Consider the following 57,354-nt stretch of genomic DNA (forward strand, 5'->3'; position numbering starts at 1 on the left):
CTTTGCAGGGGCTTTACCTTTCTGGGTCTGTTTTTCTAGTGGTGTTCCACCGTAATGGGTGAATTTCTTTCCTTTTTGAATATTCTTTTTTACAAACCCTTCATGATACTGTGACGCATTCGCGAGTTTCAATTTTGTCGTTGGACCGGCAAGTCCATCCACCTTCAACCCAAACTCATACTGGAAGTTTCGAAGTGCCCAGTATGTACCCCAACCAAATACCCCATCAATTTTCCCATTATAAAACCCTAAATATTGCAATCTCGATTGGAGTTCGATTACATCTTCACCCGTTGCGCCATGCTGGATCACTTGAGCAGTGAACGCGTCTGTTTTATCAATATGCACAGCGCTCAACAACGGAATGACCAATAGTATCAATGATAAGCATACTTTTACGAACAAATTTCCACTTTTCATCATTACAGCCTCCTGTTGCATCCTGTATAACTTTTCAATGTTCGTAGTTTCTGTCATTGAAGTGATTTTATACAAAGAGAAAAATCAATAGAAAAAACCTGGTCATCAAGTGGACGACCAGGCATATACGAAAAGAGAAATCAATTTACTGCTCCATGATTTTGTTGTTCATAATTTTCCTGTGAAACACCTTGTGCATACTTGATTTTTCTCAAACCTAACCACCATAAAAAGATCATGAAAGGCAGCATGAAAACCATCCATTTTTGCATCAGTGATAAAATGATATAGTCATAAAACCCATGAAAGAATATCGGTACTAATAATGAAGATATTAAAAATAACCTTTTGGAATACACTTTTTCAGACGATTTACCCCTTGAAAGATAATATCCCATAATCACTCCGAATAATGCATGACTCGGAACGGGGAGTAACGCTCTGATCATTGCTGTTTCAATTCCATTCGCCAATAAATACAATACATTTTCAGCTGTAGCAAACCCTAAGGAAATCGAGACACCATAAATAATACCATCATAAGGATCATTGAAATCGATATGTTGATATGCTGCAAAATAAAGAAGGAACCATTTGAAAAATTCCTCTAAAAAACCCGAAACGAAGAATGCATCTATCCATCCTGTAACTTGCAACTCTTCATAAATGCCAAACTGCAATACCATCACTGGAAATACGAGAAGGACACCTATGATAAAGGTTCGTAACACCATTAAGATCGGCTCAGGCTTATATTTTTCTTTTAAATAGAAAAATGACAGCAAGGCGAGACCTGGAGCGATCCCTGCAGATATGACAGTAAACATTTACATCGTCCCGTTTCCAATCCATTTTTTTCTATGGTATCACGAACAGCCATGATTTTGTTATATTAATTAATAGCTATTGAAAGAAACAAGGTTTAGACGGATGCATTCAAACATGTTATGTTAAGTGTTTGAGAATACATTTTGGAATGAGGTTGAGATTCATGAAAGAAATTCTTGTAATTCATACGGGCGGGACAATCGCAATGAGTGAGGATAAAGAAACCGGTAAAGTCATTCCTGGAGATGTCAATCCCCTTCATGAGACCTATGCACTTCTTTCCCACATTGCGAAGGTTACGATGGATGATTTCTTAAATCTGCCATCTCCTCATATCACACCAGCGCATATGATCAAACTGTCGAACTATATACATATGAAAATCAAACAAAAAGCCTTCGACGGAATCGTGATCACACACGGAACAGATACACTTGAAGAAACAGCTTATCTCCTGGACTTGCTACATGATGACGAGATCCCAATCATAGTGACGGGTGCAATGCGTTCCAGTAATGAATTAGGTTCAGATGGACCCCATAATCTCATAACATCCGTAAGGGCAGCTGCCAGTGATGATGCGAAAGGCAAAGGAGTATTGGTTGTATTCAATGATGAGATCCATGCTGCTAAGAATGTTACTAAAACCCATACGAGCAATATTGCGACTTTCCAGAGTCCTCAATCCGGTCCTATCGGAATCATTACTAAACGGGGTGTGTTGTTCCACCATAACCTCGTCCATCGTGAGCATTATGACACGTTAAGTCTTTCGAAGAATGTCGTCTTGTTAAAAGCATATGCGGGCATGCAAAAGGAGCTGCTACAAGCTGTTCGTACTATGGAAATTGATGGGCTTGTCATCGAAGCATTGGGACAAGGTAATCTCCCTCCTGACTTGATGGAGGAGATTGGTCATTTCATTGACAATCAGATTCCAATTGTGATGGTATCCCGCTGTTTCAATGGAATCGTTCAAGACAACTATAGTTATGAAGGTGGGGGACGTAATCTGAAAGACCGCGGTGTAATATTGACTAATGGATTGAATGGCCCAAAGGCTCGCTTGAAGCTGATGGTGACATTGGAAATGAACTACAATATGGAACAATTGAGAGCGGCATTTTTATCAAATTGAATGGAAAAGCGCAAACAAACGCCCTGGTCAGACACGAAGGCCTACGCGGAGGCTGAAGTGATCCAAGTGGTTGGGCATTTGAGCTAGACATTACTTCTAAGAAAAAAGGACTGTACCAATCCAGGTCAGTCCTTTTTTTCGTTCCTATTCAATAATTCGTTTGCAATCAATCCTCCATGGAATCGACCATTTTCAATAAAAATCTCATTTGCATTATTGCCTGCCGCAATTACACCCGAAATAAAAATGCCATTTACGTTTGTTTCCATCGTTTCAGGATTGAACAACGGTCTTCCCGATTCTACCTCAATCCCTACCCCCATTTTCGTTAAAAACGTATGATCAGGATGATATCCTGTCATTGCAAAGACAAAATCATTCGGAATCTCTTTCAGTCCACCATTGATCTCATAAACCAGTGTCTTTTCTTTAATTTCGATAACCTTGGCATTGAACTCCATCTTCACCTTTTCATTTCTGACCAACGCTTCGAATTCAGGCAGGATCCACGGTTTTATACTCCCTGAATACTCAGAACCTCTATATAAGACAGTTACCCGAGCTCCGACCTTCTCCAATTCAAGGGCAGCATCAACAGCTGAATTTTTCCCTCCGATGACAGTAACATCACGATCAAAATATGGATGGGCCTCTTTAAAGTAATGGAATACTTTATCAAGGTCTTCTCCAGGCACACCCATGTAATTCGGATGATCATAATATCCCGTAGCAATGATGACATAAGGTGTTTCGTAAGTCTGTTCGTCTTCATTCTGTTTCTTAGAACGTATGATAAACAGGCCGTCTTCTCGTTTAACTACACTCATGACTTCTTCAAATGCATGGATGGTGAGCCTTTTCCTTTTTACGACTTCCCGGTAATAAGATAATGCCTGGTTCCGTTTAGGTTTCCGTTGTTCGATGACAAATGGCACGTTTCCGATTTCAAGCTTTTCACTCGTACTAAAAAACTGCTGATGGGTTGGATAATTATAAATCGAATTGACAATGTTCCCTTTTTCAATGACGATTGGTTTCAGACCGATCTCCTCTAAAGCAATCGCTGCAGAAAGGCCGCAGGGACCACCGCCGACAATGATAGCGTCAGCTTGCATGGTTTCCTTCACTCCTAATGACAACTTCACACTATATTATTCTTCTTCCTCGAGCTGTTAACCACTTTTACCTTTGGCTATGATGTAAAGCTCTAATATCCTTAATTGTTGATATCTGCGAAATTCACTCCCTTTCCGCGGTCTGAAGAAAAGCGAAAGCGACCCGCATAGTCACGTAGGTCACTGGAAAACTGACGAGGAGACTCGAACCAAACAAAGATTTGGTTCTGTGTGGGTATACGCTTCGACATAAATCAATGTGTCGGCCACCGCAGGAAGTTTGAAGTGATCCAAGTGACTGGCCGCTGAGCTGGACATCACTTCTCTGCATCCAAAATTGCGGGTCGAATTTCGCTTAAGGAATTTTCTAAAAAAATCAACATTTAGATAGGGAAAACAAAAATTCCCCTATCATACATATTGATGATAGGGGATATTAACATTCGTTTCAACTGAATTGCCTTAGATCCATCCACGGAAACGGGATGCTTCCGCCATTTTACGGACACCGATCATATAGGCCGCTAGTCTCATGTTCACTTTTCGGTTGGTTGCGGTTGTCAAAATATTATTGAAAGCTTTGACCATGACTTGCTCAAGCTTTTCTTCCACTTCTTCTTCCGTCCAATAATATCCTTGATTGTTCTGCACCCATTCAAAATAAGAAACCGTGACGCCGCCTGCACTTGCAAGTACATCCGGTACAAGAAGAATATCTCGCTCAGTAAGTATGTTTGTAGCTTCGATCGTTGTAGGACCATTCGCCGCTTCTACGACAATCGATGCTTTGATGTTATGAGCATTGTGTTTTGTTATTTGGTTTTCAATCGCTGCAGGAACGAGAATGTCACAATCCAATTCAAGGAGTTCCTGGTTTGTGATTGTTTCTTTGAACAATTTTGTCACAGTACCGAAACTGTCACGACGATCAAGCAAATAATCGATGTCTAATCCATCAGGGTCATGCAATCCGCCATAAGCATCTGAAATACCGATGACTTTTGCACCTGCATCATACATGAACTTCGCCAAGAAACTTCCCGCATTACCAAACCCTTGGATGACCACTCTAGCGCCTTCTAGGTTGATCCCCTTTTTCTTCGCTCCTTCACGGATACAGATCGTAACCCCTTTAGCTGTGGCTGATTCGCGTCCGTGTGACCCACCGAGCACCAATGGTTTCCCTGTTATGAACCCTGGAGAATCGAATTCACGGATACGGCTGTACTCATCCATCATCCATGCCATGATTTGTGAGTTCGTAAATACGTCAGGTGCTGGTATATCCTTTGTCGGTCCAACGATCTGACTGATTGCACGGACATAGCCGCGACTTAAGCGTTCCAGTTCGCGGAAAGACATATCTCTCGGATCACATATGATCCCGCCTTTCCCTCCACCATAAGGCAAGTCCACAATCCCTGCTTTCAGACTCATCCAGATGGAAAGAGCCTTTACTTCTGTTTCGGTTACATGCGGATGGAATCGAACCCCGCCCTTTGTCGGACCAACTGCATCATTGTGTTGAGCACGATAGCCAGTGAATATTTTTATAGAACCGTCATCCATCCTGACTGGGATTCGTACAGTCATCAATCGGACTGGTTCTTTAAGTAGCTCATATACCTCCTCTGGGTAACCCAGCTTATCTAATGCATCATTAATTACAGTTTGTGTAGATATCAATACGTTGTCTTGTCCATTTTTTTCTTGTTCATTATCTGAAGTATTGTTGGCAGACATGGTTTACCTCCCGTGATAATACCAATAAAAGTATGATTTCAATTTCTCAATGCATAGTATACACCCTACTAGGCGTAATGAGAAGTGATATCTGCAAGTTTTCCTGTTATATTTTGAAACCGCTTTCTCCAGTGTTTATTGCTTATTTATTAACAATACCCTGAATTTGAAAAATTAAGCCATACAACATCAATTTATTACAGTCTAACCGGATTATAGCTGTAAGTGGAACAGAAAAGGGCTGGGCACTATTCATATCTGCCAGCCCTTATGTTTCATTCACTATTTTTTAAAAAGTATCTGTTGATTTGTTCCATTGAATTCCCTTCCATGATCAACTTTCCATATTCTCTTACACGCCATTTCGTGATCGTAGAAGGACTTCCAAATTCAGATAAAAGTGCGACGAACATATCGACATCAAGGAATTCATACTCTTCTTCTTCAAACGAAATGTAATAATGTCCGTTATAATAAGTAATTTCTCCACCGGTGATCCCTAACTGGTAGACTCTTGAAGCAAGTGCAATTATATCATCGAAGCCTTTAAATTCATATATGATATCATCGCTTATATCCATTGTCACTTGTAATTCTAAGTACTCATCATCGTAATCTTCATCATCACTTGTTGCTTGCCCTTTCGTTACAATGACTACCATTCCTTGAGCAGGCAAAGAAAACACTTCAACGGCGATTGGACCATCTGCTTTGAATCCAAGTTCGTCATCTGCTTCAAGCATCATATCCCTGAATAATTCATGGACCTTAGGCAGGTCTTGCCACATTTCTTCTTTAGAGATGCCGCGCTCGTCTAAATCATCCAAAGTTAAAAACACTTTAATTTTATTATATGTTAAACGCTCCAGTCGCATATATGGTCCTCCTCAACAGCAATACTCCACCTTTCTCTACACTATATGATGGCGATTACAGAAGGTTCTTGGTGGTCATGTAGTTCTGAAAAGTTCTTGATCTGCAGTATGGAGGATTGCTTGAAATCCAGGAACAGCTATTTACTTTTTCGAAATAAAGTGAGCACATGGGTTTCAGCTGGTGCACAGAGTCTTAATGGAAGCTTTGTGTATCCGAAACCATTACTTATGAATACTTTGGTGTGCCCATGCTCTTTAAAGCCGCCTCTTTCAGCAATCCCCCATTTGAATAAACGGATCTGTCCCCCATGGGTATGGCCGCTCATTACCAATCCGATTTCATGTTTCTTCTGAATCTTTTCGACAATTGAAGGATTATGACTGGCGAGGATCTTGAAGCTTGTCTCCCTTTCATCTGCATCAGCGACAGCTAATTCCAACTGATCCCGTTCCATAGTCGGATCATCGGTACCCAAAAGTGTAAGTGTCTCTTCTCCTGCTTCAAAGCGTGTACAAGTATTATCAAGAACCATGACTCCTTTTTCTCTGAGAAGTACATCCAACTTACGAAAATCTGCTTCATAATCATTATTCCCCCATACGAAATAATTAGGTGCAATCTTTGAAAGTTGGTCTAAGTTTCTTGAAACACGCTCGAATGGAACTCCTCTTTCCATTAAATCCCCGCCAATAATGACGAGATCAATAGAATCGTCTATTTGTTCCAGTAATTTATCATCAATCTCCCGTGTATGGATATCTGAAATAAAAAAAACCTTTAAGCCATTGAAGCTTTCAGGAAAATCATCTAGGTAGAGTTTGTGGGTTTTCACCACAATCCGATGGGCTTCATGCCACATATAAGCAAGCAATATCAGTCCTAAGCCCACCAATAAAACTAAAATAATGATCATTCTGCACCTTCCTGTTCCCGTTCGATAACTTTACGTTGAGATAACGAAATAATACCATAAATAACGGAACAAGGTAAGAATATCAAAATAAGAATCTGGTTCATACGATAGAGAGAAAACATACTCACCAGGACGAGTGCACAATAAATAATACCCACCAACAAAGATTGGGTGCTCCTGTGTTTAAAATCTGCGATGACCGTTTTGATCATAATGCCATATGCTATAACACCGATGAGTGCCAAAAAGGATGAAACGACAAAATGAAAAGGGTTCAAGATCAAGCTCGAAACCCATTGCATAAATTCATCATACGACGCAGTCGGGATATCATTTACAACAGTATACAATGATAAATAACCGATCAATAATGCGATGATTCGTTTAAACACAAAAATCCCTCCCCTATACCGTATGAAAAGGGAAGGAATTTCATGTTTTCAATCTTCCTTTATATCAAGAACTCGAAAACCGGAGGCTTCAAGTTTTCTTATGAATTTATCAATGTTCTGTTGTTTTTCGACTTTCATGACGATCCTTCTGACGAACTTATCCGTTTCGTCAAAGGTTGCAAGAGATATGATATTTTCATGAAATTGCTTGGCTATCTCAGCAAGCCTGGCAATTCGGCCTTCTGCTTCTGATGAGGAGACGAAATACGGACACCCTTCCGATTCATACCGAAAGCACTTTGGAACTGTTCGAGGGTATCATATCGTGTGATGACACCTTTCAGATCACATGATTCATCAACAACCGCTACAAGTGGACGGTCCTTGACTATCAAAAGTATCTTTTCAAATATCTCTTCTTCATCGATGAAATCATCCTTATAATCAGCTATGTCGCCAGCAACAGTTGAACTGAGGAATTTCTCCCTTTCTGCGCCAGATTCGAAGAATGCCTTATAGATCCTGTTCAACGTTATGATACCTGTATATTTGTTACCATTGACGACTGGCATCCCATCGATTTGATACTGATCCAACTTATGTAATACATCTTTCAGAGTATCTGTACTTTCAACAACATATGCTTTCGCTTTTGGTATCATAATACTTTTAACAAACATCTTATCCCCCCTGATAAATTGGTACCTAACTCTTTTCGATAATACTTTAGGTAATTCCTACTAGGAGTTAAAAAATTTATTTTTTATCAGAATATTTAAACAAATGAGGTTGAAAATTATGTAAATTTCCTATAAGATTAAACTAAGAATTTGAGTATGAGAAAATTCAAAAAATTAAAGTTAGGAGAGGACACATCATGACCATATCCAAGTTTACGAATAAGTCTCTCGTTCTAGATCAGGATTTGGAATACAGCCAGAAGATCGGACTCCCAGTTGAAGTGTTTTGCATGAAAGAGTATGAAACAGTTGCATTTGGCAGAATTCAATTGATTACAAAAGATCACGTACAGATAAATGACCAGTTATTTTGCAGAAGCGAAAATGCCTTCTTCGGCTGTCCTTGTCCCATGTAGGATTATTTGTGATATAAGTTGATATCATGTTCACGTTTCAGCCAATCAAATACCTCATGTCTATGTTTCCATGGAACTGGTTTTTCCCACAGTTCTTCTCCTCGTTCTATTGTTGCTACCCTTAATTCTTCGTACTCGTTTTCAGCCTTGGTATGTTTTTTCTTGTAATGGACCATTTGAATCACACAAAAAACTCCTGCAATAAAGAGAATAAATAACAGCTTATCCTGTGTAAGACCACTCATTACATCCCGATTCGTCAAAAACATTCGTTCAAGAGCTGGAAGCTTGTAGAAGTAAGTGTATACAATACTGAAGAAAAGGACGACAAATAAAGATAAAGACCACTTCAATAAGAGTTGCTCAAATCGTTTTTCTTTTGTCCTTCGTTCAATCAAATTTTTGACCACTTCCAAAGTAACTTCTGAAACAAGATATTGTTTAAACTTCCAATACTGTAAGCCATCCATTTAGATTCCCTCCTATTCAAAACTATGCTAGGAGGGAATGCGGTATACATCAGTTCACCTGATGTTTTTTCATTTGATGATATTAATCAGTCGGACTGTATCTTTTTTCATTTCTTGATCCATGTCCATATCGGAGGATAAATAATAAACGATAAAGAAGATCATACATAGAAAAGAAATGACGATCCCCCGTGTAATCCATAAATGAAATTTACCTTGGCTAATCGTCTTTTTTTGCTGTGCTCCTGTACCTGAATGTTTTTCGCTTCTTGGAGGCAGATTCATAATATCCACTTCATTGCTATGTAAAGATGGATCAGCGATATCATTCACTTTTTCACGCAATAACGTGGCTTGATCTTGCTTCTCCAACTTGATGTCCTCCCTTTCAGAACATTTTCAACTCTTCAAACCTGCTCACTTTCCATTACCATCGTGGTTCCTTATACCCTTTGCTAAGCGGACAGAGAGAAAGTTATACCGGATGAACAATCCTAAGAGAAAATCAATTGCAATATGAATAAAGATCGGGATCAATAAATTTCCTGTGAAAATAAAGATAGCGCCTAACAAGAAACTTAACAATATGGCAAACAGTAATAAAACCGGTTTTGTAATATATCGAATATGCATGAGAGCGAATAACAAGCTTGCTGGGACATATCCTATATTCGTCTGTAACACACCTCGGAATAATAACTCTTCGCAAAGTCCGATGATAACCGTGATCAGAATCAAATGCAGCAGAGAGATGTCAGAAAAGATCCGTTCATTGATCCCGCCATCATCTATCCAACGCCTAGGAGCTTTTTTCCATAAAATCAGATCGATTAGTACAACAAGTATTATGACAGGAGTCGACCAGACGATGATCCTGATCCATTCCAGATGGAAAAGTGCGATCCAGTCTGCGAAATTTTGTTGAAAAAGAAAGGATAAAATCACCGTCAACAGGAGGAAAATCCCTTGAGTCAGGTATAAATTAAGGTAAAGATCTCGCTGTGATAATGATTTGATAAGTTCTTTCTGATTCAACCAATTAAACATTAACATTCTCCTGATGAAATATGAGAGAAAGTTCTTCTTCCCATGATTTCTTTTCTAGTCGGGACGATCTCTCTGTGGGTGTTTTGAAAGAATCAAGGGAAAAACCGCAAACATGACAACAGTTCAAAGGACGCCTGACCAGCTTTTCTGAAAAAGCACTTAATATTGATTCTCTTTTGCATTCCTTCGAGAAAATCCATTTCTTCATATATCGGATTCGTTCACGCTTTTCTTTAATCCTCATTTCTATGAATTCCACTAATTGATCTTGCCAGGTTTGGAAATCCTTCTCGTCTTCCATAAAGAACCTTTCAACGTGAAATTTCAAGAAACGTCCAGCTGTTTCGGAGAGATTCAAGCGCGTGATACCTTGTTGGAATAACGCCAAGTCAGCCTTGTCCCCGTCAACCAAATTACTGAAATTGTTTATGTCTTGTTTTGTAGGTAATTCTGAGGTGATGAGACGTTCTGGAATAAAATCATCATCCTCATGATAAAGCATCAAAGCAAGGCTTTCTTTTCCATCTCTTCCTGCCCGTCCAATTTCCTGCAAATACGATTCTATATTCGAAGGAAAATGGTAGTGAATGATGAATCGAATATCCGGTTTATTGATCCCCATCCCGAATGCATTTGTACAACAAATCACATCCAACTCATCATAAATGAATTGTTTTTGAATTAATAGACGATCGTCATTATCCATTCCGCCATGATAATATGCCGCTCTTTCCACTCCATTTCGCTTCAATGTTTCTGTTATGGTCTCAGTGGCAATACGGCTTGAAGTGTAAATGATGCCGGGACCTTTCAACGTTTGAACATAATGGATCAGGATTTTCATTTTTTCGATAGAACTATCTGCAATCTCAGTCTGGAAGGCGATGTTTGGCCGATCGACAGAATAAATGTGCATTTCCGGTTTGTCGAGATTCAAGAGCTTTATGATATCTTCCTTTACTTTTACAGTTGCCGTAGCGGTCAATGCTAAAATCGGTGGTCTGCCAATCCTTTTACAGACTTCACTGAGTTTCAGATAATCAGTTCGGAATTCATGACCCCATTGTGATATACAATGTGCTTCATCAACTACAAATAGAGCAACCTTCATTGTTGAGAGTGTATCGGACAGAATATCTGTCTGCAAGGTTTCAGGGGATACATAAAGGATTTTGTATCGTGAAAGATTCCGTAAAATATTCATTCGCAGATTATATGGCATCCCACTATGGAACGTACAAACCCTTTTTTCCCCTTGACGTCTTAACTGCTCTACTTGATCTTCCATCAAGGAAATAAGTGGAGATACGACGACCACAATACCTTCCAATAGATAAGCGGGAAGCTGGTAACAGATTGATTTCCCCGAACCTGTAGGCAGCATCGCAAACACATCGTTACCGTCCAAAACATCTTCGATTATTTCTCGTTGTCCTTGACGAAAGGTACGAAAACCGAATTTTTCGTATAAGATGTGATCAATCGACAATACCTATCCCCCCCTTATTATGCGGATGTCCGACTGCATGTTTAGCAAGTGTCAGCCGGATCTGAAAGTAATCAAAAGCCTCATCCAGTTCTTGTTTGATTTCTTTCAGTCTTTTCGTTCTTAATATTCTTGAAACCTCTAAAATACGCATCTGATCCGCTGCTGGTATGTATCTGTCAATATCCATCCCTGGAACATGGATGGCGAGTTCTACAATATGGTCTTCGATGGTACTAGGTTTCAATTTACGAATGGTAGCCACTTCTTCTAATTGAAGCCCTTTGTTGATCAATTGATACGTTTTCCTAGTAGATTCAGTAAGAGCGTGAGACTGCTTCATATCTGCCAGGAAAGCATAGAGGACCGGGTATGATTTCTGGCCTTCTAGTATCCTATCAACCATAAAATGGAGAGCTGCTTGAAAACGGACATGACATACCATTGGATCGAATTTTAATCTCTCAGCCACTTGTAAAGTGGTTTGGCCGATTCTGCCTGATCTAGTCAACCTAAGGACAACATTTTCTGCATCAGTGTCTTCCATCCTGCAAAGGAGTGTCATAAGCTCTTTGAACAGCAATGATGATGCCTTTGTACGACTCTTCTTATCTCTTGGAAAGAAGTGTTTGACCCATTGCAATGTGTCAGGATCATTTTGTATCGGATGGAATTGGTGGTCTTCATGCAGAATATGGGAGAGTGTCTGGACAAACAGTGTCAAACGCCGCCAGAATATAATACTAAGGTCTCCATAACGCCAACCATTCAAGAAAGGCGGGAGTGGTTGTCTTTCCAATTGTTCATGCAGCTTGATCCTGCCTGATTCCGACAAACGAGCATAGGTTCCATCATCTGTTTCAATCAAGCCATTATTATGTAGTTCGGTCATCTTTTCCTGGAAGTCATGGTAGCTGTATCGTTTTAATATTCCGAATAAATGTGATAGATCAAACAACCTGCCATCTTGGATAGTTTGGGATGATTTTTTACCGTTGAACAAATGATACAGACCTGAGGTAGTCCTCTCGCCGTTCAATCGATCAATACCCAATAGTAAAATGGAATCCAAATAGTTCATGCCCTTTTCACCTCCTGTCCCTTTATCCTCTATTGTATCAAAGAGAGTTTAAATTGGGACCGTTTTGGAAAAATTGGCTCATGTAGTCGTTAAACGCTTTCAAAGCCTTATTTGATAAGGATTCTCAATGAATTTAATTGTTGAAATCTCAAACTAACAGTTTTACAATAGTAACAAGGATAGAAAAATGGATTCATTTGGAGAATATGAACTGTTTTTTGAAATGATAATAAGATAGGTAATGAAAGAACAGATTCATAAATTTCTAGGAGGGTAATTTCGATATGCCAAAGTACACAATTGTTGACAAAGAAACATGTATTGCTTGCGGAGCTTGTGGGGCTGCTGCACCTGACATCTATGACTACGATGATGAAGGGATTGCATTTGTTACATTAGATGATAATCAGGGAATCGTGGAAATCCCAGATATTCTTCATGAAGATATGCAGGACGCCTTCGAAGGTTGCCCGACTGATTCAATCAAGATCGCGGATGAGCCTTTCGATGGAGATGCAACTAAATTCGAATAAAATATCACAAGTGACGTCTTCCTTTTTTCGGAAGGCGTCTTTTTAATCCTTTTACATTTTAAAATAACTGATATTCATTGTAAATTACGAAAAAACTCTTCTTGCATGAAAACAACTGTCCCCTTTTGTACGACCCTCAGTTTTCAAATGAATCTTGAATTGCTATAATAGGGTATTGTAAGTTATACATATTCTAAGGAGGTTCTATAGTATGGCAAAAATTGTCGACGCATTTATTGAAATTCCGACTGGAAGTCAGAACAAATACGAATACGATAAAGAAAAAGGTGTATTCAAGCTTGATCGTGTCCTTTTCTCCCCGATGTTCTACCCTGCTGAATACGGATATCTTGAAAATACACTTGCACTTGATGGCGATCCGTTAGATATCCTTGTCTTAGTGACAAATCCTACTTTCCCTGGCTGTGTGATCGAATCCCGCGTAATCGGATTCCTGAACATGATCGACAGCGGAGAAGAGGATGCAAAGCTTTTAGCAGTTCCAGTTGAAGACCCACGTTTTGATCATGTTCAATCGCTTGAAGACGTTTCAGAACATACACTTAAAGAAATCTCTCATTTCTTCGAACGCTATAAAGATCTACAAGGCAAGAAAACAGAAATCGGTTCTTGGGAAGGTCCCGAAAAAGCTGCTCAATTAGTTGAAGAATGCTTAAAACGCTATCAGGAACAAAAATAAATGTCTAGATTGAAAAAGACCTGCGGAATATCCGTAGGTCTTTTTTATCCAAGGCTTTGTTAAAGTCATTTGTTATATATTCAAAATTCACTTCCTTTCCGCAGGTGATCCGCAAGCCTCCTCACTTGCACAGGATGTCAACACAAAAATGAAATCATTTTCGTGTCTGCGATGAGAATTCTTAGAAGCTTTCCTTATGCTAGCTTCGACGTTCACCACAAGACCACGGACTCATATTCTATCCTTGTGGCTTTGCGCCGAGTAACCGCAGGCGCAGGACGTGGTGGTATTTAGTCGAAGTTCATTATTATACTCGAAGATCCTTAAATTGCTGCGGGATCTCGCCTGGCTCGCATTTCCCGCTGGAGTGTCGCGAATTCTGAAAAAATCAACATTACTATTTAACAAAGACTTATGTATAAAGGAGAATGACTTACAACTTAAAGAACCTATCCTACAGAATTTTATAAAACTTCATGTAAGCGCAACCAAGACTAATCCCTCGCCGATTTGTTTTTGCAAGATTTCTAAATCGTACAAATTTTCAGTTGACATACATTGTGAACAGTAGGAGAATCAGAAATTAATAATAGAAGATGAGGTGAAGAGTTTGTTTCAAATCGTGATAAGTGATCCAATAAGCAAAGCGGGATTAGAACCGCTTGTAAATACTGCAGGAATGAATCTTATTGAAAAAAATATCCATGAAGTAACCTCCAAAAAGGAAATCGACGCAATCCTTGTACGAAGTGGCACAAAAATCACTCGGGAACTCATCAACGAAATGCCAAAACTTAAAATCATCGCACGTGCCGGAGTCGGAATCGACAACATCGATTTGGATGCGGCCACCGAGCAAGGTATCGTCGTGGTAAATGCCCCAAACGGTAATACGATTTCCACTGCTGAACACACATTTGCAATGATGCTCACTTTAATGAGAAATATCCCTCAAGCGAATCGGTCTTTACGAAATTTAGAATGGAAGCGTTCGGCTTTCACGGGTCATGAAATTCATGGAAAGACCCTGGGCATCATCGGAATGGGTAAAATCGGTTCAGAACTTGCAAAGAGAGCACTATCCTTCGGGATGGATATCCATGTCTTCGATCCATTCCTTACAAAAGACCGTGCAAAAAAACTACAGGTGGAGCTTGTTTCTTTGGATCAGTTACTTCAAACTGCTGACATCGTGACGGTTCATACCCCGTTGAATGAGGATACAAAGAATCTCATCAATAAAGAGTCGATCAAAACAATGAAAAAAGGCGCTTATATACTGAATTGTGCACGCGGCGGAATTATTGATGAGAAAGCTCTCGTCGAGGCGTTGGAAGAAGGACAAATTGCTGGAGCTGCACTGGATGTCTTTTCAGAAGAGCCGTGTGCAAATGAATCTTTACTTTTACATCCTAATGTAATTGCGACTCCACATATTGCAGCGTCGACGACCGAAGCCCAGTTCAACGTCGCGAAACAAGTCAGCGAAGATGTTTGTAACGTGCTGCAAGGACAACCCGCACGTAATGCGTTGAACTATCCTGCGATTTCCCGTGACGTCCATGATTACATCTACCCGTTCATTGAATTGGCGAACCGTTTGGGAACGTTCTTATCTCATTGTATAAAGACACCGATAAAAGAAATACAGTTGACCTATTCAGGGGAACTGACCGAACATGAAACACTACCCGTTACGAGGAGTCTGTTGTCCGGCTTCCTTAATTCGCGTATCGATCAACCTGTCAATATCGTCAATGCCAACCTGATTGCCAAACAGCGTGGAATCACATATGGTGAAACAAAAGCATCTGAAACCTTCGGCTACTCTAGTCTGATTGATGTGAAAGTCATCGGGGAAAACCAAATGGTATCTATCCAGGGGACACTGCTTCCAGGACTTGGTGGAAGGGTAGTAAATCTGAATGGATTCGATATTGATTTCACCCCGAAAGGGCATCTCATCTTCATCACTCATAATGACCAGCCGGGAGTAATCGGTAAAGTCGGAGAAATACTCGGAAGACATCAGATGAATATCGCGACGATGCAGGTAGGGCGTAAAGAAGTGAGCGGAGGTGCTGCTATGGTGCTGACTTTTGACGAACCCCTCAACAGTGAGACAATCAAGGATCTACAAGAAAATACTGGCATAATAACACTTCTATCGATGTCGTTGGAATAAAATAAATGGGGTTGACTCTTGGATAAGAGCCAACCCCATTTTATATTTGTCTGTTACGGAATTTAGAGGACATATGTTCCGTTATTGTGGACAAAAATTCTTACTTCAGCAAGACTTCTTCCCGCTTTCCTTTATTAAACGTCATCAAATGGGTATATCCTGCTTCTTTTGCAAATTTGACTGCACGTTCATATGCAAACCCGACATGTTCAGGATAATGTGCATCTGAAGATAAAACAATTGGAATACCTTTTTGATGACACATTTTCAACAGATCTTCGTGAGGGTACATTTGTTTTACCGGTTTACGTAAACCAGCAGTACTGATCTCAACACAAGTTTTTGATTCTTTCAAAGCATCCGTTGCACGCTCATATTGTTCCAAGAGAAAATCATTGTCCTCAGGTACGTAGTTGAATATTTTCACAAGATCGATGTGGCCTAAAATATCGAACATATTGGATTGAGCTAATGTGACAACCTGATCGAAGTAACGACGGTATACATCAAACAGATCCCTTCGGTCCCATTCTTCTTTATATTCTGAAAGGTCAATACCAAAATCGTCGATCCAATGGATCGAACCGATAACATAATCGAAATCATATTGATCGATGAATCGCTTCATTTCTTCGTGCTTTCCGGGAGTATAATCCATTTCGATCGACATCTTCACATCTATATCCCGATCCCATGCTTGTCGGAACAAAGCCACATAGTCTTCCATATCGTAATAACGCCTAGCTTCAACCCACGGGTTAGAAAGGATGTCTGCAGTTTGATAAAAATGATAAGCATGTTCGGATATCCCGAAGTGATCGATCCCTTCTTTCACCGCTTTGTCTGTGAACTTCGTAAGATAATCCAGAGTCAGTGTCCCTTTTTCCAAATGGTTGTGATAATCTGTCCTCATGTTCTTTCGTTCCCCTCTCCCACTTTCGTTCGTTATTAGATCTTCTGTTTCAAAACATATAGAGTTTGGCCAACGATGATCAAGTTCGAATCGAGATCGTTCCATCCTATCAATTCATCTACTGAAACATCATACTTTTGCGAAATGCTCCATAAAGTATCTCCTTGAGCAATGGTAATCGCGACTTTTTCTTTGTTTTCGATATGGGGCGTATTGACATTGACTGCCTTTTGTTGATCCGTCAAATAAGCCAGAGGATCTACTGCGTTGGTTTTATTTATATTCCATTCATCCATATGGACTTCGAAATGCAAATGGTCCCCTCTGGATTTACCCGTGTTACCGATCAAGCCGATGATTGAACCTTTATCTACCTTCTCGCCTTCTTCAGCCAGTCGTTCACTCATATGGGCATACAAGGTTTCCATACCGTTCGGATGCTTAACAAATATGACATTTCCATAAGAATCGGAATAATAGGATTTGGTTATCGTTCCTTTTTCCACAACGCGTATCTCTTTCCCTTTTTCGGCAGCTATATCCACACCGAAATGAGACCCTTCTCGTGTACCGAAATGATCAGTCAACATACCTTCGACCGGCCAGTCCCATTTGATTTCCTCCTTGACCTTTGTTGAACTCTTAGCAGATACAATATCAGAATTCGCCATATAAGACAAAACAAAAAGCGTTCCCAGGAACAACATTAGTACTTTCTTCATATTAAAAAAACCTCCACAGTCTATTATCAAGTCTTGGACAGGCCAAGGGCACGATAATATCGTATGGAGGTAAACATTTTTTTATAACATAATCGATTAAAAATATTTCACGGAAGCTGCGTTCCTTGTAGTCTTCCTACCAATCTACCGTGTGGGTGTTACTCATGGAACAAGATTTATCGTCATTTTCCACTCTCATTCTTATTTTTTTGTGGAATGAAGAATGAAAATGTCGTACCTTCATCAATTTTACTATGAACAGAAATTTTCCCCCCATGAGCATCAATAATGTTTTTAACGATTGCAAGTCCCAGACCAGTACCGGAACGCCCTCTAGTCCGAGCTTTATCCGCTTTATAAAACCGTTCGAAAACGAATGGGAGATCCTCCTTAGGAATGCCTGACCCTGTGTCCATGATTTCAACGTTCAATCCGCTGGAAAGGCTTGTCACCTCCACGGTTACTTTTCCGCCTTTTCTGGTATGTCTTAATGCATTGTCTATCAGGTTCGTCATCACTTGTTCCAATCGATCTGCATCGGCCTCAACATGAGTCACTACTTCTGGTAGCTTCAATTCAATGTCGATCTCTCTTTCCCTGGCTAGTCCTTGGAATTTATGGACGACTCTAGTGAAAAATTCCCTGCCATCTATTTCAATCAACTCAAGGGATACGTGCCCTGCTTCCATCCGTGCAAGATCAAGCAGTTCATTGACCAAGCGTCCCATTCTTAGGGATTCATCATAAATGATCTGGGCTATATCCTTCTTTTCTTGTTCCGTTCCCGCAATGTCATCAATAATAGCTTCACTATATCCTTGCAGCATTGAAATTGGAGTTCTCAGTTCGTGGGAGACATTGGCTATGAAATCCTTCCGCAACTTATCGTGTTGACGCTCTTCCGTCATATCCCGGAATACAGCGACAGCTCCCCGGACATTCGATTGATTATATAGCGGCGTCATTAAGACGACCCAGCTTCTCCCTTGAAGATCGATCTCAGTCATTTGTTCACGTTCAAGATTCACAACACTTCGGAATAGGTCATTGATCTGTTCAGGGACTTCCTCTCCTTCCCGTTCTTCCATGCCCTGCTCATAATACCAAGCTTGTATGAACCGTTCCGCAGGCGGATTAGTAACGAGAATCTTCCCTTTTCGGTCAAAGGTGATGACGCCATCTGCCATACTGCTTAAAATACTAGACAACTGCTCTTTCTCTTGACTTAACGCATTGATGTTATTTTTCAAGTTGCGCCCCATTCGATTGAATGACAGGGCCAGTTCACCAATTTCATCATGAGTCAGGATCGGAACCTTTGTGTCGAACTTTCCTTGTGCAACCTCTAAGGCTGCTTCCCTCATCCTCCGGAGGGGGGAGGTGATCCGTGTTGATAAAAAGAAGGCAAAAATGGTAGTCAGGATGATTGCAATTCCTGCAGATAAGAAAATGATCTGCTTCGCTTTTTGATTTGTCTCTTCGATCAATTCTAATGATTGATAGATGAAAACCGCGCCGCGTTCATTTTCAGAAAGCTGTACAGGTTTACCCACTATCAATATCTCATTGTGTTCAGTCTGATCTCCTTTTTGTACAGGAAAATCACCTTGGACACTCACTGTCTCACCATTTTTCAACACTCTGGATAATTCCGGGTCCTCCCGGAACAGCGAATAGGGGAGTCGGGATAGATCCGTTTGCTCAGAGGAATGCGAATATTGTGTACGGTCACTGAGGATGACAATGTTGCTTGAATGCGCATCAACCAGACTGGATATAGTGTCCTTAGCCTCTTCAAATCGTTGATCACTTTGGATGATTTCCACCAGTGAATCTTCCAGCTGGGAAAGTTGCTTCTTCGCATTATCGACAATGAAATTCTCAAAGAATTGCATCAATAGTACTGTTAAAATGAAGAGGACCACGGATACAAGTAAAAGGATGGTCCCCCAGAGCTTGCCAACTACACTCCTCCAAATCATTCTTTTTCTTCTACCTCGAATTTATAACCTACACCCCAAACAGTTGAAATCATCGAGGCTGCATCAGGAGAGACCCGGTTCAATTTTTCACGAAGCCGTTTCACGTGTGTATCCACAGTTCGCAGGTCACCGAAGAACTCATAGTTCCAGACGTCCTTCAACAATTGTTCTCTCGAATACACTTTGTCCGGTGTCTTCGCTAAATATAGTAGCAGTTCATATTCTTTCGGTGTCAAACTGATCTCTTTTCCATCAGCTGTTACACGGTGAGCATCATTATCGATCGTCAAGTGAGGGAATACGATCACATCTTTGCTGACTGTGTCTGTATGTAGATATTTCGTTGCGGTAGAACGCCGTAACAGCGCTTTCACACGTAGAACGACTTCTCTCGGGCTGAATGGTTTGACCACATAATCATCTGCCCCTGCTTCAAAACCTTGTACACGATTCGATTCTTCACCTTTAGCTGTCAACATGATGATTGGAGTTGCTTTTTCTTTGCGAAGTTTTTCACAAACCTCGATTCCATCCATCTCTGGCAGCATCAAGTCAAGCAGAATGATATCAAATTCAGCTTCACTCGCTTCTTGCAAAGCTGTTTCTCCGTCTTCTGCTTCGACCACCTCGAAATTTTCACGCTCTAAATACATTCTTAGTAATTTCCGGATTCGTTCTTCATCATCGACAACTAAAACTCTTTGTTCTTTTTCCATTATTCTCATACCCTCCATCTTCTTACATACTACATATTCTTTCCAACTGTTAAGAAAACCTCCACTGAACGTGAAGGTTTTCTGTTATGCATAGGAATGCAAGCCTACAATTACTATATTGACCGCTATCAAGTTGAACATGATGATGACGAAGCCTAGCACACATAGCCATGCTGATTTTTCACCATGCCAGTCCCTAGCAAGCCTTAAGTGGAGATAAGCAGCATAAAAAAGAAATGTAATCAAAGCCCATACTTCCTTCGGATCCCATCCCCAGAATCGCGTCCAGGCTGCCTGAGCCCAGATCATAGCGAAAATCAATGCACCTAATGTAAAGACCGGAAATCCGATCGCAATAGAGCGATAACTGATTTCATCAACCAACTGCGTATTAATGTTTTTCATTAAAGGTTTTAAAGCTGCTCCTAAACGCTTTCTCAAAGAAAGCCTTAATAATAAGTAAAGAATGAGTCCGGAAAATAATGACCAGATGAACGTGTTCAGCTTCTTCGGTGCATCTACACCTTCCATCCATGCAGGTGCTTCGAACAGTGGTCCGAATGCATTTTCTGTCAGCTTCACTCCATCATGTGGACCAGCAATCGCTGGCATGTGATAGACAAGTTCTGCTTGATTTCCACTCTCGTTCACCCATTCAAAGCTCGCTTGATAATTTGTAGCTCCAAAGCCTAAGGACACGAGAATGAAGCCAAGTGTGCTGAGCAGAGTGTATAGGACAAATTCCAACCATCCTGTTTTCTTCGATCCCTTGCTCTGATCGATCGTAGCCACAAGATAAATCAACCCAGCTACAAAACTGATCGCTAAAATTCCTTCCCCTAAAGCTGCTGTCGTCACATGAATTTTCAACCAGTTGCTTTGAAGAGCGGGTATCAATGGTTCTATCTCTCTAGGGAACATACTCGCATATGCAATCACAAGAAGTGCGACGGGCATAGCGAATACACCAAGTACATTCAAACGATAAATGGCATAGATGATAATGAATCCGAATACCATCATCATACCGAAAAATGTCGTGAATTCAAAAAGGTTGCTGACAGGAGCATGACCAGCCGCAATCCACCGAGTGATGAAGTATCCCAACTGGCTTATAAATCCGATTATGGATAGGATATAGCCCCATTTCCCCCATCTATTCGATTTCGTGCCATCTTTTTCTTTAACCGTCAAGGAAACCACAAAAAGGATGGTCGCGATAAAGTAAATGAAAAATGCAATATATAATAAACTACTGCTTAACTGAGCCAAGAGTCTTCCTCCCTTCTAAGCTTTTTTCGACTCTTCCTGTTGGTCGACAAGCTGGTTCATATTGAGTTTTCCAGTTATGTCATCAAGTTCTCGTCTTATACCGTGCCAGTTTTTATTCGTGTGGACTGCCATCCAAACATCTTCTTCTTTCACTTTCACCCAAACACGGCGATGATTCCAATACAGTCCTTGAACGACTCCGAGCATAAAGATGATACCGCCGATCAAAATGATTGGCAATGTGTAATCCTTCTTCACAGTCAGTCCTGTTATGAACTCTGTTTCTACACCGTCGAAAGCGACTTTATATTGGTTATCACCTGAAGGATCGAGATTCTGACGGATTGCAATGAAAGCAACTTCTCCTTCTGGTGTTTCAGGCGTGAACATTTTGAAAATGAAAGCCGGATTGTTCGGTATATTGGTTTTCGTAGCCGGCTTTTTCGTTTCTTTATCAAAATAAAAATCAGGATAATAGCCTTGTAATTCCACACGGTTGCCATCTCCAAGATCAAATTCATCTTTCGGGTTTAATAGGTCGACCGAAAATGACCCGACCGCCTCATCTGTTTCAGAGTTTTGCAATTCGAAGTGCATGTGTCTCATTTCTTGTCGATAGTCTACTTGATAGAGGGAATAACCATCAAAATCAAGCGGTTTATTAACCTGGATCGAATAATCTTTTACTTCAGAGAGTTCGGGCTTTGCGCCAGGCAGCTTCTCATCTGCTTTATAAAGAGTGACATCACTCTGATAGTTTTTAGGCACAGGCTGCTGTACTCGGTTCAATGCATCCGAGAACCTTTCTTCCTTTTTATCGTAGACTTCAAAAGTAAATTTATCGTGTTTTAAATAATATTCTTGATCCGTACCTTTGATCGCTTTCGTTTCGCCCTCGCGGATCCACATATCTTCATCCAAATACATCCCTGGTACGATTCTAAGCATTGAACCCAGCAGGAAGATGATCAATCCGACATGGTTTACATATGGACCCCATCTAGAAAAACGCCCTTTTTCTGCTAAGATACTATTACCCTCTCTGCGTACCCGGTAGCGCTTTTCCTTCAACCTGAAAAGAATTTCTTCCATGAATTGCTCTTCATCTTCAGGTCGCTTAGTGATTGCGAACATCCGTTGTTTTTTAAGGAAGTTATCATGTTTCGCAACCCGCTGGTTCCGTAGGGAACGAAAGAGAGGAATCCCTCGGTCAATACTTGCAACCGTAATGGAGACGCCGATCAAGCCTAGCAAAAGCACAAACCACCAGGAACTATAAAGATTGTGGAAGCCTAATATATAATAGATTTCCCCAAGCATACCATACTCTTCTTCATAGTATGCTGCTGGATTGACTGTAGGCGGTATATACATCTGTTGCGGAAAGATCGTACCAATTGCAGAAGCTATCAGGGTGATGACGATGAGCCATACCCCTACTTTTACACTTGAGAAGAAATTCCATACCTTATCGACAGCATTTGTATTATAGGTTTGCGAACGTCGTGCTGTCCCTTCATACCTCATATTCAAAAGCTTATCGGGTGATTCTTCCTGTATCGGTTTACCACAAGCTTCACAAATGATCGTACCGTAGGGATTCAGATGGCCGCAATCGCATTTAATCTTATCCATTTGAACACCCCATTATGGCTTGATTTTTTCCATGTAGTTACGAACTAACGTATCATTCAGCTCTCCCGTGATTTTATCGACCACCTTGCCTTCCGGGCTGATCAAGTACGTTGCTGGCAAGTTACCAACACCGTATTCATCTACTACTTCACGTTGTTGGTCTAACAAAATAGGGAAAGTCAGATTTTTTTGTTTAGCGAATTTTTCTACCGTGAACTTCGGTTCAGCGATATCTACTGCCAGGACGACTACATCTTGGTCTTTATATTTGTCATACTGCCGTTGGATGGCAGGCATTTCTTTTTCACATGGCGGACAATATGTACCCCAGAAATTCAAGAAAACGCCCTTCCCTTTATAATCATTAAGCTCTACTTGATTACCTTCCAAATCTTCGAGGACAAAGTTCGGAGCTGTGTCTCCGGCTTTGACAGGTTCCTTTTTGTCATTGAAAACGGTGTTATAGAGTGTATATCCCAGGGCTAGGGCAATTACAACCAAAATGACAGAACGCATGATTAACCGTTGTCGTTTTTTCATAATGGCGATCGCTCCAATCTAATCTTCTACCCTTCCTACTATAACGTTTATTTGTCCAGTATTCATGGGTTTTATTTGACGTTTATGTGACAGCTAGATTCCGTAATTGCTTGACTTCATGGGGTGTCATTGTCCGGGAGTCACCTGGATTCATACCTCTGAGATCAAGATTGCCGTACCCTTCACGTTTTAGTTTTTGGACAGGATATCCAAGGGTCTCGAACATCCTTCTTACTTGTCGGTTCCTGCCTTCGTGGATCGTCAATTCAATGATTGCCGTCTGTTTCTTTTTATCTAAGCTTTTCATTTTGACTTTTGCTGGCGCAGTCTTGCCGTCGTCGAGCATAATTCCTTTCGCCAGTTGGCGTAGCTCAAGCTTTGATGGGATCCCTTTCACTTTGGCTACATATCTTTTCTCAACGTGATATTTCGGATGCATCAACGCATTTGCAAAGTCACCGTCATTCGTCAGTATAAGCAAACCAGAAGTGTCATAATCAAGCCGGCCTACAGGAAATATCCTTTGTTCGATATCAGGGAAGTAATCTGTGACGACTTTACGCCCCTTCTCATCCTTTACGCTTGAAATGACGCCGGTCGGTTTATAAAACAAAAAATAGACAGGCTCTTCTTTATCAATTGGTACCCCGTTTACTTCAATTTCATCAGATGGAGACACTTTCGTCCCCAGTTCCTTAACTATGTTACCGTTTACTTTCACTTGCCCGTCCAGGATCAACTTCTCGGCTTTGCGGCGGGAAGTGATGCCAGCTTGCGCAATGACTTTCTGTAATCGTTCCATGATTTCACCTCAACCTCAATCATACTCTTCGAAATTTGAATTCTCAAGTTCCGGAAGTGTTGTTCACTGTTTTTCCATATGCGTGAATCTTTAAAACTGAAAAATAGTAGACGGTCAAAATTTTTTGCATAAAGAAAAGGACCGGCGAAACTCAGTCCTTGTTATCTCTATTTGATAGCACTGTTGTTAGAGTCACTAGACTGAACTTCCAAAAACGATAGTGACAACGATGATCGCAACAATGATGCCGACAAGGTCAGCAAGTAAGCCGACCTTCAGCGCATCCCCCATCCTTTTGATTCCGACAGCGCCAAAGTAAACGGTGAGGATATAAAGCGTCGTATCGGTGCTGCCTTGCATCGTAGAAGCCAATCGCCCGATAAAAGAATCAGGTCCGTAAGTGGAGATCAGATCTGTGGTCATGGCAAGAGCGCCTGTCCCAGAAATGGGCCTGATCAATGCAAGCGGGACGATTTCGGATGGAACTCCGATCGCAGTCAGGAATGGCTTGATTGAGTCGATCATGAAAGCTAAAGCGCCAGATGCTCGGAAAACTGTAATCGCAACAAGCATGCCGACCAAATAAGGGATGATTGAAACTGCAATTGAAAAGCCCTCTTTACCACCTTCTACAAACTCTTCGTATGTGGAAACTCTTTTAAAGGTCGCATATAAAAGGACGAATCCGATGAGACATGGAAGGATCCATATGGATATTGTCGAGACAAGCCCCATTTCATGATCGCCTCCTTCTTTGGCGTCTATGATAAAAATAGCGGTCGATCATGATCGCTGCTAAGGTCGAACATGCTGTGGCAACAAGCGTTGTTCCGACAATATCAGTTGGAGACATGGAATCATAATTCATCCGTATGGCAATCACCGTTGTCGGGATGATGGTCAAGCTTGATGTATTTATCGCAAGGAACGTGATCATCGATCTGCTCGCGTCTTCCCGATCAGCATTCAATTTTTTCATTTGTTCCATCGCTTTTATCCCCATAGGGGTTGCAGCATTTCCGAGTCCGAACAGGTTTGCAACCATATTTGATAAAATGTATCCCATCGCAGGATGGTCAGGCGGTATTTCTGGAAAAAGACGTTTGGCAATCGGGCGGAACAAACCCGAGAGTTTTTCCAACAACCCCGCTTTTTTTGCAATGTTCATCAAGCCTAACCAGAAAACAAGTATACTGATCAAACCCAGGCTTATCGTTACAGCTTCTTGTGCACTTTTGAATAATACTTTGTTCACTTCCTCCATCGTCCCGTTGATTGCAGCATATAGGATTCCAAAGACGAACATGAACACCCAGATCAGGTTAACCATGTGGCACCGTTATAAGGAAAAACTTTGTAACGACGTTCTTAATCGTTCCCCAAAATGTTTCCTCTTCCAATTCCCTGTATGTTCCTTTTATAAATAGCGGGATTTGGCCAATGTCTTTACCATCTAAAAAGATCGTCAGCTGTCCAACAGGACTAGGTGGATTTTTCCATTTGCCATTTTTAGGCGGTTTCATCAATGTTATCTCATTATTGACAAGTTCACGTTCTTCTTCATTCAACGGATAATAAAACGTTCTAGCAGCCTCTACTTTATTCCTGTAGGCTTCGTTTTCCAACCCGGTGATTTTTCCTTTTTGTACTATGGACACTAGATCATATGTATCAAATGCCCAATTGAAAAGGTTCATATGATCGTTCCAATCGTTGCCATCATTCAAGGTTACCGCAATCAATTCGAGATCTTCCTTTTGTGCGGTAGATACGAGGGTCCTTTTTGCACGGCTCGTATATCCAGTCTTACCACCGGTTGAATATTCGTACATCCTTAACAGTTTGTTTTTATTTTTAAAGATCCGATCCCATTTCTCACCATCCTGCGGGGCTCTATGCGTTTTTGTTCCAGAAATCTTCCTGTACTGCTCGTTTTCCATAGCATATCTCGTCAGCAGAGCCATATCATAAGCAGTCGAATAATGATTTTCATGATCGTCAAGTCCATGCGGGTTCGAGAAATACGTATTTCTCATCCCGATCTCAGTCGCTTTTTCGTTCATCATATAAACGAAACCTTCTAAACTGCCACCAACATGTTCGGCGATTGCGACAGCCGAATCATTTCCAGACCTTAGCATCAGTCCATAAACGAGATCTTCCAAGACGATCTTTTCACCTTTTTTTAAATAGATGGACGAGCCTTCAGCTTGAAGTGGACGCTCACTTACTGTGACCGTTTCCTCCATTTTGCCGGACTCGATTGCTAAGATGGCCGTCATGATTTTCGTAATGCTTGCAATCCTCATTTTTTGATGCTCATTTTTCCCGTACAACACACGTCCTGATTCTTGCTCCATCAATATGGCGCCCTGCGCATATACACCAGGTCCTTCCGCATGCGCAATCAGTTGTAACGGTATGCTTGCGAATATGATGAAGGCTAATCCAATTAGGATTCCAGCTCTAATTAATGCAACAATCATAACATCCCGTCCCTTAGCCAGTTTTGTACAAGTTTATGCTGTAAATGACGGGATATGAAAAAAATTAAGTATACATAATGATGTTATGGACTACTTGCTTGAGGGCTTTTTGTCATGTTTTCGATCTTGGGGAAAGAAACGTGGGGTATCAGCGAATTGATCGGTATAGTCTGATTGCCGGGAAAGGGCCTCTTCTTCTACCGGGATCCTGACATATCGTAAAAGTAATGCATTCAATATCGTAAAAATGATAGCTGTCCAGTAAGCATTAAACATAAGAGGAATAATGAGTAACTCCATAGCGACGACGACATAGTTAGGATGTCTCATAAAACGGAATGGACCTCTCTTCACTACCTTCGCCCCTGGAAGAATGATGATTTTGGTGTTCCAAAACATACCTAATGAACGGATGGTCCAGACCCTGAATGCTTGCAAACCTATAAACAACATAAACAATACCGGGAAAAGAAACGAAACCATGAATCCTCGCAAAAAGGCTTCGGATGCTAAGGTAATAAAAAATGTCGTATGTAGAAGGACGATCCACTTGTAATGGTCTCCAGCAAACTCTTTTGCTCCTCTAGCTTTCATTTCATTTTCATTTCGCTTCGCTATCTTCAATTCGTATAGCCGTTGTCCAATAATGAATGAAAAAACGAGCATGAAAACCATCTGTCATCCCCCTTGGCTTATTCTACCCATTCTAATAAAACGACCTCAGAACTGAAGCCCGGTCCTAATGCTAGCAAAAGTCCTTTTTCTCCAACCGATATCTTTTTCTTTAAAAAACGATTCAATACATAGAGGACCGTGACAGATGACATATTGCCAAAACGTTTCAATACTTCCAAAGAGTCCTGAAGCATAGAAGGTGGAAGGTTCAACGAACTGATATATGCATTCAACACTTTTATCCCGCCAGGGTGTGCGATGATATGTTGGATATCTTCCAACTGGAGGTTTTGATCTATCAAAAATTGATGGATTGCAGGATAGAACCAGCTATCAACGATTTGTGGAATATCTTTCGAAAAGATGACATAAAGTCCTTCATCCTTTATATCCCATCCCATCACCTCTTCTGAATCCGGCATTAAAGTGGATTGACTTGCTAAAGTTCGCGGCAAGGTCCTTTTAAGTGATAATTCATTCTCTTTCACTTCATCCCCTACCATCAATACAGCAGCAACGCCATCTGCAAATAGGGAAGTCCCGATAAGATTACTTTTCGAATAATCTTCCTTCTGGAATGTCAAACTGCAAAGCTCTGCACAAATAAGTAGAACCTTCGCTTTAGGATAGGCAAGGCAATAATCATGAGCCCTTGCTAATCCTGAAGCGCCTCCAGCACAGCCTAATCCCCATATAGGAATCCGTTTCGTATGTCGGGAAAAAGGCAGTTCGTTCATAATCCTCGCTTCAATGCTCGGAGTCGAAAAACCAGTGGTTGAAACAAAAAAGATCGCTTCAATTTCATTGTAGGGAATTTGTTTGTCCATATATCGGTTGTTAGCAAAACAATCTTCAATCGCTTTTACACCGTACTCTATAGACTTTTCAATATATATATCATTTTTCGCTTGTAGGGAATGATCATCCTTGTACCACTGCACATCGTTCACAAAATTCCTCGTGTCAATTTGTCCATTTTCAAAAACACGTAATAAACGATCGATATGAGTGAAATGATCACTGAATAACTCCCTCGCGAATTCGACTGTATCTTCTTGATCCATTGTATGCTCCGGATCACAGGTGCCGACCGATAAAATATACGGCATATTTCCCCACTTCCCTACTTGTTTATTTCTATCAGTTTGTACTTATCCTAACAAAATATGTGAAACCGGTACAATCGTCTAGTCCGCCTAATAGACGAATGCATATAGTATGGGTGAATGGCTTATAAAGGAATAGGGGGACATCGAAATGTCAGATGGATTTGGTAAGGGATTCATCTTGCTTGTTGTTTTGTTCGTGTTATTGGTGATAATCGGAATTACCGTTTACTCAGGATATCACGGCTAAACTATACATCGGAAAGAAAGAGGCTGATCCATGCATCAAAATGCATAGAACAGCCTCTTTTCGTATGCTGTTAAAATAGAAGGTAATTCTGTGAGAGGTTATTATACCTTTTGTTCATTCAATTCCAGCCGTCCATCTGCAACAATCTTCTTAACCATTGTCTTGAGTGATTCTTTTTCTATCGCTTTAAATAAAGATGCGAATTGTACTTCATCATTTATGTAGACACGATGACGTTTTGCATATTCTGGATGAGCTTTAAGGGCTAGTAACGCGACAATCTCCCGTAAATGGATAAGGCGCCCTTCCACTTCAAAGAGTTCTTCTGTTTCAAAACTCGAAAATTCGGATATTTTTTCATCAAAATATCTTACATACAATACAGCTAACGTCTTTTCATTTTTGCCATCCAGGAAGGTTACTTCAGAGCGATTGAAAAATTCTTCAGGAGAGTTTGATTTCGACTTTTCCAGCTCTTTTCCTGTTATTGAAGTAATAATCACGGTTATTCCCCCTTATCGTTCGGTTCCATTACGGTTTCGAAATTCTCGAAAAACAAATCTGCTTCGTCTTCGATGGAATCATCTTCAAAATGTTCCGGTAATTTTGGAAGGTCTTCCTTCGACTTCAAACCAAAGTATTCAAGAAACTCCTTCGTTGTTCCATAGAGAATGGCCCGCCCAGTTCCTTCTGCTCTACCCACTTCTTTCACCAGATGTTTAGCTGTCAAGGTCTGGAGCGGTTTTTCCGTCTTCACTCCACGGATGTCTTCTATTTCAGCCCTTGTTATCGGCTGTTTATAGGCTACGATTGCAAGAGTTTCCAGAGCCGCTTGCGACAGTGAGCTTGTTGTTGGTGATTCAACGAACCTTTCATAATAGGAGATATGTTTTGCTTTTGTCGTTAATTGATAGGCGCCTGCAATTTCTACGATTTCAATCCCACGCTCTTCAGCCTGGTAATCTTCAATCATTTCCCGAATAAGTTCTTCGGCTTCTGAAAGCTCGATTTGAAGAATATCAGCTGCTTGCTTTCCTTCCAGACCTTCATCCCCGACGACAAAAAGCAGACCTTCAATTACAGCTTTTTGCTCATTTCTTGTAGTCAACTAATATCCTCCTCCATCAAATCAATTACAATTTCATTAAAGTTTTCACTCTGTTCACAACGTATTTGCTTTGTTTTCATCAATTCAAGAATCGCCAGAAAGGTCACTACCATATGATCTTTACTTGGATATGGAAAGAGGTTTTGGAACGTCTGCTTTCCATTTCGAAAACGTAATTCTGAAACAATCTCCGTCATACGCTTGTCAATCGGAATATCCTGGCGATCTATTTTGGTTTGGGGTGTTTTCTTTGTTCTTTTTTTATCGAAAAGGGATTGAAAAGCACCTACTAAATCAAATATCGTCATATTCGAAACTGGATTGACTGGTTCTTGTTTTGATTCGACATGATCAAGATTGCTCGGTGGTTTTGAAAAAGTCCAACTCCTCTTACTCTCGTGCTCTCTCAAATAAGAGGATGCTTCCTTATATTTGCGATACTCGATGAGTCGACGGACTAGCTCATCGCGAGGATCCTCCTCCATATCCATTTCGAGCTGTTGATCATAATCATCTTCTTCATGCTTTGGAAGCAATGTTTTGCTCTTAATGGCAATAAGTGTAGCCGCCATGACAAGATACTCACTAGCGATGTCCAGCTGAAGTTCCTGCATGGTATGTATGTATTCTAAGTATTGTTCCGTAATCTTAGCAACTGGAATATCATAAATATCAATTTCATATCGGTTGATCAGATGAAGCAATAAATCCAGCGGACCTTCGAATGCATCCAGTCGAACGTTATATTGGGTCAAGAAAATCACCATTCTCACATTCTAAATATGTAATGAATCATACCTAAAAACAAATAGCTTTCAAAGTATGAAATATGTCGATATTATAGCATACAGCAGGCATACCCACAATTTGTCTTTTCCGTCAGCTTATATTAAAGAACCCTGCTTTATATGATAAACTAAAAATACTTAACAATGGAGGTATCATTCCATGTATCCAAAGCCATATATTGACTTTTTAGTCCATTTTCATGGATTGCGTGATTACTTCGAGTGCCATGAAATTCTAGAAGAACATTGGAAATCGGTTCCGAAAAACGAACCCAAGGACCACTGGGTAGGGCTCATACAGATTGCCGTGTCCCTTTACCATCAAAGAAGGCAGAATTATCCCGGAGCCTTACGGATGATGCAGAGTGCTGTCCGAATCATTGAATCAGAACAGCCTGAAATCGAGGCTTTAGGATTAGATTCCCGACAACTACAAGTCCTTCTTCAAAAAAGGTTCAAAGATATCAAAAACAACCAACCATATGAAAGCTTCAACCTGCCGATCAAAGATCAGCTATTAATCACTCTTTGTAAACAAGAATGTGAAAAAGTCGGTTGTACTTACGGTCTTCCCAGTGATTTAACAAATGAATTCTTACTTCATAAACATACCCTTAGAGATCGTCAAGAAGTTATCAATGAACGACTAGCACAGAAGAATCTAAGAAAAAAGAAACGGGAAGGATAATCCTTTCCGTTTCCACTAGTCGTTTTCAAGTCTGACTTGTTCTTCACATTTTTCTAAGAAGGAGCTTGTTTCTTCGGTTGCAGTCAGGTGATAGTCGTCCTTCAGAATTCTTTTCAGTGCATCGACCATCTTTTTTCCGATACCTTGATGACGATGTGAAGGATTGACACTTACATGCTGCAGTTCAGCTGTCCCATCTTTCATCTTCAAACCGATAATCCCGATGATATCTTCCCCTTCTTTCCACAGGAACAATTGATGATCAGGCTCTGTTCCATATTGCTTTACCGTTTGTTGCAGCTTTTTTACGTCTTTCTGGTTCGGCATGAAAGACAGAAGACCCATTGCAATTTTTTCATAGGTTCGTTTATAACGAATTAGCATAAATTCTCCCTCATTATCGAATTAACTTCCCGACAAGTGACAACATCAAGAGGAAAGCAACGATGATACATATAATAATAAGAATTTGTTCTTGCTTTTTATTCTTTCGATTCGTCAACTTTCTCATCCTCTTCTCGTCCTAGACCTTAAAACCTTTGGGGAACAAAGCCTATTATAAAGAAAAGTCGAGCGATGTACAAAGTCATTTATATTATAGTCGAAAATAGATGACTTTGCGAATATAGGCGTAGTATATACTATAAAATATTATCCTAGTATGGTTTCTCTATACTTGTTATGATAATAAAATTCGATGATTCAGAGATCGTTTTTTTAGCTGTTTTCGTATAGATTGTTGTTTTTAACAAATTGGAAATATACTCGCTTTCCGCGGGCAATCTGCTAACCTCCCCAGCTCGTCCCTCGCTTGCGGGGTCTCGCTTAGCTTACTTTTCCGCAGGAGCCTCGCATATTTCCACCACGATAGGTCCTAGCCATCATCATTCAATTTGCAACAAACTTTTCGAAAACATCCTTTGTTTTTTACTTATTGAAAGAACGGCACAAGTTGCCCATTTCAATCGCAGATACAGCTGCTTCCCATCCCTTATTGCCAGCTTTCGTACCAGCGCGTTCAACTGCCTGTTCGATCGAATCCGTTGTCAAGACTCCAAATATCACAGGTGTCCCTGAGTTCAATGAAAGGCTGGAAACACCTTTCGCCACTTCATTACATACATAGTCAAAATGTGGTGTAGAGCCTCGGATAACAGTCCCTAACGTAATGACAGCATCATATTTGTCTGACTCCACCATCTTTTTGGCAATCAATGGAATTTCAAATGCTCCAGGGACCCAAGCCACATCAATGTCTTGATCATTGAGGCCATGCCGCTTTAAAGCATCCTCGGCACCTGATAACAGCTTTCCTGTGATGAATTCATTGAATCGACCAACTACAATTCCTACTTTTAATCCTGTTCCTATTAAGTTTCCTTCGAATGTCGTTCCCATAATTAGAGCCTCCTGAATTGTCATATAAATGTGGTTAAATTCTAACAAATGATAGACTGGCGATGCTAAATTATCAAAAGTGGAGCATATGCCCTAGTTTGCTATGTTTTGTTCTCAAGTATTTTTCGTTTTCAACCCGATGAGGCATCTGAATCGGCACACGATCCACAACTTCCAGACCATACCCGCTCAGTCCCTTGATTTTACGAGGATTGTTCGTCAGAAGTTTCATTTTTGTTATCCCAAGATCTCTTAATATTTGAGCTCCGATACCATAATCCCGAAGATCAGGTGCGAAACCGAGTTTTTCGTTGGCCTCCACAGTGTCTAATCCCTCTTCTTGAAGCTTATATGCCTTCATCTTATTAAGGAGCCCGATTCCACGTCCTTCTTGCCTCATGTAAAGGAGGATACCGTTGCCCTCTTGTTCGATTTGGGACAATGCGGCATGGAGTTGCGGGCCGCAGTCACATCGATAGGAACCGAACACATCTCCTGTCAGACATTCCGAATGGACCCGTACCAATGTTGGCTCATCCGGTATGATTTCACCTTTAACTAGAGCTACATGCTCTTTTTGATCAAGGATGTTCGAATAGCCGATTGCCCGGAATTCACCGAATTCGGTAGGCATTTTTATCTCGATCTCTTTTTTGACCAATTTATCTTTGCGATTCCGGTATTGAATCAGATCCTTGATCGTGATCATTTTCAGATCATATTCATCTGCAATCTTACGTAGCTGAGGCACTCGTGCCATCGTACCATCTTCATTCATGATTTCACAAATAACACCAGCTGGTTCAGCACCCGAAAGCCGAGCAAGATCGATGGCAGCTTCTGTATGTCCTGCCCTTCTTAAAACTCCGCCTTGCTTCGCGATCAAAGGAAAGACATGCCCTGGTCGCTTGAAATCAGCAGAGACGGCACTCGGGTCTAACAATGCTTTCATCGTCGCAGCGCGTTCTTGAGCTGAAATCCCAGTGGTAGCCGATTTATGGTCTATACTTACCGTAAAAGCTGTACCGTGGGGGTCAGTATTATGATTCACCATCGGGTTGAGGTCCAGCTTTTGAGCGAGATCTTCAGTAATCGGTGTACATACAAGGCCCCGCCCATGGGTTACCATAAAATTCACAACCTCAGGCGTGACACGATCTGCGAGTGCAATGAAGTCACCTTCATTCTCACGGTCTTCATCATCACAAACGATGACAATTTTTCCTTGCATCAGTTCATATATTGCTTCTTCAATTGGATCGAACATTTGCTATCACCATCCTCTATTGATCAAAATCCATGTTCCGATAGAAATTCTTCAGTCAATCGACTTGATTGTGTTTGATTAGTCCTTTTTTGTATTAAGTTATCCATATATTTAACTAACATGTCACATTCGATATTGACGAGATCCCCTTCATTTTTCTTACCCAGCACTGATTCTTCAACAGTATGGGGAATGAGTGATAGGGTAAATGTCGAATCCGTGACTCCGAAGATTGTAAGACTTGTCCCATCTACTGCAACAGAACCTTTGTTCATAAAATAAGGTTGAAGTTCCTTTGGTGCTTTAATTTCATAATAGATGGCGTTTTGTTTCCGAGTCTTTTTGATAATTTCGCCAACCGCATCGATATGGCCTGAAACGAAATGTCCTCCAAACCTTCCATCAGCTGCCATCGCGCGCTCCAGGTTGACGCCATCCCCTGTGCTTAACGATTTCAAGTTAGTGTGGCGCAATGTTTCCGGCATTACATCGACCGTGAAAGAAGAAGATTCGAATGATGTGACTGTCAAGCATATTCCGTTTACGGAAATACTGTCACCAAGATGCACATCCTCAAGTACTTTCTTAGCTTCAATCCGAACCACATAACCTTCATTGGATTCTTTTACCGATTGTATTTTTCCAATCTCTTCGATAATTCCTGTAAACATCAAGATCTCTCCTTCGGTATCGAAACGATTTTCAAGTCCTTCCCGATTTTTTCATATGAAATCATTTCCAGATCCATCGCATCTGTTATCCTCTCAATCCCTTCCCCACCTATGATAGAGGGACTGGACTGCCCCCCGACCAACATCGGGGCAAGATACGTTACGATTTGTTGGAATGCTTTTTCTTTTATAAAACTTGCATGGACTGTTCCCCCGCCCTCTACAAAGAGGGAAGTGATCCTTTCTTGGGTGAGGCGATCCAATAAGGCATGTATGTTTATTTTTGATTCGTCCATTTTCAAGATTCGAACATGATCATTTTGCAGGGTTTCTATATCTGTTTCTGATACTTGATTACCGGTTATGATCCATGTTGGTGCTTCCTGATCGTTCAAAATCTTGCAATGTTTTGGTATTCTCAAATGTGTATCCAGTACGAGGCGAATCGGATTTTTCCCTCCAGATGGAAGTCGTGTTGTCAGTGAAGGGTCATCTTTTATGATCGTATTGATCCCGACTAGAATCGCATCATGTTCATGTCGATAAAGGTGGACATCTAGTCTTGCTTCTGGGCCTGTAATCCATTTACTATGCCCTGTTTTCGTCGCAATCTTGCCATCCATGCTTGAAGCCGATTTTAATGTTACGAAAGGCCTGTTCGTCGTCATGAAATGATTGAAAATCGGATTCAGCTCAATGGCATTCTGCTCATTCAAACCGACATGTACATCTAGACCAGCTTCTTTTAGCCGTTGTACTCCCCTACCAGCTACCAACGGATTCGGATCCGTTGTCGCCACATAAATCGTCTGAATCCCTCGTTCGATTACAAGGTCCGCGCACGGAGGTGTTTTTCCATGGTGACTGCAAGGCTCTAATGTTACATACATCGTTGCCCCATTTGCTTTGTCACCAGCCATTTGTAATGCATGGACTTCGGCATGTGCTTCCCCTGCTTTCAAATGTGCTCCTAAACCGACGATTTCTCCGTTCTTTACGACAACAGCGCCAACTTTAGGATTGGGAGCAGTTTGACCAGGGGTTTGTTTTGCCATTTCAATAGCTAAATTCATATAACGAGCGTGTTCCATAGTATCTCCTCTTTCCACCATTGCCGATAGGATGTTCCTGTTATTTACAAATACTTAATGTTGATTTCCGAAATTCACTCCCTTTCCGCGGGCGATCCACAAGCCTCCTGGCTCGTCCTCGCAGCGGGGTCTAGTATGGCTCGCTTTTCCCGCAGGAGTGTCGCGAATTCGCTGAAATTTCTATAATGCAAAAAAGAAAAACCCCAAAGATGCATTAAGCATGTTCGGGGTTTGAGAGCATTAGAAATAAACCTCGCTTTTTCAATGGCTGAACGATTGTTCAGAAAAGACGAGTGATAATAAAAGTAGATATCATTCAAGAATCCTGAATGACGTCAAGTACCTTTTTCAATAAAGCAATGACAAATTAAACCCAGGTACCCGATCATTCACGGTTACTTTGAGAATCTCATCTACTTCTTGTATAAATTCCTTCTCCCATCCAGACTATACTGTCGGCTTCGGAATTGCACCGAATCCACCGTTACAAAAGCAACGGGTCACGGACTGAAAAGCTTCATGCTTTATCACCGCCGGTTGGGAATTTCACCCTGCCCCGAAGGAAATGTTTTTTTATTGTACCTACATGTTACTCTTAATTCGACTCTTTAGCAAGGAAAAGGTAATATTTTAAATAAAGACGATGCAAGCTGCAACTCAAAAAACGGATTATGAGTCCCTCGTTTTCTGTTTACCTCGTTTTCTGTTTCTTGCAAAACCAGGGCGCCATAGACCTTCTTTGAATACCTTCCATGTTTTTTTCCACACTCAAATGTTCTTATGAGGCTGTTATCCGGATTTTCCGGACTCAAACAGTCCCATGACGGTAAAAAAATAGATCGACCCAAACTGAGTCGATCTTTCACTATTTATTCTTCCCAGACTTTAACTTCTTTCATAACATCGCCATTTTCCATTGATCTAGCCGTTTCAAGTCCGCTTGTTAATTTTCCAAATACAGTATGAACTCCATTTAGGTGAGGCTGTGGCTCATGTACAATGAAAAATTGGCTAGAACCAGTGTCTTTACCTGCATGGGCCATAGATAATGATCCCGCTTCATGTTTGTGTGGGTTTCCTTCAGTTTCACATTTAATCGTAGTTCCGCTTCCTCCTGCACCAGTTCCTGTAGGATCACCACCCTGACTAACAAAACCAGGTATTACTCTATGGAATGTCACTCCATCATAAAAACCTTCATTTGCTAATTTCTCAAAATTAGCTACAGTATTAGGAGCTTCTTCAGGAAAGAATTCCAATTCAATTTTTTCCCCATTTTCCATAAGGATATATCCTTTTTTAGCCATGTATAACATCTCCTTTGTTATATAAACATCAATTTACATGATATCATTTTTTTAACCAAAGCCATAGTAAGACATATGGAGCCTCATAGTTTTCAAAAAGTGAAATAAAGGAAGAAACCCCTGAGGCGTCAGGGGTTACTTGCTTGATACAAGTGTTTTTTTCAATGGTCTATCCAGATGGATCAGATCTTTATAGGATTCTCTTTCCACTACTAACTGTGCTTCTTCATTTTCAACAAAGACGACAGCTGGTCTTGGCAAGCGATTATAATTGTTCGCCATCGCGTAACCATACGCTCCCGTACAGAACATCGCTAAAATATCTCCTTGGGAGGTTTTCGGAAGCTGGATGTCATGGATCAACATGTCTCCGGACTCACAGCATCTTCCGGCAATTGATACTGTCTGCATGTTTTTTTGTAACAGACGGTTTGCGACCACTGCTTCATATTTCGCCTGATAAAGAGCAGGACGAAGATTATCCGTCATCCCTCCATCAACAGAGACATAATTTCGAATACCAGGGATTCTTTTTTCCGATCCGATCGTGTAAAGCGTCGTGCCAGCTTCTCCAACCAGGGAACGTCCAGGTTCGATCCAAATCTCCGGCATGCCAAGATCATGGTTTTCTACTTGTTTTTCCACTTCATCGATCAAGACGTTGATCACCTTCTCAATCGAGATAGAAGTTTCTTCAGAGGTATGAGCAATGCCGAAGCCCCCACCAAGATTTACAACTCTCGCTTCAAAACCATTTGAACTTTTCCATTCTAAAAGCTGATCGAACACTTTTTGGACAGCCATGACGAAACCATCTGCTTCAAAAATTTGCGAACCGATATGACAGTGGACACCGAGAACATCCATATGTTCAGATGCCAAACATTCATGCAGCGCTTGATCTGCTTGTTTACTGACGATATCAAAACCGAACTTCGAGTCTTCTTGGCCTGTCAGAATGTAATCATGCGTATGAGCTTCAATTCCAGGTGTAATTCTCAACAGAACAGGGATGACCTTGTTCAACTCTTGTCCTACCTGCTTTATTAGATCAAGCTCGTAAAAGTTGTCGACGACAATACACCCTACACCTTCTTTGACCGCCATCTGAAGTTCTTCAAGACTCTTATTATTTCCGTGAAAGTGTATCTTTTCAGTTGGAAAACCTGCATGAAGTGCAGTATACAGTTCTCCACCTGATACAACATCAAGGCAAAGGCCTTCTTCGTCAATCAATTGAAACATTGCTACACTAGCAAAAGCTTTACTTGCATAGGCAACTTTCGCTTCAACCTTCCTCTTTTTGAAAGTTGAACAGAATGCATGCGCTTGTGCTCTTATTTTAGCAACATCATAAACGTAAAGGGGGGTACCGAATTCCTTTGCCAATTCGATCGTATCTACCCCGCCGATTTCCAAATGTCCTTTTTTGTTCACTGTTCCAGTTCCTAAAAATGCCATTAATCAAATTCTCCTCTCTCTATTTGGAGAAAGCGTATTAACTGATAAAAATACCAAAAACCAGCCTATGTTGCGGTACATAAAAACTGGTTTAAACCCGTACCCTCATCAGTCGGAATAGCTCTCCACTACATTTGTAGTGACAGTCCGTTACTTATTCAGCAACGGCCCAGCAACCTTAATTGGGATTAAGTTTGCTTCGGCAAATCGACCTTTCATTGTCCGTCATCGCCCCCCTGGCTATGGACAGCTACTCATTCTCTCTGCGCCTCTACCCCATCACGTCAAATGAGGCAATTATTAAATTAAGAACTACTGTAGCATAAATAGCAGATTGAATCAACACCAAATATCAAGCATCGGATTGTTTTTTGTTCTGCTGTGGACGAACAATGCTTGGCCGAACCTTCGATAAAGGAACAGAGACCCTGACCAACACTTGCATCAAAGCTTGTGGATTGAAGGGGATGAAAGGCCATAGATATGGGGTATTCAAATTTTTGATACTGCACATGAATAACATTACGAAGGTACAGCCGATCATGAACCCTGGGACTCCGAAAAGGAATACGAGTGTAATCAATATCAGCCTCACGATCTTATTGGCGACACTCAATTCATAACTCGGTGTGGAAAATGAGCCGATCGCTGCGAGTGCAACATACAAGATGACTTCCGACACGAATAAACCGACATCTATTGCGATCTGGCCGATTAACACCGCTGCAATCAATCCCATTGCGGTTGAGAGGGCTGATGGCGTATGGATCGCGGCCATCCTCAAGACATCGATACCTAGTTCAGCAAAAATGATTTGAAGATAGATCGGGACATTCGATTCTTTGGTCGGTCCTATGAAATTCAGGTTGGGTGGAAGTAAATTTTCATTCAAAACGAACAACAACCAAATTGGCAATAAAAAGAGCGAAGCCAGCATACCTCCAAACCGAATCCATCTTAGAAACGCACCGATCATCGGAGTCTGGCGATATTCTTCGGCATGCTGGACGTGATGGAAAAATGTAGTTGGTGTAATGATGACACTTGGGGACGTATCCACGAATACGAGGACATGTCCTTCCAAAAGATGGGTTGCAGCAACATCGGGCCGTTCAGTATACCTTACAAGCGGATACGGATTCCAGCCTTGATTCACCAAAAATTCTTCAACAGTCTTATCAGCCATCGGAATCCCATCGATCCGGATCGATTTCAGCTCTTTTCGTATCGTTTCAATCAATCCAGGATCTGCTACATCTTCTAGATAAGAGATACAGACGTCTGTCTTCGAACGGTCCCCAACCTGCATGATTTCGTTTCGTAACCGTTCATCCCTTAACCTTCTTCTCGTTAGAGCCGTGTTTTCCACGATATTTTCTGTATATCCATCACGGGCCCCACGGACAACTTTTTCGACATCAGGCTCCTCTGGGGAACGTCCTGGGTAACTCCTTACATCGACAATAAAGCCTTCATTATGACCTTCGATCAAAACTGCAACCAGCCCTGAAAGGACTCGGTCAATGACTTCGTCTAAGTTCTTCGCTGTAGAAACCTGCTGATGAGCGAGGTGATTTTTAATGACATCTTTCGCTTTTGCGCTCGTCCGATATTCATGGTCCGCATCAAGCAGTTCTTTCAATAGCATGATGATGAATTCACTGTCACAGAGACCTGTGCAGTAATATATGTGGATTTCTTTATTCAAGATGTTCATTTTACGAACACCTACATCAAAGCTTTTTCCGATCCCCATCTTATCTTTCAGGAACTGTTCATTCTCTGCAATTTTCTTATGAATGGGTGTTTCCTCTTTCTTGGGATGCATTTCGGGTACTCCTTTCTAAGATGAGTTGGACCGCTTGCCTTGTAATCGGAGCTCCTCTTTCAGCAGTATCGATCCCTGACATTTTTCCGATATCCCCCACACCGACGATAAATGGAATATCCAGTTCATCGAGAACATAGACCGTGTCACCATCCAAACGGCCAAACTCCATATCTGGAAGTCCGCTTTTATCTACACCATAAGCTGACAATTCACCAAAACGGTCGATGCTCACATCTACATGGGTCCATTCAGCCAGGTGGGTTTTCGAAGCGACAGCAATCGCACCTAGTATCTCGATGTCTGGATGATTCGCTACATCACGCATAGCCCTTTCTCCAGGACCCTCACCTCGATACCCGCAGTCATCGAACATGACCAGGACTGGATCATAGGGTGTGGACAGGATCATCGAGACAATCTCGTCACCGGTGATTTTTGTCGGATTTCCCCAAGATTGGGAAATACAACGGCCGCCTATCTCTTTTGCGACTTGTTCCACAGCTTTCAATGCGTATAAATCTCCGTCAGTGATCATGATGACTCGTTTTTTCATATATAATCATCCTTTTGGTTTAAAAAGGACCGCCACGATGAAACCGAAAAGTATAGCAGAAGAAATACCCGCAGAGGTCAACTGGAAGATTCCCATCGCAATCCCGATAAATCCGTGTTCATCGGCTTCTGCCATCGCTCCATGAAGGAGAGAGTGACCAAAGCTTGTAATTGGAACAGTAGCGCCTGCGCCTGCAAACTGAATCAATTTGTCATATAAACCGAACCCATCAAGTGCAGCTCCTGCAACAACGAAGCTTGAGGTGACATGGGCTGGTGTCAATTTGAATATATCCATCAGTAATTGACCGATTACACAGATGAGACCTCCCACTACAAAAGCTATAAAATACTCGACCATCAAACACCACCTCCATCAGTAGCTTCTATCACTACACCATGCGCAATCGTAGGAATTGTTTCCTTTTGCTGGACCATCATCGGATTCATCAGGGCTCCTGTCGCCACAACGAATATCCGCTTCAGCTTCCCTTCTTTCATTTCTTTTAGAAGGTGTCCATACGTTACTACAGCTGAACATGCACAACCGCTTCCTCCAGCAAAAACCGGTTGATCTGGTCGATAAACCAGTAAGCCGCAGTCCTGATGATTAGACGACAAATCATAGTTTTTTTCACGTAATAATTCAAGCAAAATCGGTGAGCCGACGGCTGATAAATCACCGGTCACGATCAAATCATAATCATCCGGTGACCGGCCAGTGTCTTCAAAATGTGTTGCAATCGTGTCAGCAGCAGCTGGTGCCATCGCTGATCCCATATCGAAAGGATCGGTTATCCCAAGATCCAGCACGCGACCAATAGTAGCCGCTTTGATTTGGATCGGTGATGGTTTTGCACTGACGATAGAAGCCCCTGCACCTGTCACTGTATAAGTCGCTGTATCCGGTTTTTGTCCCCCATATTCTGTCGGGTAACGGAATTGTCTTTCAGCTGTGGCGTTATGGCTACTTACGGCAGTAAGCACTGTGTTGGCAAAATCCCCGTCAACCAACGCAGAAGCCAGGGCCAGCGTCTCCATCGATGTAGAGCATGCACCGAACAACCCAAGGTAAGGAATCTGGTTTTTACGGGCCGTGTAATTTGCGATGACAGTCTGATTGATGAGATCACCAGATAAAAATAAATCCATTTCATCCGGGCTTTTTCCAGCTTTTTTCATGCAAGCCTCAATTGCTTGCTCCATTAAGTGGCGTTCGGCAAGTTCCCAATTCTCTTGTCCGCAATGAAGATCACCGAACGTGATATCATAGGTTTCGCCAAGCGGACCAGCTGCCTCCTCTGGACCGACTGCAGTGCCTGTTGCATTGATGTATAAAGGTTTTGAATATGTCCAAGTTTGTTTACCTGTAAGCTTCATTGTTGTTGATCCTCCTAAGGCGTCATAATACCATCTGGAACAAATATCGGAGCATACCGATTATATAGGCAGCGACAGCACCGAATACAATCACGGCCCCTGCCAGTTTGAAAAGGTTTGTTGCAACTCCCAGCACGAGCCCTTCACTTTTATGTTCAAGCGCTGCACTCGTTACAGCATTTGCGAATCCGGTTACCGGAACGATTGATCCCGCTCCAGAAAATTGTCCAAGCTTGTCGTAAACCCCTAATCCTGTGAGTAAAGATGCAGCAAGAATCAGAGTTGCGACTGTAGGGTTTCCAGCTGTTTTCTCTGTGAAATTGAAAAAGGTGATGTAAAAATTAGTGATTCCTTGTCCGATCGCACATATCAATCCTCCGATTAAAAAGGCCTTTAGACAATTCACAAAATAAGGTGGTGTCGGTTGTAATGGTTTGATCTTTTCTTTATATGCTTGTTGTTCGGGTGACAATTTGTTCTTACCCATTTGTAACAGCTCCTTTTTGCCTTTAAAATTTACAGATGAACGAAGAAAATCCAGTGAAAAAGTGATCCTATTACTTTTCCGAATAAAATCGCCATCAACAAGAGAAGGACTTGTTCTTTGAAACCAACACGTTTCATAAGTATCGGCAGAACATTCAGGACTTCTGTCAAGGCAGCAGCCAGCATTCCAACAAAGGTACCGCTTGCCAGACCAATCGGGATCAGCAGCCATTGGCTCGAGGAGATTGTGAGATCCCTCAATCCGTACCAACTCGAAAACAAGACGCCGCTAATGATGCTTAATTCATAACTTCTTATTTTTGAGTTGGTTTTCGAAATCTGCATTAACCGGGGGATGATCCCAAACACCGTTAAAATGGCAACGAATCCTGCCCCTACCGCAAGTCCACCGCCTAAGCCTATTAACATGACGGTGATGATTTTAATTGTCATGAGCTTTCTTCTCGTTCTCTTTGTTCTCATGCATGATGACGTACTGGTCCAAATCTTGTTGATAGTTGAACATTTCCACTTCAAGCGGGCTCGGTTCTTCATTGAAACGTTTTTTGAAGATGTGGTTGAAAAAGAGGACCATCCCTAATCCAAGGCCAATAGAATAAGGAACTTGTAAAAGGAGCGGATAGTCATTTCTTCGTCCAGTCACCAAATAATAAATCTTTTGATGAACCTGCTGCATGCTTACATCCTCATGGAAATTCATGATAGCAAGTGCTGCACCGATGAATAATAGGATCCAAACAACGACAAAATAAACCCCAGTAATTTTCGGTCTCTTGTACTGGACTTCTATGATTGTTTGTGGTGTACCGACCGTTTGAATATCTAATTTCGGAAATTTTTTTCTGATGGTCTTCAACACTTTCATAAGATCTACGATGACGATTGTTTTGTCTTGTACCGTGATTTTATGAACAATCATTTGACCAATTTCTTGAATGACATCTTCAGGGCCAACGAGTTGAGCAAGGTCTTTAATTCGTATCGTCTGTCCAGGTGAACTAAGTAGCCTATGCCGCATACGCAAATAAACCGCTTCAACCTCCAAAAAAAGTCCCCCCTTATGCCAATTCGTTTATATGTAGTATGTTTCTTCCAAACCTCTCTCATTCTGTCCACCCAATCTATCCAGTAATTACCTATTGGGTTGATCAGATCTATGGTCTTTAACCTCCACGCGCAAATTATGATCAATTAGCGTGATATCATGAATTTCCGCATGATTATGTAAAAAACGGCGTGATTATGAGGAATTTCGGCGTGTTTCTAATTAAAAATAGAACTTAGAGGAAAAAATTGAGGAAAATAGGAAGTATTTGCTGAGGACTATAGTCACCATTACTTGAAAATAGACCCTATCAAAAAATAACCCAGATAGACGATTCATTCGTCCATCTGGGTCTTCATTTCTTGGAGGATTTTCTTTTCAAGCCTTGAAACCTGGACTTGTGATATTCCAAGCCGGTTTGCAACTTCAGACTGCGTCTGATCTTTATAGTATCGCAGATAAACAATCAGTTTTTCCCGTTCATTCAAGGTCTGGATCGCTTCCTTCAAAGCGATCTGGTCGAACCACTTCGAATCACCTTGATCAGAAATTTGGTCAAGCAATGTAATTGGATCTCCATCATTTTCATACACCGTTTCGTGGATCGATGATGGAGCACGTACAGCTTCTTGAGCCATCACGACATCCTCAGGACTGATACCAAGTTTTGTCGCAATTTCATTCACTGTTGGATTACGGCCAAGGTCTTTTGAAAGTTCATCCCGCACCTTCCGGACTTTATTCCCGAGCTCCTTCAGCGAGCGACTGACTTTAACTGTCCCATCGTCACGGATAAATCGCTGAATTTCTCCGATGATCATCGGAACTGCATAGGTTGAGAATTTTACGTCATAACTAAGATCGAATTTATCTACAGATTTAAGCAACCCGATACTGCCGATTTGAAAAAGGTCATCCGGCTCGTATCCCCTGTTCAAAAAGCGTTGTACAACAGACCAGACTAACCGCATGTTTTTCTCGACAATGGTATCTCTTGCTGTCTGATCGCCTTCTTGACTTCGTTGAATCAATTCTTTCATTTCCTTGTCATTGAGAAACGTATTTTTTTTGTCTTGTTTGACGTCCAAATCCATGGCTCATGCTCCTTAATTACAAAGCGCTTTATGATTTGTCAAATACTTCTTCAAGCGAATCGTGGTACCGAAGGATTTTTCTGTTTCGATTTCGATTTTATCCATGAAATTTTCCATTATCGTGAAGCCCATACCGGATCTTTCTAATTCAGGCTTTGTTGTGAATAAGGGCTGACGCGCTTCGTCCAAGTCATCGATACCGATCCCTTCATCACGGATCGCCAATTCAACGCATCCCTCATCCAGGATGCATTCAATGTAAACCATCCCGTCTGCATTGTTATCGTATCCATGAATGATTGCATTCGTAACAGCTTCAGAAACGACGGTTTTGATTTCAGTCAACTCATCTACGGTCGGGTCAAGCTGTGCGATGAATGCTGCAACTGTAACCCTGGCAAATGATTCATTTTCACTACGAGCAGAGAATTCCATCTTCATGACATTTTTCATTACGCCACCCCCAGCGTGTGCAAAGCTTTTTGTTCACTATCTTCAAGACGAATGATCTTGAACATGCCTGACATTTCAAACAGCCTTTTGACAGAAGGGGAGATTGAACATACGACCATTTCTCCACCTTGACTTTTTATCAATTTATAACGTCCAAGGATTACTCCTAATCCCGAACTATCCATAAATGACAAGGCTTCTAAATTCAATACGATATCATGGATATTATTTTCCTTAATCGTTTGATCAACTTCTGTCCGTAGCTGTTCTGCTGTATGGTGGTCTAATTCGCCGGCTAATCGAATACACAGTACACGATCTTTGACTTCGAGTTTCACACTAAGACTCACTAACCTCTCCTCCTTCATCTCGGTAGTGAGTCATTTCTATATGGTGATAATGGAATCCTCCTCGCTGACAAAACTAGTGTTGAATCGATTTATAATCTGATAATATGCGAAAATTTACGGTGTCTGCGAAAACTTGCCCACAGTTCTCTTGAACAGTCCCCACCAGTTTGCTGCTTCTACATTTTCAGATGCAACCAATGGTGATTCTGTCACTGTTTTTCCGTTGTTTTTAACAACCAGCGTCCCAAGACGTTCACCTTTTTCGATCGGCATTTTCACTTGTTTGTTGATTTTAATTTCTGTGGTCAGCTTCATCTTTTTCTCACCTTTCTTCATTAAAAGGGAGATCGGTTCTGAAGTCGCCATTTGTACAGTCTTCGAAACACCTTTGTGAACCGGAATTTTATCGATCATCTGGTGTCTTTCGTAGATTCGTTCCGTTTGATAATTCGCAAAAGCGTAATCAAGCATTTGGGTCACTTGGGCATTTCGTTCTTTTGTCGTTGGTGCTCCCATGACTACAGCGATGACTCGCATATCGTCTTTTTTAGCTGTCGCTGTCAAACAATATTTCGCTTCGGTCGTATAACCTGTTTTGAGTCCATCGACACCAGGATAGAATTTTACAAGCTTGTTGGTATTGACTAGCCAGAACTTTTTGTCAGTATTCTGACGTAGATAATCTTCATACTTGCCTGTGTAATTTGTAATCTGCTCATACTTCAAAAGTTCCTTTGCCATCAAGGCCATATCTCTTGCAGTACTGTAATGGTCTTTTTCCGGCAGCCCGGTAGCGTTTTTAAATTTGGTGTTCTTAAGGCCAAGCTCCTTCGCTTTGTCGTTCATCTGTTTGACGAAAGCATCGTTCGTACCTGCGATGAACTCTCCAAGGGCAACTGAAGCATCGTTCCCGGATGCCAAGGCAACACCCTTAAGCATCTCTTCGACAGTCATGATCTCTCCTTCTTCGAGGAAGATTTGAGAACCACCCATAGAGGCTGCATATTCACTTGTTCTTACTTTATCTTTCAGATTGATTTTGCCTTTATGTAAAGCTTCCATTACGAGAATCAAGGTCATGATCTTCGTCATACTCGCCGGAGGAAGCTTTTCATCAGGGTTTTTATCGAATAGAACAGTACCTGTATCTCTTTCAATCAATATTGCAGATGATGCTTTATTCGCTAGAGAATTGACTGTAACATGATCTTCATTGGCTAAAGCTGCTGGTGAAAGGACTGATACCCCCATCACGGCCGCTATCATACATGTAAAAAAGCGTTTCATAGACATAATCCCTCCATTCTTAGTATTCTTATATTTTCCAATTTTGGGCGGTTTATACTTTCTTCTGAATTTTGGAACTCGATTGATGGTAAGATATTTTTGTTTGGTGAGATCATGTCCGAGTTTTGCGAGAATCTCAGGCTTTAATAAGATGACAATTTTCCATAATAAGAATAGCTAAAGGACTGACAATCGTCAGTCCTCAGGCTTATGGAATGCGTTTTTAAAATTTTCGACTGCTAATTATCTCTATAATGGAATACTCCAACATCGCAAAAAAGCTGCCCATAAGCTCTAACCAGCTTACGAACAGCTCTTAATGTGTATTTTACATGATTTCTTTATAAACGAGTGGTGGTGCTGCCACTTTTTCAGCTGAAATCGTATATGCACCGTTCAATTTCTTCAAGACATCGTTGGCATGTTCTTGGTTACTGTGCAATGTAGCGATCGTGTCACCCTTCTTCACTTCATCGCCAACCTTTTTATGAAGGACGATACCGACTGCAAGATCGATCTCCGATTCCTTTGTCGCGCGACCAGCCCCTAACAGCATAGCGGCAGTACCGACTTCATTAGCCTTGATTTCTGAAACATATCCGTCATTTTCAGCTGTAAAAGGAATCTCGTACATGGCTGTCGGTAATTTGCTAAGATCATCGATGACGGTTTCGTCTCCGCCTTGCGCCTTCAGGAATGTCTTGAACGTTTCGATCGCCTTTCCATTCTTCATTACATCAATCAGCATTTGGCGCGCTTCTTCCTTCGTTTCGGCTTTCTTCGCAAGCATGACCATGAAGGAACCGAGTGTCAGGCATAGTTCTTCGAGGTCTTCAGGACCTTCACCACGTAAAGTGTCAGCCGCTTCTTTCACCTCAAGTGCATTTCCGATCGCAAAACCAAGTGGCTGGCTCATATCTGAAATGACCGCCATCGTGTTACGTCCGACATTCTTACCGATCTTCACCATCGCCTGAGCCAGCTCTTCTGCTTTTTCCACTTCTGTCATGAATGCTCCTGCCCCTGTTTTAACATCCAATACAATAGCATCAGCTCCAGCAGCTATCTTCTTGCTCATGATCGAGCTTGCAATCAACGGAATCGAGTTAACTGTAGCTGTGACATCACGAAGTCCATAAAGCTTTTTATCCGCTGGTGTCAAGTTTCCACTTTGACCGATGACTGCAATTTTATTTTTATTGACTAGTTCGATGAATTCACTATTATCGATTTCAACATGGAAGCCTGGTACGGCTTCGAGCTTATCGATCGTCCCCCCAGTATGTCCGAGGCCACGCCCGGACATTTTCGCAACAGGAACCCCTACAGCCGCAACAAGAGGTGCAAGCACAAGAGTCGTGGTATCACCTACGCCCCCGGTCGAATGTTTATCGACTTTGATCCCTTCAATTGCGGACAGATCGATCTTGTCTCCAGAGTCAACCATGGCCATCGTGAAATTCGCACGTTCTTCTTCCGTCATATCATTAAAATAAATCGCCATCGCTAAAGCTGACATCTGATAGTCTGGAATATCTCCGTTCGTATAACCTTCAATGATGAACTCGATTTCATCTTTCGACAAGTCAAGTCCGTTCCGTTTCTTTTCGATCAAATCTACCATTCTCATCCTATATCAGTCCTTGTATTATACTTTTTCAATTACTGAACGCAGTAATTGCTTGAATTTCGGTTTCGTGCGGTTCGCTACTTCCATAACCTGTTCGTGTGTAAGAGGTTCCAGTTCCTCGGCGATCGCCATGTCTGTAATGCACGAAATCCCTAACGTTTTCATATCCATATGGCGGGCAACGATCACTTCTGGTACCGTAGACATTCCAACAGTGTCTGATCCGAGTGTCCGCAACATCTTCAATTCTGCACGAGTCATGTAGGTCGGTCCACTAATGGATGCATATACGCCTTGTTGGAGGGTAACTCCCTCTTCATTCGCGACCGATTTCACCAACTCGATCAATTCGGGTGTATAGGCTGCGCTCATATCCGGGAATCGTGGTCCAAGCTCATTATCATTCGGCCCGATAAGTGGGTTTGCTCCAGTCAAATTCAAGTGATCTTCAATTATCATCAAGTCCCCTGCTTCGAAATCTGGATTCATTCCGCCACAGGCATTCGTGACAATCATCTGTTCGACACCAAGTCCTTTCATGACCCGGACTGGAAAAGTGACCTCCTGTAACGTATACCCTTCATAAAAATGAAAGCGCCCTTGCATCGCGACGACAGTCTTTCCATTCATCGTTCCAATGACCAGTCTTCCGGAATGTCCTTCTACTGTAGAAACCGGGAAGTGTGGAATTTCGCTGTAATCGATTTTTGTAGCCTCTTCGATTTCTTCAGCAAAATCTCCAAGACCGGATCCTAAAATCAATCCGATTGTCGGCCGGTGTTCGGTTTTAATCGAGATATATTTGACAGCATCCTGTATCTTTGTTCTTAACTCTGACATATTAATCTCCCCTTAAATACTCTTTACGATCTGTTGTACGAAAGCCATGAAGTTCGCTTTGACTTTTTCAGTCGTTTCGATCACTTCATCATGTGTTAACGGTTGATCAAGGATACCCGCTGCCATATTTGATATACAGGAGATTCCGAGCACTTCCATTCCGCCATGGCGGGCTACAATCACTTCAGGTACAGTTGACATGCCGACGGCGTCACCACCTAAAATACGAAGCATCCTGACTTCGGCAGGAGTTTCATAAGATGGACCAGAATTGGCGATATAGACACCTTCTTGAATCGATATGTTCAAATTCTCAGCCACTTGTTTTGCAATGCCTTGAAGATGTCCAGAGTAAGCATCGGACATATCAGGGAAACGGACGCCCAGACTATTATCGTTCGGCCCAATCAATGGGTTATCTCCAATATTATTGATGTGATCCGTGATGATCAGCAAATCTCCTGCTTCAAAGGATTCATTGATTCCTCCAGCAGCATTGGTAACGATCAACGATTCCACACCGATTTCTTTCATCACACGTACAGGAAAGGTCACTTTTTCAATTGGGTATCCTTCGTAATAATGGAATCGACCTTTCATAGCTACAACTGTTTTCCCTTCGATCGTTCCTATGACCAGCTCTCCGGCATGCCCTTCAACCGTCGATACGGGGAATGAAGGAATTTCTGAATAAGGGAGCGAAACTGGATTCTTAATTTTATCTGCTAAAATACCAAGCCCCGACCCAAGGATCAATCCGATCGTCGGCCTTTCATCAATTTTGTCCTGGATGTATTCTGCTGCTTGTCGAATTGAGTTTGTTAATGTCATGATGACCTCCAATTATAAATCTTTTAAAAAGCTCTTTCCAAATTGTGGAGCTTTAATTTTGAAATTATCAGCAATCGTTGCGCCTACATCTGCGAATGTCTTGCGCAAAGGAAGCTCTTTTCCTTCTTCAATGTTCTGATGATATGCAAGGAGTGGCACAAATTCTCTCGTATGGTCTGTTCCATGATGAACCGGGTCGTTCCCGTGGTCAGCCGTGATCAACAACAGATCGTCTTCTTTAAGCTTTTCAAGCAATTCAGGGAGACGAGCATCGAATTCTTCCAATGCTTCACCATAACCGATCGGATCCCTTCGATGACCGAACTTTGCATCGAAATCGACGAGATTCAAGAAACTGATCCCAGTAAATTCTCGATCAGCGATCTTCACAATCTGATCCATTCCATCCATATTCGATGTCGTACGAACTGAATCAGACACCCCTTCCCCATCATAGATATCAGAGATTTTTCCAATCGCAATGACATCATATTCAGCATCCTTCATTTCATTCATGACAGTACGTCCGAAAGGTTTCAGTGCATAGTCGTGGCGGTTTGCAGTTCGTTCGAATGCACTAGGCTCCCCAATGAAAGGTCGCGCGATGATACGGCCAACCATATACTTTTCATCCAGTGTCAATTCACGTGCTATTTTACATATCTCATATAACTCATCGATTGGAACGACGTCTTCATGAGCTGCGATCTGAAGGACTGAATCCGCCGATGTATAAACAATCAACGCCCCTGTTTCCATATGTTCTTTTCCTAGCTCTACCAAAATTTCTGTTCCAGACGCTGGTTTGTTTCCAATGATTTTTCGGCCTGTTTTTTCTTCTAGTTCATTAAGAAGTTCCTTAGGGAACCCATCCGGGAATGTCTTGAATGGCTGCTCGATGTGGAGCCCCATAATCTCCCAGTGTCCTGTCATGGTGTCCTTTCCATTAGAGGCCTCCTGCATTTTTCCGAAATGCGCTGAAGGTTTATCAGCTTTATCAATGCCTTGGATTTCACGGATGTTGCTGAGTCCGAGCTTTGCCATGTTCGGCATATTGAGGCCATTCATTTTTTCTGCGATGTGGCCTAATGTATCTGCTCCTTCATCATTGAATCTGGCGGCATCCGGCGCTTCACCGATCCCGACCGAATCCATGACGATCAAAAATATCCGTTTGAATCTTGAGTCCGTCATAAATTTTCCTCCCTAATCTACGCTATTTTATACCATTTCCATTGGTAAGTTTTATCAAACAACAACGCGTAAAGGTCAGAAGTCTGACCTCTTTAATTAATGAAAGCACCCTTCCCTGAGGGCACTTATAGAGTGTACCATGTTTTTAAAACGTTTTCACGTATTTTTATCTATTCTTAGGCTCTTGGATGATAGGTCGAATAGATGTCTTTCAATCGTGTTTTCGTCACGTGCGTATAAATCTGTGTCGTTGAGATGTCAACATGACCTAGCAACTCCTGTACCGCTCTTAAATCGGCACCATTTTCCAGCAAGTGTGTTGCAAACGAATGTCTCAATGTATGAGGAGTCAATTCTTTCTGGATGTTTGCGGCTCGAGACAGTTTCTTCAAGATTTTCCAAAAACCTTGTCTTGTAAGCCGGTTTCCATGATGGTTCAAAAACAAGGCATCTGTCGTCTTCTTTTTCAACAGCTTTCCTCGTCCCTTTTCGATATAGGCGGTCAACGCTTCAGTCGCCATTCTACCAACAGGAATGATACGCTCTTTGTCCCCTTTTCCAAGGCATCTTACGAATCCCATCGTCAAATGGACATCTGATAGATTCAGTTGAATAAGTTCAGAGACACGTATTCCTGTTGCATATAATAGTTCGATCATCGCACGGTCTCTTATACCATACGCTGAATTGCTTTCTGGTGCTTCAATCAAATCTTCAACTTCTTGTGAAGATAAAATCTTCGGTAATTTTCGTTCCGTCTTCGGTGTTTCAATATGTACAGATGGGTCCTGGTCTGTGACCCTTTCACGGATTAGAAATTGGTGGAACGATCGTATCGATGCAATCGTCCTTGCAATCGTCGTTGAAGCTCGGCCTGAATCCTTCAAATGATATAAGTAAGTCATGATATCGTTCCTGCGTATTTGGTTTAAGTCTTCATAATTCAATTCTTTTTCTAAAAAGGTCGTATATTGTTTCAAATCCCGTTGGTACGATTGCAACGTATTTTCAGAGAGTGCACGTTCAACGGTCAAGTAATGTAGATAATCCTGAACCTCGTCCTTCATGAGCAAACGCTCCTTATTCCCCAATTTCATAAAATAAATGTAAGCGATCAATCCAACCAATTTCATTCTCTTCATCCGAATAGGCCTGGAACACTTTGACTGCTCGTCCATCAGGCTCATCATAACGATGGAAGTCTTGATATTGTTCATTCAACCATAAAAGGCCATAATAAAATAATAGCGTACAGCATGCAAAAGCAAGAAATACCTTACAAGAATTCCACAATAAATGAATTAGTGAAACCATCGTATTGCCTCCCAGTTTGTCCTTCTTACAGGATATGCCTGTAAACATGCAGAATATACGTCAAAACTGGGAACATAATAAAGAAAACCTGGCAATATACCAAGCCCTCGCTCACAACTTATGCTTTCTTCAGGTGAAAAGAAAACTGACCCTTTCTATGATTCTTTGCGGGTCAGTCTGTTTCCTTGCAAAAACTGTTTTTCAGCGAGTCCTTTTTTATTTCGTCGTAACTTCTTCTTCATTTTCCATATCTGCTTTATCATGGCAGCGATGGCAGATTCCGTGGAAGGTCAGCCGATGATCTTTTATTTTGAAATTCCAGTCCTTCTCGACCACTTGTTCCACTTCACCAAGCAAGTCTTCCTGAATCTCATCTACTGCACCACATTCAATACAAACTAAATGGTGATGGAAGTGGGCTGCCCCTTCTTTCCGAAGGTCATACCTGGAAACACCATCCCCAAAATTGATTTTATCGACAATTTTCAATTCAGTAAGCAGTTCCAACGTTCGGTATACAGTCGCCAATCCGATCTCTGGCGCTTTATCCTTGACGAGTAAATACACGTCCTCCGCGCTTAAATGATCTTCTTCACGCTCAAGTAAAACGCGGACTGTCGCCTCACGCTGGGGGGTAAGTTTATAGCTTTGTGAATGGAGCTGTTTTTTGATACGGTTGATACGATTTTCCAAGACGACCCCTCCCACACTCTATGTATATTCTTATTATAAGCACGGGTATAAGGGGTGTCAAATTATAATTATTTTAAATTGGATATTAGAATCATTATCATTTAATAAAATTATTAATTGAAAATACCGATTGTCGCTTTGATTAATGTTGGTGATAAAAAAGCTTCAATGAAAGACGCACTTGCACCTAAAACCATGATAATGATCACCGTGGCTGTGTACCTTAATAACAAAGGCATCAATGGAGTCTTTATCCTATTTGAGAATTGGGCCTTGATCAGCGTCAAGGAGATGGCGACCGCTGCTGTAGTGACCAAAACAAAAGCAGGAATCAGGATCAGGTTTTGAGGCATGACCGAAACGAAAGACAACAAGAATCCTTGCCAGCCCATTTGGTTGACCAGAAAACCGACAGTAAATCCAACAACCATCCCTTTTAAAAACAATAAGACAAGGATGACCGGTACACCGATGATCGATAGCCCTAAAAGCCAAATCAACCCCATATATTTTATATAATGAAAGAAACTTTGGGTGAACATCGCAGAGGCACTAGCCACTTCCCCATCTGAAACTTGTCCAAAAAAACGGTTCAGATAATGGAATAGGTCTTCTTTCTGCATCAAACTCAAGCTATTGACGATGACTGCACCGAACACGATCCCCATCATGAGTAGAACGATTGTAAATGTATATAAGGAAGAATGTTCTTGTAAATGTTGTGAAAATGTTCGTTTCATATTATAGGTAACCCGTTGCTCCATCATATTTCCTCCCTCATGATCTCTTACTTTTAATTTATGAAAGGAAATCATAGAGTATGACCGGGTTATATCATTTACTTATTTCTGCGAAATTCCTCCCTTTCCGCGGGCTGAAGAAAAACGTAAACGCCCTGATCAGCCACGAAGGTCCCTGGAGGTCCGACGAGGAGGCTCGAACCAAACAAAGTTCGGTCGTGCGTGGGCAACTTCTTAAGTAGTAATTCAATGTGTTGCCGCCGCAGGAGGTCTGAAGTGATCCAAGTGATTGGGCGTTGGAGCTGGACATCACTTCTCTGTATCCTCGTTGCGGGGTCTCGCCTTGCTCGCTTTTCCCGCAGGAGTGTCGTGAATTTCGCTTTAAGTGCAAAATCTAATAGTTAATCGAGTTTGCCGTAACGTCCTCCACCGCCCTCTTTCAGGCTCAAATCCCCATTCCTTGAATCTATGATTTTATTTACAAGATGTGCTGGAAGAACCTTCAGAAGATTTTCATCCGTAACAAAATGAATGACCTCCATATCTGTTCCGAACATTTCTCTTAATTTCTTCAGCATTCTTGGTCCGATGCCAGGAATGAACTCAAGAGGCACATGATGAGTGTATGGTGGTCTGGTTGAGGTAGAGTTCCGTTTTGTAGAATCAGACAATTCATTGATACGATTGGAAACACCTTTGACTAAACGGCTTTTTTCACATTTCGGACATTTGATGTCTTCCTCAGCAGTGATCAAAGTCCCGCATTTTGCACAGCAAGTTCGATAATATTTTCCAAGTTGTGGATGAAGTCCGTAATTGCTTGTTATTTTTCTCCCTTCCATCCCTTTCAATGCTAGAGAAAGTTCCCTGAATGAAAGGTCCTTAACCTCAATTGCCTGGTACTCCCGTCCGATCTTTTCCAGTGAATGTGCATCAGAGTTTGATAGAAAAGGAAAATCCTCCAGCTCTTCCAGCTGGTCAGCCATACGGGTATCACAACTTAGACCTAGCTCGATTGCATCAATCTCTTCAGGTTGGAAGACTTCTACCAAACTTTTTTCAACACCCTTTCCATACAAACTTTTAAAAGGCGTGAAAGCGTGGGCAATTACAAATAATCCTCCCAGTTCTTTCGTCTTCTTTTGCAAGTCGGCAGCTTTACCATAATAACGCTGAGAGGAAAGATTACGATTTGTCATCCGTTCTCCCAACCAATTGCTGAAATGTTTCATGCTGCTTAAATAAGGTAAAAAGACTAATACGTGGATGGGTCCATGGCAGTATTCATCATATACCTCAATTTCCGAACCTAGAATCAAACAACCGTTTTCTTTTATCAACCCTCCATCTCGATGCTCAGATAATTCGCCTTTTTCCATCATTTGTTCAAGCTCACGAATGACCCCAGGTACATGACAATCGATGATCCCGACCATCTGGATCCCTTTATCACGGAACGACGTCTCCAACACATTGGGGAGCGTCAAGTTTTTAGAAGCTGATATTTTTACTGGCTTACCTGCTAATGTCCTTCCTAAATGGATATGAAAGTCTGCAAAAATTCGTTTCATTTTAAGATTTTGCTTCCTTCAGCTGTAGATATTGGATCGCAAAAGCGGTTTTTGCATCGTAAATATCTTGAGTATTCACAAGTCTAATTGCTTCTTCCAAGGTCACTTCCATTCTCTCTACAAACTCATCTTGATCCAATTGGACCTCACCCTGTTCCAATTGATCTGTGAAAAAAATATGAATAAGTTCATCTGCAAAACCAGGAGATGTATAGAATGATTGAAGATAAGTCAGCTCTTTGCTGCGATAACCTGTTTCCTCTTCCAATTCACGGAGAGCACATACTTCTGGGTCTTCCCCTTTTTCAAGCTTACCTGCAGGTATTTCGATGATCTCACGGTTCAGCGGCTTTCGATACTGACGGACAAGGACGATTTTATTCTCAGATGTAATCGCTAAAATGGCTACCGCACCTGGGTGCTTGACGACTTCCCTTTGGCTTGTCCTTCCATCAGGCAGTTCGACCTCTTCTAGGTGGAGATCGATAATTCTACCATTATATATGACTTTAGAATCGATTGTTTTTTCTTCTAACTTTTTCATATCACTAACTCCTTGTGCTAAATCTACTTTTCAATACATAAAGTCTATCATATGCGATTATCCTAATCCTAATGATGAGAGACGAAGGGAGTCAATTTCATGAAGGTTTATCTGCAGCCAAACAGCGTGACATTAGTCGGGAAAGCATGGCAAGTACGCTACATGTTAAAGAAATATATGGCGGAATACAACACGGTCAAAGATTGGATCGAAGGGCGCCATAAGAAATGACAGGTAAGAGACGACACCTTCGCTGAGGTGTTGTTTTTCGTTCTGAATAAAAATTCGAACAAATAACCCGCGTTAGCACCGATATATTTTGAAAACGTATCAATATTTTTCTGATCTCCACCGATAAATTTGAGATCTACACCGATATAATTGATAAGACCCCGTTCAGAAGTAAATCCAGGTCAAGAAAGATGTTTTCACCTTTCCTCTTGTGGTAATGTACTAATCAGGAGGTGCTTTAATATGAGATTGAACAGACTCGGATCTTCAGAATTACAGGTATCAGAACTTGGATTAGGATGCATGTCACTAGGTTCTGATGAAAAAGAAGCGACAAAGATCATCCACAAAGCACTCGATAAAGGC

The 57,354-nt window shown here is 41.5% G+C and carries 66 protein-coding genes and 2 riboswitches (2 of these 68 running past the window's edge); of the genes, 9 read left to right on the forward strand and 57 right to left on the reverse strand.

Annotation, left to right across the window (positions count from 1 at the left end; translation table 11 throughout):
* Positions 1-420 carry the beginning of a spore cortex-lytic enzyme gene (sleB, locus tag ACJROX_RS17835; RefSeq protein WP_408006550.1) on the reverse strand. 432 nt of this gene lie to the left of the window's left edge, so 420 of the gene's 852 nt are visible here — the first part of the coding sequence; it begins with the start codon at positions 418-420; its stop codon lies beyond the left edge, outside the window.
* A 140-nt stretch (positions 421-560) separates the two neighbouring features.
* A complete protein-coding gene (prsW, locus tag ACJROX_RS17840; protein ID WP_408006551.1) occupies positions 561-1,247 on the reverse strand; it encodes a glutamic-type intramembrane protease PrsW in 687 nt (228 codons plus the stop codon).
* A 164-nt stretch (positions 1,248-1,411) separates the two neighbouring features.
* Here prsW and ACJROX_RS17845 point away from each other — a divergent pair, with 164 nt between their 5' ends.
* A complete protein-coding gene (locus ACJROX_RS17845; RefSeq protein ID WP_408006552.1) occupies positions 1,412-2,386 on the forward strand; it encodes an asparaginase in 975 nt (324 codons plus the stop codon).
* A 125-nt stretch (positions 2,387-2,511) separates the two neighbouring features.
* Here ACJROX_RS17845 and ACJROX_RS17850 read toward each other — a convergent pair whose 3' ends face one another.
* The 6 genes from ACJROX_RS17850 to ACJROX_RS17875 all read right to left on the reverse strand — a co-directional run bounded on the left by ACJROX_RS17850 (position 2,512) and on the right by ACJROX_RS17875 (position 8,105).
* Positions 2,512-3,501, reverse strand: coding sequence for a YpdA family putative bacillithiol disulfide reductase (locus tag ACJROX_RS17850; protein ID WP_408006553.1), 990 nt, complete (start codon positions 3,499-3,501; stop codon positions 2,512-2,514).
* Positions 3,502-3,963: 462 nt separating this feature from the next.
* A complete protein-coding gene (locus tag ACJROX_RS17855) occupies positions 3,964-5,244 on the reverse strand; it encodes a Glu/Leu/Phe/Val family dehydrogenase (protein WP_408006554.1) in 1,281 nt (426 codons plus the stop codon).
* Positions 5,245-5,519: 275 nt separating this feature from the next.
* Positions 5,520-6,119 (reverse strand): genetic competence negative regulator, encoded by a 600-nt coding sequence (locus tag ACJROX_RS17860; RefSeq protein ID WP_408006555.1) that lies wholly within the window; start codon positions 6,117-6,119, stop codon positions 5,520-5,522.
* A gap of 137 nt (positions 6,120-6,256) precedes the next feature.
* On the reverse strand, positions 6,257-7,033 hold the full coding sequence (locus ACJROX_RS17865) for a metallophosphoesterase (RefSeq protein WP_408006556.1): 777 nt from the start codon (positions 7,031-7,033) through the stop codon (positions 6,257-6,259).
* Positions 7,030-7,425 (reverse strand): hypothetical protein, encoded by a 396-nt coding sequence (locus ACJROX_RS17870; protein ID WP_408006557.1) that lies wholly within the window; start codon positions 7,423-7,425, stop codon positions 7,030-7,032. The genes ACJROX_RS17865 and ACJROX_RS17870 overlap by 4 nt, the downstream gene beginning before the upstream one ends.
* Before the next feature lie 212 nt (positions 7,426-7,637).
* Complete coding sequence (locus ACJROX_RS17875; RefSeq protein ID WP_408006558.1) at positions 7,638-8,105, reverse strand: HPP family protein; 468 nt, start codon at positions 8,103-8,105, stop codon at positions 7,638-7,640.
* Between the two features lie 197 nt (positions 8,106-8,302).
* Here ACJROX_RS17875 and ACJROX_RS17880 point away from each other — a divergent pair, with 197 nt between their 5' ends.
* Positions 8,303-8,521: a hypothetical protein gene (locus tag ACJROX_RS17880; protein ID WP_221565247.1), complete on the forward strand. Its 219-nt coding sequence runs from the start codon at positions 8,303-8,305 to the stop codon at positions 8,519-8,521.
* 2 nt (positions 8,522-8,523) lie between these two features.
* On the opposite strand, the gene ACJROX_RS17885 is transcribed toward ACJROX_RS17880, so the two are convergent.
* From ACJROX_RS17885 to ACJROX_RS17905, 5 genes are all read right to left on the reverse strand, one after another.
* Entirely contained in the window at positions 8,524-8,991 is a 468-nt protein-coding gene (locus tag ACJROX_RS17885) for a DUF2663 family protein (RefSeq protein ID WP_408006559.1), read from the reverse strand.
* Positions 8,992-9,060: 69 nt separating this feature from the next.
* Positions 9,061-9,363, reverse strand: a complete 303-nt coding sequence (locus tag ACJROX_RS17890; RefSeq protein WP_408006560.1) for a hypothetical protein — start codon at positions 9,361-9,363, stop codon at positions 9,061-9,063.
* A gap of 45 nt (positions 9,364-9,408) precedes the next feature.
* Entirely contained in the window at positions 9,409-10,038 is a 630-nt protein-coding gene (locus ACJROX_RS17895) for a type II CAAX prenyl endopeptidase Rce1 family protein (protein WP_408006561.1), read from the reverse strand.
* Positions 10,031-11,527, reverse strand: coding sequence for a RecQ family ATP-dependent DNA helicase (locus ACJROX_RS17900; protein ID WP_408006562.1), 1,497 nt, complete (start codon positions 11,525-11,527; stop codon positions 10,031-10,033). The genes ACJROX_RS17895 and ACJROX_RS17900 overlap by 8 nt, the downstream gene beginning before the upstream one ends.
* Complete coding sequence (locus ACJROX_RS17905; protein WP_408006563.1) at positions 11,517-12,605, reverse strand: helix-turn-helix domain-containing protein; 1,089 nt, start codon at positions 12,603-12,605, stop codon at positions 11,517-11,519. Before ACJROX_RS17905 ends, ACJROX_RS17900 begins: the two co-directional genes overlap by 11 nt.
* Positions 12,606-12,889: 284 nt before the next feature.
* On the opposite strand from ACJROX_RS17905, the gene ACJROX_RS17910 reads away from it, so the two are divergent.
* The 3 genes from ACJROX_RS17910 (at position 12,890) to serA (ending at position 16,023) form a co-directional block, all read left to right on the forward strand.
* Entirely contained in the window at positions 12,890-13,138 is a 249-nt protein-coding gene (locus tag ACJROX_RS17910; protein ID WP_408006564.1) for a ferredoxin, read from the forward strand.
* Positions 13,139-13,349: 211 nt separating this feature from the next.
* Positions 13,350-13,838, forward strand: coding sequence for an inorganic diphosphatase (locus ACJROX_RS17915; protein WP_408006565.1), 489 nt, complete (start codon positions 13,350-13,352; stop codon positions 13,836-13,838).
* A 610-nt stretch (positions 13,839-14,448) separates the two neighbouring features.
* Positions 14,449-16,023 (forward strand): phosphoglycerate dehydrogenase, encoded by a 1,575-nt coding sequence (serA, locus tag ACJROX_RS17920; RefSeq protein ID WP_408006566.1) that lies wholly within the window; start codon positions 14,449-14,451, stop codon positions 16,021-16,023.
* A 100-nt stretch (positions 16,024-16,123) separates the two neighbouring features.
* On the opposite strand, the gene ACJROX_RS17925 is transcribed toward serA, so the two are convergent.
* The 13 genes from ACJROX_RS17925 to ACJROX_RS17985 form a co-directional block, all read right to left on the reverse strand.
* A complete protein-coding gene (locus ACJROX_RS17925) occupies positions 16,124-16,936 on the reverse strand; it encodes a histidinol-phosphatase (protein ID WP_408006567.1) in 813 nt (270 codons plus the stop codon).
* A gap of 35 nt (positions 16,937-16,971) precedes the next feature.
* Positions 16,972-17,658 (reverse strand): peptidoglycan DD-metalloendopeptidase family protein, encoded by a 687-nt coding sequence (locus ACJROX_RS17930; protein ID WP_408006569.1) that lies wholly within the window; start codon positions 17,656-17,658, stop codon positions 16,972-16,974.
* 182 nt (positions 17,659-17,840) lie between these two features.
* Positions 17,841-19,640 carry an ATP-binding protein gene (locus tag ACJROX_RS17935; protein ID WP_408006570.1) on the reverse strand — a complete coding sequence of 600 codons (1,800 nt, stop codon included), beginning with the start codon at positions 19,638-19,640 and terminating at the stop codon, positions 17,841-17,843.
* Positions 19,637-20,356: a response regulator transcription factor gene (locus ACJROX_RS17940; RefSeq protein WP_408006571.1), complete on the reverse strand. Its 720-nt coding sequence runs from the start codon at positions 20,354-20,356 to the stop codon at positions 19,637-19,639. The genes ACJROX_RS17935 and ACJROX_RS17940 overlap by 4 nt, the downstream gene beginning before the upstream one ends.
* 84 nt (positions 20,357-20,440) lie before the next feature.
* Positions 20,441-21,628 carry a c-type cytochrome biogenesis protein CcsB gene (ccsB, locus tag ACJROX_RS17945; RefSeq protein WP_408006572.1) on the reverse strand — a complete coding sequence of 396 codons (1,188 nt, stop codon included), beginning with the start codon at positions 21,626-21,628 and terminating at the stop codon, positions 20,441-20,443.
* Between the two features lie 15 nt (positions 21,629-21,643).
* Positions 21,644-23,263, reverse strand: coding sequence for a cytochrome c biogenesis protein ResB (locus ACJROX_RS17950; protein WP_408006573.1), 1,620 nt, complete (start codon positions 23,261-23,263; stop codon positions 21,644-21,646).
* A 12-nt stretch (positions 23,264-23,275) separates the two neighbouring features.
* A complete protein-coding gene (resA, locus tag ACJROX_RS17955; RefSeq protein ID WP_408006574.1) occupies positions 23,276-23,803 on the reverse strand; it encodes a thiol-disulfide oxidoreductase ResA in 528 nt (175 codons plus the stop codon).
* 82 nt (positions 23,804-23,885) lie between these two features.
* A complete protein-coding gene (locus ACJROX_RS17960; protein WP_408006575.1) occupies positions 23,886-24,605 on the reverse strand; it encodes a pseudouridine synthase in 720 nt (239 codons plus the stop codon).
* Positions 24,606-24,800: 195 nt separating this feature from the next.
* Positions 24,801-25,340 (reverse strand): spore maturation protein, encoded by a 540-nt coding sequence (locus ACJROX_RS17965; RefSeq protein WP_408006576.1) that lies wholly within the window; start codon positions 25,338-25,340, stop codon positions 24,801-24,803.
* 1 nt (position 25,341) lies between these two features.
* Positions 25,342-25,935, reverse strand: a complete 594-nt coding sequence (locus ACJROX_RS17970) for a nucleoside recognition domain-containing protein (protein ID WP_408006577.1) — start codon at positions 25,933-25,935, stop codon at positions 25,342-25,344.
* Complete coding sequence (locus ACJROX_RS17975; RefSeq protein WP_408006578.1) at positions 25,928-27,091, reverse strand: D-alanyl-D-alanine carboxypeptidase family protein; 1,164 nt, start codon at positions 27,089-27,091, stop codon at positions 25,928-25,930. The genes ACJROX_RS17970 and ACJROX_RS17975 overlap by 8 nt, the downstream gene beginning before the upstream one ends.
* A 90-nt stretch (positions 27,092-27,181) precedes the next feature.
* Complete coding sequence (locus tag ACJROX_RS17980; protein WP_408006579.1) at positions 27,182-27,766, reverse strand: isoprenylcysteine carboxyl methyltransferase family protein; 585 nt, start codon at positions 27,764-27,766, stop codon at positions 27,182-27,184.
* 17 nt (positions 27,767-27,783) lie between these two features.
* Positions 27,784-28,875, reverse strand: a complete 1,092-nt coding sequence (locus ACJROX_RS17985; RefSeq protein WP_408006580.1) for a type III polyketide synthase — start codon at positions 28,873-28,875, stop codon at positions 27,784-27,786.
* Positions 28,876-29,023: 148 nt separating this feature from the next.
* Between ACJROX_RS17985 and ACJROX_RS17990 the strand changes: the two genes are divergently transcribed.
* Complete coding sequence (locus ACJROX_RS17990) at positions 29,024-29,122, forward strand: YjcZ family sporulation protein (protein ID WP_221565275.1); 99 nt, start codon at positions 29,024-29,026, stop codon at positions 29,120-29,122.
* A gap of 101 nt (positions 29,123-29,223) precedes the next feature.
* Here the strand turns inward: ACJROX_RS17990 and ACJROX_RS17995 are convergent, their stop codons facing one another.
* The 3 genes from ACJROX_RS17995 to ACJROX_RS18005 are packed head-to-tail and all read right to left on the reverse strand — an operon-like array spanning position 29,224 to position 30,997.
* Positions 29,224-29,625 (reverse strand): hypothetical protein, encoded by a 402-nt coding sequence (locus tag ACJROX_RS17995; RefSeq protein ID WP_408006581.1) that lies wholly within the window; start codon positions 29,623-29,625, stop codon positions 29,224-29,226.
* A gap of 2 nt (positions 29,626-29,627) precedes the next feature.
* Positions 29,628-30,230: an SMC-Scp complex subunit ScpB gene (gene scpB / locus ACJROX_RS18000; RefSeq protein WP_408006582.1), complete on the reverse strand. Its 603-nt coding sequence runs from the start codon at positions 30,228-30,230 to the stop codon at positions 29,628-29,630.
* Positions 30,227-30,997: a segregation/condensation protein A gene (locus ACJROX_RS18005; protein ID WP_408011698.1), complete on the reverse strand. Its 771-nt coding sequence runs from the start codon at positions 30,995-30,997 to the stop codon at positions 30,227-30,229. The genes scpB and ACJROX_RS18005 overlap by 4 nt, the downstream gene beginning before the upstream one ends.
* A 181-nt stretch (positions 30,998-31,178) precedes the next feature.
* On the opposite strand from ACJROX_RS18005, the gene ACJROX_RS18010 reads away from it, so the two are divergent.
* Positions 31,179-31,706: a DUF309 domain-containing protein gene (locus ACJROX_RS18010; protein WP_408006583.1), complete on the forward strand. Its 528-nt coding sequence runs from the start codon at positions 31,179-31,181 to the stop codon at positions 31,704-31,706.
* A gap of 15 nt (positions 31,707-31,721) precedes the next feature.
* Here ACJROX_RS18010 and ACJROX_RS18015 read toward each other — a convergent pair whose 3' ends face one another.
* The 28 genes from ACJROX_RS18015 to ACJROX_RS18150 form a co-directional block, all read right to left on the reverse strand.
* Entirely contained in the window at positions 31,722-32,090 is a 369-nt protein-coding gene (locus ACJROX_RS18015) for a GNAT family N-acetyltransferase (RefSeq protein WP_408006584.1), read from the reverse strand.
* A 543-nt stretch (positions 32,091-32,633) separates the two neighbouring features.
* Positions 32,634-33,104 (reverse strand): 6,7-dimethyl-8-ribityllumazine synthase, encoded by a 471-nt coding sequence (gene ribE / locus ACJROX_RS18020; protein WP_408006585.1) that lies wholly within the window; start codon positions 33,102-33,104, stop codon positions 32,634-32,636.
* 73 nt (positions 33,105-33,177) lie between these two features.
* Positions 33,178-34,371, reverse strand: a complete 1,194-nt coding sequence (locus tag ACJROX_RS18025) for a bifunctional 3,4-dihydroxy-2-butanone-4-phosphate synthase/GTP cyclohydrolase II (protein WP_408006586.1) — start codon at positions 34,369-34,371, stop codon at positions 33,178-33,180.
* 23 nt (positions 34,372-34,394) lie between these two features.
* On the reverse strand, positions 34,395-35,042 hold the full coding sequence (gene ribE, locus ACJROX_RS18030) for a riboflavin synthase (RefSeq protein WP_408006587.1): 648 nt from the start codon (positions 35,040-35,042) through the stop codon (positions 34,395-34,397).
* Positions 35,042-36,133 (reverse strand): bifunctional diaminohydroxyphosphoribosylaminopyrimidine deaminase/5-amino-6-(5-phosphoribosylamino)uracil reductase RibD, encoded by a 1,092-nt coding sequence (gene ribD, locus ACJROX_RS18035; RefSeq protein ID WP_408006588.1) that lies wholly within the window; start codon positions 36,131-36,133, stop codon positions 35,042-35,044. Before ribD ends, ribE (ACJROX_RS18030) begins: the two co-directional genes overlap by 1 nt.
* Positions 36,134-36,559: 426 nt before the next feature.
* Positions 36,560-36,701, reverse strand: a riboswitch (FMN riboswitch).
* Positions 36,702-37,002: 301 nt separating this feature from the next.
* The gene (locus ACJROX_RS18040; RefSeq protein WP_408006589.1) at positions 37,003-37,440 is read right to left on the reverse strand and encodes a peptidylprolyl isomerase; all 438 of its coding nucleotides are present in this window, start codon (positions 37,438-37,440) and stop codon (positions 37,003-37,005) included.
* A gap of 135 nt (positions 37,441-37,575) precedes the next feature.
* A complete protein-coding gene (gene lysA, locus ACJROX_RS18045; protein WP_408006590.1) occupies positions 37,576-38,901 on the reverse strand; it encodes a diaminopimelate decarboxylase in 1,326 nt (441 codons plus the stop codon).
* Positions 38,902-39,011: 110 nt separating this feature from the next.
* Positions 39,012-39,183: riboswitch (Lysine riboswitch) on the reverse strand.
* 70 nt (positions 39,184-39,253) lie between these two features.
* Entirely contained in the window at positions 39,254-40,729 is a 1,476-nt protein-coding gene (locus ACJROX_RS18050) for a spore germination protein (RefSeq protein ID WP_408006591.1), read from the reverse strand.
* A complete protein-coding gene (locus ACJROX_RS18055; RefSeq protein ID WP_408006592.1) occupies positions 40,695-41,285 on the reverse strand; it encodes a stage V sporulation protein AE in 591 nt (196 codons plus the stop codon). The genes ACJROX_RS18050 and ACJROX_RS18055 overlap by 35 nt, the downstream gene beginning before the upstream one ends.
* A 6-nt stretch (positions 41,286-41,291) precedes the next feature.
* Positions 41,292-41,645 (reverse strand): stage V sporulation protein AE, encoded by a 354-nt coding sequence (gene spoVAE / locus ACJROX_RS18060; protein WP_261129226.1) that lies wholly within the window; start codon positions 41,643-41,645, stop codon positions 41,292-41,294.
* Entirely contained in the window at positions 41,645-42,664 is a 1,020-nt protein-coding gene (gene spoVAD / locus ACJROX_RS18065; RefSeq protein ID WP_408006593.1) for a stage V sporulation protein AD, read from the reverse strand. The genes spoVAE and spoVAD overlap by 1 nt, the downstream gene beginning before the upstream one ends.
* 22 nt (positions 42,665-42,686) lie before the next feature.
* Positions 42,687-43,151 (reverse strand): stage V sporulation protein AC, encoded by a 465-nt coding sequence (spoVAC, locus tag ACJROX_RS18070; RefSeq protein WP_408006594.1) that lies wholly within the window; start codon positions 43,149-43,151, stop codon positions 42,687-42,689.
* Between the two features lie 29 nt (positions 43,152-43,180).
* Positions 43,181-43,603 carry a stage V sporulation protein AB gene (locus ACJROX_RS18075; RefSeq protein ID WP_408006595.1) on the reverse strand — a complete coding sequence of 141 codons (423 nt, stop codon included), beginning with the start codon at positions 43,601-43,603 and terminating at the stop codon, positions 43,181-43,183.
* Complete coding sequence (locus tag ACJROX_RS18080; RefSeq protein WP_408006596.1) at positions 43,593-44,216, reverse strand: stage V sporulation protein AA; 624 nt, start codon at positions 44,214-44,216, stop codon at positions 43,593-43,595. Before ACJROX_RS18080 ends, ACJROX_RS18075 begins: the two co-directional genes overlap by 11 nt.
* Before the next feature lie 335 nt (positions 44,217-44,551).
* The gene (gene sigF / locus ACJROX_RS18085) at positions 44,552-45,310 is read right to left on the reverse strand and encodes an RNA polymerase sporulation sigma factor SigF (RefSeq protein ID WP_408006597.1); all 759 of its coding nucleotides are present in this window, start codon (positions 45,308-45,310) and stop codon (positions 44,552-44,554) included.
* Between the two features lie 12 nt (positions 45,311-45,322).
* Positions 45,323-45,763: an anti-sigma F factor gene (spoIIAB, locus tag ACJROX_RS18090; RefSeq protein WP_408006598.1), complete on the reverse strand. Its 441-nt coding sequence runs from the start codon at positions 45,761-45,763 to the stop codon at positions 45,323-45,325.
* Positions 45,763-46,113, reverse strand: a complete 351-nt coding sequence (gene spoIIAA / locus ACJROX_RS18095; protein WP_408006599.1) for an anti-sigma F factor antagonist — start codon at positions 46,111-46,113, stop codon at positions 45,763-45,765. Before spoIIAA ends, spoIIAB begins: the two co-directional genes overlap by 1 nt.
* A 114-nt stretch (positions 46,114-46,227) precedes the next feature.
* A complete protein-coding gene (locus ACJROX_RS18100) occupies positions 46,228-47,400 on the reverse strand; it encodes a D-alanyl-D-alanine carboxypeptidase family protein (RefSeq protein WP_408006600.1) in 1,173 nt (390 codons plus the stop codon).
* 328 nt (positions 47,401-47,728) lie between these two features.
* Entirely contained in the window at positions 47,729-49,030 is a 1,302-nt protein-coding gene (locus ACJROX_RS18105) for a pyrimidine-nucleoside phosphorylase (protein ID WP_408006601.1), read from the reverse strand.
* Positions 49,031-49,048: 18 nt separating this feature from the next.
* Positions 49,049-49,870, reverse strand: a complete 822-nt coding sequence (locus ACJROX_RS18110; protein WP_408006603.1) for a purine-nucleoside phosphorylase — start codon at positions 49,868-49,870, stop codon at positions 49,049-49,051.
* Between the two features lie 12 nt (positions 49,871-49,882).
* On the reverse strand, positions 49,883-50,701 hold the full coding sequence (locus ACJROX_RS18115) for a purine-nucleoside phosphorylase (protein WP_408006604.1): 819 nt from the start codon (positions 50,699-50,701) through the stop codon (positions 49,883-49,885).
* Positions 50,702-50,713: 12 nt separating this feature from the next.
* Positions 50,714-51,895, reverse strand: a complete 1,182-nt coding sequence (gene deoB / locus ACJROX_RS18120) for a phosphopentomutase (protein WP_408006605.1) — start codon at positions 51,893-51,895, stop codon at positions 50,714-50,716.
* 176 nt (positions 51,896-52,071) lie between these two features.
* Complete coding sequence (xerD, locus tag ACJROX_RS18125) at positions 52,072-52,962, reverse strand: site-specific tyrosine recombinase XerD (RefSeq protein ID WP_408006606.1); 891 nt, start codon at positions 52,960-52,962, stop codon at positions 52,072-52,074.
* 13 nt (positions 52,963-52,975) lie between these two features.
* Entirely contained in the window at positions 52,976-53,209 is a 234-nt protein-coding gene (locus ACJROX_RS18130; RefSeq protein ID WP_408006607.1) for a YqzK family protein, read from the reverse strand.
* 216 nt (positions 53,210-53,425) lie between these two features.
* Positions 53,426-53,902, reverse strand: coding sequence for a Fur family transcriptional regulator (locus ACJROX_RS18135; RefSeq protein ID WP_408006608.1), 477 nt, complete (start codon positions 53,900-53,902; stop codon positions 53,426-53,428).
* Positions 53,903-54,015: 113 nt separating this feature from the next.
* On the reverse strand, positions 54,016-54,666 hold the full coding sequence (gene spoIIM / locus ACJROX_RS18140; RefSeq protein ID WP_408006609.1) for a stage II sporulation protein M: 651 nt from the start codon (positions 54,664-54,666) through the stop codon (positions 54,016-54,018).
* Positions 54,667-55,043: 377 nt separating this feature from the next.
* On the reverse strand, positions 55,044-56,213 hold the full coding sequence (locus tag ACJROX_RS18145; RefSeq protein WP_408006610.1) for an endonuclease Q family protein: 1,170 nt from the start codon (positions 56,211-56,213) through the stop codon (positions 55,044-55,046).
* 1 nt (position 56,214) lies between these two features.
* A complete protein-coding gene (locus tag ACJROX_RS18150) occupies positions 56,215-56,757 on the reverse strand; it encodes an NUDIX domain-containing protein (RefSeq protein ID WP_408006611.1) in 543 nt (180 codons plus the stop codon).
* A 99-nt stretch (positions 56,758-56,856) separates the two neighbouring features.
* On the opposite strand from ACJROX_RS18150, the gene mciZ reads away from it, so the two are divergent.
* Entirely contained in the window at positions 56,857-56,988 is a 132-nt protein-coding gene (mciZ, locus tag ACJROX_RS18155; RefSeq protein ID WP_408006612.1) for a Z-ring formation inhibitor MciZ, read from the forward strand.
* A gap of 243 nt (positions 56,989-57,231) precedes the next feature.
* A protein-coding gene (locus tag ACJROX_RS18160) for an aldo/keto reductase (protein ID WP_408006613.1) crosses the window boundary here: on the forward strand, positions 57,232-57,354 show its 5' portion. The gene runs 786 nt beyond the window's last position; only the first 123 of its 909 coding nucleotides appear in the window; it begins with the start codon at positions 57,232-57,234; its stop codon lies off the right edge, out of view.

The organism is Pseudalkalibacillus sp. A8 (assembly GCF_045920555.1).
GTDB lineage: Bacteria > Bacillota > Bacilli > Bacillales > Fictibacillaceae > Pseudalkalibacillus.

Bases quoted from the DNA above. Each gene is read 5' to 3' on its own strand.
- prsW (WP_408006551.1), bottom strand. From the start codon at position 1,247: ATGTTTACTGTCATATCTGCAGGGATCGCTCCAGGTCTCGCCTTGCTG.
- ACJROX_RS17845 (WP_408006552.1), top strand. From the start codon at position 1,412: ATGAAAGAAATTCTTGTAATTCATACGGGCGGGACAATCGCAATGAGT.
- ACJROX_RS17850 (WP_408006553.1), bottom strand. From the start codon at position 3,501: ATGCAAGCTGACGCTATCATTGTCGGCGGTGGTCCCTGCGGCCTTTCT.
- ACJROX_RS17855 (WP_408006554.1), bottom strand. From the start codon at position 5,244: ATGTCTGCCAACAATACTTCAGATAATGAACAAGAAAAAAATGGACAA.
- ACJROX_RS17860 (WP_408006555.1), bottom strand. From the start codon at position 6,119: ATGCGACTGGAGCGTTTAACATATAATAAAATTAAAGTGTTTTTAACT.
- ACJROX_RS17865 (WP_408006556.1), bottom strand. From the start codon at position 7,033: ATGATCATTATTTTAGTTTTATTGGTGGGCTTAGGACTGATATTGCTT.
- ACJROX_RS17875 (WP_408006558.1), bottom strand. From the start codon at position 8,105: ATGTTTGTTAAAAGTATTATGATACCAAAAGCGAAAGCATATGTTGTT.
- ACJROX_RS17880 (WP_221565247.1), top strand. From the start codon at position 8,303: ATGACCATATCCAAGTTTACGAATAAGTCTCTCGTTCTAGATCAGGAT.
- ACJROX_RS17885 (WP_408006559.1), bottom strand. From the start codon at position 8,991: ATGGATGGCTTACAGTATTGGAAGTTTAAACAATATCTTGTTTCAGAA.
- ACJROX_RS17895 (WP_408006561.1), bottom strand. From the start codon at position 10,038: ATGTTTAATTGGTTGAATCAGAAAGAACTTATCAAATCATTATCACAG.
- ACJROX_RS17905 (WP_408006563.1), bottom strand. From the start codon at position 12,605: ATGAACTATTTGGATTCCATTTTACTATTGGGTATTGATCGATTGAAC.
- ACJROX_RS17910 (WP_408006564.1), top strand. From the start codon at position 12,890: ATGCCAAAGTACACAATTGTTGACAAAGAAACATGTATTGCTTGCGGA.
- ACJROX_RS17915 (WP_408006565.1), top strand. From the start codon at position 13,350: ATGGCAAAAATTGTCGACGCATTTATTGAAATTCCGACTGGAAGTCAG.
- ACJROX_RS17925 (WP_408006567.1), bottom strand. From the start codon at position 16,936: ATGAGGACAGATTATCACAACCATTTGGAAAAAGGGACACTGACTCTG.
- ACJROX_RS17930 (WP_408006569.1), bottom strand. From the start codon at position 17,658: ATGAAGAAAGTACTAATGTTGTTCCTGGGAACGCTTTTTGTTTTGTCT.
- ACJROX_RS17935 (WP_408006570.1), bottom strand. From the start codon at position 19,640: ATGATTTGGAGGAGTGTAGTTGGCAAGCTCTGGGGGACCATCCTTTTA.
- ACJROX_RS17940 (WP_408006571.1), bottom strand. From the start codon at position 20,356: ATGGAAAAAGAACAAAGAGTTTTAGTTGTCGATGATGAAGAACGAATC.
- ACJROX_RS17950 (WP_408006573.1), bottom strand. From the start codon at position 23,263: ATGGATAAGATTAAATGCGATTGCGGCCATCTGAATCCCTACGGTACG.
- resA (WP_408006574.1), bottom strand. From the start codon at position 23,803: ATGAAAAAACGACAACGGTTAATCATGCGTTCTGTCATTTTGGTTGTA.
- ACJROX_RS17960 (WP_408006575.1), bottom strand. From the start codon at position 24,605: ATGGAACGATTACAGAAAGTCATTGCGCAAGCTGGCATCACTTCCCGC.
- ACJROX_RS17965 (WP_408006576.1), bottom strand. From the start codon at position 25,340: ATGGGGCTTGTCTCGACAATATCCATATGGATCCTTCCATGTCTCATC.
- ACJROX_RS17970 (WP_408006577.1), bottom strand. From the start codon at position 25,935: ATGGTTAACCTGATCTGGGTGTTCATGTTCGTCTTTGGAATCCTATAT.
- ACJROX_RS17975 (WP_408006578.1), bottom strand. From the start codon at position 27,091: ATGATTGTTGCATTAATTAGAGCTGGAATCCTAATTGGATTAGCCTTC.
- ACJROX_RS17980 (WP_408006579.1), bottom strand. From the start codon at position 27,766: ATGGTTTTCATGCTCGTTTTTTCATTCATTATTGGACAACGGCTATAC.
- ACJROX_RS17985 (WP_408006580.1), bottom strand. From the start codon at position 28,875: ATGCCGTATATTTTATCGGTCGGCACCTGTGATCCGGAGCATACAATG.
- ACJROX_RS17990 (WP_221565275.1), top strand. From the start codon at position 29,024: ATGTCAGATGGATTTGGTAAGGGATTCATCTTGCTTGTTGTTTTGTTC.
- ACJROX_RS18005 (WP_408011698.1), bottom strand. From the start codon at position 30,997: ATGGTGATTTTCTTGACCCAATATAACGTTCGACTGGATGCATTCGAA.
- ACJROX_RS18010 (WP_408006583.1), top strand. From the start codon at position 31,179: ATGTATCCAAAGCCATATATTGACTTTTTAGTCCATTTTCATGGATTG.
- ACJROX_RS18015 (WP_408006584.1), bottom strand. From the start codon at position 32,090: ATGCTAATTCGTTATAAACGAACCTATGAAAAAATTGCAATGGGTCTT.
- ribE (WP_408006585.1), bottom strand. From the start codon at position 33,104: ATGGGAACGACATTCGAAGGAAACTTAATAGGAACAGGATTAAAAGTA.
- ACJROX_RS18025 (WP_408006586.1), bottom strand. From the start codon at position 34,371: ATGTTCGATCCAATTGAAGAAGCAATATATGAACTGATGCAAGGAAAA.
- ribE (WP_408006587.1), bottom strand. From the start codon at position 35,042: ATGTTTACAGGAATTATCGAAGAGATTGGAAAAATACAATCGGTAAAA.
- ribD (WP_408006588.1), bottom strand. From the start codon at position 36,133: ATGGAACACGCTCGTTATATGAATTTAGCTATTGAAATGGCAAAACAA.
- ACJROX_RS18040 (WP_408006589.1), bottom strand. From the start codon at position 37,440: ATGGCTAAAAAAGGATATATCCTTATGGAAAATGGGGAAAAAATTGAA.
- lysA (WP_408006590.1), bottom strand. From the start codon at position 38,901: ATGGCATTTTTAGGAACTGGAACAGTGAACAAAAAAGGACATTTGGAA.
- ACJROX_RS18050 (WP_408006591.1), bottom strand. From the start codon at position 40,729: ATGCATCCCAAGAAAGAGGAAACACCCATTCATAAGAAAATTGCAGAG.
- ACJROX_RS18055 (WP_408006592.1), bottom strand. From the start codon at position 41,285: ATGAAAAAACGAGTCATCATGATCACTGACGGAGATTTATACGCATTG.
- spoVAE (WP_261129226.1), bottom strand. From the start codon at position 41,645: ATGGTCGAGTATTTTATAGCTTTTGTAGTGGGAGGTCTCATCTGTGTA.
- spoVAD (WP_408006593.1), bottom strand. From the start codon at position 42,664: ATGAAGCTTACAGGTAAACAAACTTGGACATATTCAAAACCTTTATAC.
- spoVAC (WP_408006594.1), bottom strand. From the start codon at position 43,151: ATGGGTAAGAACAAATTGTCACCCGAACAACAAGCATATAAAGAAAAG.
- ACJROX_RS18075 (WP_408006595.1), bottom strand. From the start codon at position 43,603: ATGACAATTAAAATCATCACCGTCATGTTAATAGGCTTAGGCGGTGGA.
- sigF (WP_408006597.1), bottom strand. From the start codon at position 45,310: ATGGATTTGGACGTCAAACAAGACAAAAAAAATACGTTTCTCAATGAC.
- spoIIAB (WP_408006598.1), bottom strand. From the start codon at position 45,763: ATGAAAAATGTCATGAAGATGGAATTCTCTGCTCGTAGTGAAAATGAA.
- ACJROX_RS18100 (WP_408006600.1), bottom strand. From the start codon at position 47,400: ATGAAACGCTTTTTTACATGTATGATAGCGGCCGTGATGGGGGTATCA.
- ACJROX_RS18105 (WP_408006601.1), bottom strand. From the start codon at position 49,030: ATGAGAATGGTAGATTTGATCGAAAAGAAACGGAACGGACTTGACTTG.
- ACJROX_RS18110 (WP_408006603.1), bottom strand. From the start codon at position 49,870: ATGTCAGAGTTAAGAACAAAGATACAGGATGCTGTCAAATATATCTCG.
- ACJROX_RS18115 (WP_408006604.1), bottom strand. From the start codon at position 50,701: ATGACATTAACAAACTCAATTCGACAAGCAGCAGAATACATCCAGGAC.
- deoB (WP_408006605.1), bottom strand. From the start codon at position 51,895: ATGACGGACTCAAGATTCAAACGGATATTTTTGATCGTCATGGATTCG.
- xerD (WP_408006606.1), bottom strand. From the start codon at position 52,962: ATGAAGGACGAGGTTCAGGATTATCTACATTACTTGACCGTTGAACGT.
- ACJROX_RS18130 (WP_408006607.1), bottom strand. From the start codon at position 53,209: ATGGTTTCACTAATTCATTTATTGTGGAATTCTTGTAAGGTATTTCTT.
- spoIIM (WP_408006609.1), bottom strand. From the start codon at position 54,666: ATGGAGCAACGGGTTACCTATAATATGAAACGAACATTTTCACAACAT.
- ACJROX_RS18145 (WP_408006610.1), bottom strand. From the start codon at position 56,213: ATGAAACGAATTTTTGCAGACTTTCATATCCATTTAGGAAGGACATTA.
- ACJROX_RS18150 (WP_408006611.1), bottom strand. From the start codon at position 56,757: ATGAAAAAGTTAGAAGAAAAAACAATCGATTCTAAAGTCATATATAAT.
- mciZ (WP_408006612.1), top strand. From the start codon at position 56,857: ATGAAGGTTTATCTGCAGCCAAACAGCGTGACATTAGTCGGGAAAGCA.